Here is a 57,671-nt window from a genome sequence, read left to right on the forward strand (position 1 = left end):
TGATTTTAATACCATAATCGACTTAAAAGAAATTTCTGGAAACAAACGGAAACGTTTAAAAATTACATTGACATTGTAGGGGTCACAGGTTCAATCCCTGTTACGCCCACCATTCGATCTCCAGGACTGAAATTGTTAAAAGGAATGAAGCGCTTAGTCCGTGGCTAGTGCCAAGGCTCGTTTTATTATCGGCTTTGAGATGAGCCCTCCCTTTTGCAATTTGCGCACTGCATAAAGCAGCTTTATTTTCAGCTATCTCTTAAATTAATTGGAACCAAGAGCCGTCAACCGCGTTATTGCGCGCGGAGATATGCGCCTGAATATTGCTCATGCACATGATCTTTTCTGAAGCGGAGTGAATTTCTTTAATGTTCCAAAAAACAATGTCGGGACGGTACTGGCGATTGAAATCGGCAACCAGCCCGCACCATAATCGAGTTGATATATTGTACAGCGATCTGGCCATGCTCGGCACAGAAGCTTCATACAAAATCTATTTGCACGCTACCCTCGCAAGCTGCCTGCTTCTGGAATCGATGCTGGAAACGAGCCATATAGAAGCGCTCGTCCCAGACTGGAATGAACGCAAGCTCGAACCATCCCTTGCTCGTGACATCGACGACCTCAATGTTGATCTCGGTTCGGATATGCTGCGCTTCAAACGAGCAACTGAGCCCGTCGACTTGCCAACTATTATTGGAACGTTTTATGCTCTGGAAGCTCTCGCAATTCTCGCGCAGGAGCGGGCCGATCAAGTCAATAAGCTCGGCTTCACCGGAGAGTTCGGAGCGCGGCACGTTGCCAGACAGATCAACAATTTGCGTTCATGGAATCAGACCCTTAAACTAATCGATATCACGCCTTTTGATGACGACGATGAAGAGCGTTGCACGTTTGCAGCCATCGCTGCATTCGGTGCCTTTGAGTATAATTATCAGAAGGTTTTCAACCATGTCGCCAGACAGCCCGCTTGATCAGACTGCCTGCGACCGCGAACCCATTCACATACCCGGATCTATTCAACCTCATGGCATGCTACTGGTTGCGGAACTGACCAGTGGCCAGATCGTCGGCGGTGCCGGACATCTCGAAAACTATTTCGGCGAGGCTTGGCCCGGCCAGCACATCGATTATCTGTTGCAGTTTGATGTGCTGGCGATGGCTGCAGAAGCTCCAAGAGCCGATGAAATCATTCTTGGCAAACTTATCATTGGGGATGAAGCCTTTGATCTGCTCGGCCATATTCTCAATGAATATCTGCTCGTTGAAATCGAGCCAGCGTTACAGTCGTTCATAACGCCAGAACAGTCGCTGTCCGGCCTTGAAGCCGTCGCGCACCAGTTTGAAGCGGCACCGGATGTCCGAACGCTGTTTCAGAAGTCCGTCGTGGCTTTTCGCAAGCTGACAGGCTTTGACCGTGTCATGATCTATCAATTTCTTGAAGATGGATCTGGCGTTGTGCTGGCTGAAGATGGCAACGACAACTATCCGACCTTTCTCAATCATCATTTTCCAGCAAGCGACATTCCCAAACAGGCACGTGCGCTTTATCTGCGCAATCGTGTCCGCGTCATACCGGATTCCACCTACATTCCGGCACCGCTGCGATGGTATAAGGATGAACCGCAACAACCGCTTGATTTGAGTGATGTCGCCTTGCGCAGTGTTTCTCCCATACATCTGCAATATTTGCAGAACATGGGCGTGGGCTCGAGCGCGTCTGTCTCCATCATCAAAGATGGTGTACTATGGGGCCTCATCGCCTGTCACAATGTGGCACCGCTGGCCATGCCCTTTGCAACGCGCGCCGCGGCACGCGCATTGGCTGCGAGCCTTGCCCGACAGATGAACTCCAAAGACGAGGCTGAGAACGCGCGTGAGCGACTCCGGCTGCGCTCCCACGAGGATCGACTTGTCGAAACGCTGCTGATTAACGCGCCACTTGAAGAGCGCCTTGCAGAAACCACTGAAAATCTGCGCCAGATGATGATTGCAGATGGCTTTGCCGTCGTTTCCAAGGAAAAATTGGTCGCACAGTCCGGAACGTCACCGAACATCTCCGATCTTCGTACTATCCTCGGTTTGATCCAGAACAAGTTCAAGGATGGCCTTTTCTATTCGCACGAATTTGGCCGGCATAAAGATTTGCCCGCGCATGTCATATCGATTGCCAGCGGCATTGCAGTATTCAAGTTGCATCTGGATGAGGATGTTTTTCTGGTCTGGTCGCGCGCCGAAAAAGTGCAGATCGTTGAATGGGCCGGAAACCCGCATAAGGACGCATCCAGTTCGACGTCTGCACCGTTGACGCCCCGCGCGTCGTTTGAAGCATGGTCAGAAGAGGTGCATGGCCGATCGCGCTATTGGAACTTCAACAAAACTGATGCAATGCACCGCATTGGTCGTGTCATTCATGAAGCCTATCAACGCCGCCGGATCGACAGACTGAACCGCGAATTACAGAGAACTCTGGAGCAGCAGGACAAGCTTCTGGAACAGAAAGATTTTCTGATGAAGGAAATCAATCATCGGGTGCAGAACAGTCTTCAGCTTGTCTCGACATTTCTCGGTATGCAGATGCGCGAAACCGATGACCCGTTGATCGTGCAGTATCTCACCGACGCACGCAGCCGCATCGCTGCCGTGGCGCTCGTGCACCGCCGTCTTTATTCCGACAGCTATGTCGGATCGGTCGATCTTGCCCGTTATCTCGATGAGCTATCGAACGAACTCTTCCAGTCGATGGGCGAGGAATGGCGCAGCCACCATACCAGCAAGCTTTCACATGTCCTGATCAATGCCGATCGAGCGATCAATATCGGACTGGTCTATTCGGAGCTCGTCACCAATGCCAATAAATATGCTTATGATGGCGCTCCCGGACCAACAAGTGTGACGCTCGATCAGCATTTCAATCAAGCCCGTCTGGTGGTGGCAGATAACGGCTCGGGTAAAACACGCAACAGGACTGGCTTTGGCAGCAAAATGCTCAATGCCATCGTGCTGGGGCTTGGTGGAGAGATGGAAGAACTCGACAACAATCCGGGCCTGAAGGTCGTGGTGACGGTACCTATCGAGCTTTAGATACAAATGGCTGGAATGTTCCAGCCATTTGATTTTTTACACCACGATCAAATCAGAACTGTGTCGTGAGGCCGACCATAAAGGTACGGCCGCGACCAGTTTTTTCCGCCATTTCGCCGGACACTGCCGGACTGTAGGCTACATCCGTCAGGTTCTCGACATTCATGAAAGCAGTCGCGTGCTTGTTGAACTTGTACGAGGCGTAGAGATTGTAAAGCGTATAGGATTCCTTTTTCTCAGTGTCGCCAAAGCCAACCGCATAACGGCTGCCGCCGACATGGTTCATCGACCCGCCAACCGTCAGAGCTTCCTCAAACGCACGAACACCCACATCAACGGTGACATAATCCTCCGGCAGGAAAGTCGAGTCGCCATTGCCGATGCCAGCGCCCCAGCTAACCGGCTGATCGTTGCTTGCATGGGTATAAGAGAGGTTCACATAGGCAAATCGAGCATCGTAACCACCCTCGATCTCAAAGCCACGTGACTTCGTGGTTCCAGGTACGTTGACCCAGATCGCCCTTTCATATGGATCACCGGGTAAGGTCAAGAGGTTGTTCACGATATAATTTTCGATATCGTATCGGAAATAATTGACCTTCAACCGCAACGCGTCACCAGCGATCAGCAGATCATCTTTGATGACATTCGTTCCAAACTCCCATCCCTTGGATTTTTCTGGGTCGAGATAGAAATTGGAAAACTGGCCACCACCAATGCCAGCGCCAATCGGAACCAATGCCCAAAGCGCTTCTCGCGCAGATGGTGGTCTGAATGTGTGGGCATAGGTCACATAGGGCTGCAGCCAGTCGACCGGCTTCGCAGACAGTGTGACCTTTGGGTTGAGTGCGTTTTCATTGCGCGAAACGTCCACATTACCACCCGTTGGCGGGCAGAAACCAACATTGGCCGTGCATGGGCTTTGATGCCCACTCAGCGTCCAGTAATCGTAATTCAGTCCCGTGCTCAGTTCGAAAATACCCTGCGACAATGTAATGTCGGTAAAGGCGCGTGCTTTCTGCATTCTGCCGGGAGGGTTCGCACCTCGGTAGTTGTTGACCTTGTAGTCATCTGAGGAATAGGCCGCACCATATTCCCACCGGGCACTGAGTTCGTCCGTAATGTCGAAGCGGCTCGTATTGGTCACATCGAACCCGTAGCCATTATCCCGCGTCTCACGCTGCCGGTATGAGCCACCAGTTGTGGGGTCATAAGACATGTCCGTGCGATTGTAATAGGCATTGATCTTCAGATCGATCCACTCACTGTCCGGGTTATAGGAATAGTTGGCGGTGTAGGTGGAATTGGTCACGCCCCACTCATAGCCGGAAACCAGAAAGTTGTTCTTGTACCAGCGTGCGCCGAGCTTCAGATCATGCACATCGTCCGGCTGGAAACGGAACTTCAACAAACCCGAACCCGGCTTATTGCTCGCGTCAGGTGTGTTGTAAACACCATCGCCTCTTCGGTAATTCTCGTGGTCGCTATAGCTGAAAGCACCCACAATCGACGCCGTTCCTGATCCCGGAATATTTGTCCGCGCACCACCGGCAATCATCCCGGAAAGACCATAGCCATTGTTACCGGCTTTCATGATGGTCTTGACGCCCTGATCCTGCCCTTCAAGAACCACATCATCAAAATCAATGGTTCTGAAGTTGACGGCACCCGCAAGAGAACCCATGCCGTGCGCACCGTTGACGGCACCGCGCTCGGCACCCACGCCTGCAAGGAGATTCGTATCCATGTAAAGCAGTTCGCCACCGGTCGAAGCATGACCCGCCGTGTTTCTGAACATCTGCGGGACGCCATCGATCATGGTATTGACGCGCCCATCCGATTCAAAACCACGAATATTGACCGCAACGCCCGGCTGGCTCGACGATATGCGCGTGAATGTGCCCGGCATGGAACGCACAATCGCATTCGCATCGCCGCCATATTTTTCCTGAACGATATTGCCATCAATAACGCTGACACCGCCCGGCGTCAGATAAGGTGCGTCCATATCAACGCCAGCGCTGATGATGATTGGCTGAAGCTCGACAGAGCCCGCCGCCTTCTTTGCCTGCGTCGTGTCGCTCGTCTGTGCATTCTGCTGAGTATCACTGGCTGATTGCGCATGGGACGCGATAGTTCCCGCCATGAATGCACTATAGGCCACACCGATTAAAAGAATGCTGTAGTGTTTTGAGTGTATTTTCTTCACTGTTTCCTCGCGAAAGTGGAAATCAGTGGCTGGCTACCTGAGAACTATTGCTTGCTGCTGATATGCTTGGTCGGTCTACAAAAGGCTGTTTGCAGTTGCAGACTGACAATTTTCAAAGGTAAAGATTTGCAGCGATAACGATCACTGCAAATAAACCTGCATAGGCCACCCAGAACGCATCTCCTTCGACAAAGCGATGGAGCGCCGACTTCTGACTATCTTTGTTATACATGATCTTACCCGCCGTCAGGGATATTCCCCGGCGCAACTTCTAGTTAACATGATAATTTGAGTCAAGTTAAATTGCTAAGATTTTCCTAATTTATGGGAGGCATAAACAGGCTGCAATTTCGACAGCGGAAACCACAATTAAAATCCAGTTCTGCCAAAAGACATTGCAGCTACGCCCCTAATTATGAAATGAGTTACAAGTGACAGGATATGCTGCTTTGCAGTCATGCTCTCAAGGATGTTCTGCTGCGTGAAGCGACTGTTAAGGGTCAGTGAATGAACGAGAAATTCGTGTCTGTCGATGAAGAACAGGAACGCGCGCGCGTAGCCTGGCTTTATTTCATCGGTGGGCAGACCCAGCAGGAAATTGCACAGCGGCTCAACATTACCCGGCTCAAGGTCAACAAGATCATTGGGCAGGTTCGGGAATCCGGTCAAATCCAGATCAGTGTCAGCCTGCCATTGTCAGACTGCGTCGAGTTGGCGGAAAAAGTCGCAGCACGCTATGGTCTTGCAGATGCTGTTGTCGTTCCTGATCTCGATGATTTTCTCGAGCAGAAACGCGTTATCGGTGAAGCTGCCGGAACCATGGCTGGCGAGTTGATTGACGGGCGCGATATGGGCGTCGGGATTGCTTCAGGCAGAACACTGAGTTTTGCCGTGCGCAGTTTGCGCGCAAAACCCAAACCCGAAAGCTGGGTGGTCGGACTGACTGGCGGTGTCACCAGCGGCTCATCGACCAATACATTTGAAGTCGCGACGGATTTTGCACGAGCACTAGGTGTCGAGTGTCACTATCTAACCGCACCGATTTATTGCGCCAATCGCGAAAGCCGCAATGCGATCCTGCTAAGCGACGAGCTGACAGACGTGTTGGCAAGAACTGAAATCGCCGATATCGGTCTCGTATCCTGCGGGCCGCTGACGTCAGAAACCTCGCTCACGCATATTCGCGTCGTCAAGGACAATCTCGACGCTGTGCTGAAACTTGGCGCCGTTGGTGAGTTTCTGGGATATTTTCTTGACGCTCAGGGCCGTCCGATTGACCATTTTCTCAATGATTCAATCATTGCTCTGCCACCGGACAAGCTGAAGCTCAAACCAGCATCGGTTCTGGTTTCAGGTGGGTTGAACAAAATCCCCATTATCCGGGCAATTTTGCGCGGTGGCTATGTCAATCGCCTTGTCACCAATGAAGGTGTGGCGCGCGCATTGCTACAGGGGCCGCGTTAGACACGGCCCCTGCGATTAGATTATTTCTGTGCTTGAAGGGCTTCTGCCATGGCGCGCAGCGTCACGAACGTTGAAGCTGCGCCCGGATCGATATGACCGATGGAACGCTCGCCAAGCTTCGCTGATCGACCGCGGCGGGATTCCATCGCAGCCGTCGCCTTCATGCCAGCTTCTGCACCATCACGCGCTGCAATCAACACTTCCAGTGTCGACTTACCGTTTTGGGCAGCTGCAGTTGCAGCTTCAACCGCAGGCACCCATGCGTCGATCATCGTCTTGTCACCCGGATCGGCACGACCGCGATCGCGAATTCCCTGCGAAGCTGCCGCCAGCCAATCGGCCATGCCAGTGCTATCGAGATTAAGGCGATTGCCGACCGCTGTTCCTGCACGCAGGAAGGCTGTCGCATAAAGCGGACCAGAAGACGCACCAACTGCATCGAGAAACGCCTTGGCCATACGCTTGCAGATGGCCTCGATTGTCTCGTCGCCCTGTTCATCTTCAAGTGCATGCTGAACGGCTTTCCAGCCGATCTCCATGGTCACGCCATGGTCGCCGTCCCCAATCACGCCATCAAGTTCAGACAGCCAGTCTTTTTCGGCGATAATCTGATTGCCGACATTCATCATCATCGCTTTGAAAAGTGCAGGCGTGACATCACCATCGGTGATGAGCTTGCGCGGCGCTTCCTGCGCTGCTTCCTTGTGCTCGGTGGCCCGGACTGCCTTACGATGGGTCGCAGGCTCCCTGTCGCCAGCCTGTACCGCGCCAACTGTCAGCGCCGGAGTGCGGCAAGGGTGATCGAGCAGTGTTTGCAAGGTATCATCAAGCTTCATGAGCGTGATGGACGCGCCTGCCATTTCAAGCGAGGTGGCATATTCGCCAACCCATGACGCGTGAATGAGAACGCCCTTGGCGTCCAGCAACTGCTTCGCACGACGGAACACCAGATAGAGCTCAATCTGCGAGGTCGCACCAAGCCCGTTGACGAGAACTGCTACGCGATCTCCGGCCTTGAGTGACAATTCGCCAATAAGAGCATCCATCAGCTCGTCGGTAACTTCGTCGGCCGGCGCAAGCTTCTGGCGACGGATGCCCGGCTCGCCATGCAGCCCCATGCCGATTTCCATCTCATCGTCACCGATAGTGAAATTCGGCTTACCGGTCTGTGGCAGCGAGCAGGGGCTCAATGCCACGCCCATCGAACGGGTCGCTTCATTGGCCACCTGTGCCAACGCTTCAACGCGCGCGAGGGATTCACCCAAATCAGCAGCAGCACCTGCTACCTTGAAAACGAAGAAATCACCGGCAATACCGCGACGTTCCGACTTGCGATCCAGCGGAGCAGAGGCCACATCGTCAGCTACGGCGACATGACGCACATCCATGCCGTCCTGCGCCAGCTCTTCCGCAGCCATGGTGAAGTTGAGAACGTCGCCCGTGTAATTGCCATAAAGCATCAGCACGCCAGCACCGCCATCAGCAGCACGTGCCGCTTCCGCAATGTGAGCGGGTGACGGTGAGGCAAACACATTGCCAACCGCTGCAGCATCCGCTAGGCCGCGTCCAACATAGCCTGCAAACGCGGGTTCATGACCCGAACCACCGCCCACCACGATACCGACCTTACCCTCGCGCGGACCATCAACTGCCACAACTGCACGACCAGTTTCGCCTTCAACACGCAGCATATCGGGATGCGCGCCGACCATACCTTCGATCATTTCTGCAATGATGTTTTCCGGCGCGTTGATCAGCTTTTTGGTTTTGACTTGTTCATTCATATTACTGGCTTTCTAAAACGTGTCAGGTCGTCAGATCAGTGGGCATCCCGGCGCAGATAACGACGCGATATGGCATCGAACGAGATAGCCAGCACGACGATTGCACCTGAAACAATGCCCTGCCAATAGGGGGAGACACCGAACAGAACGATAATGTTTTCAATAATGGCGATGATACCTGCACCGAGGATCGCACCAATCGGGCTGCCGATACCACCCGTTGTGGCAACGCCACCGATGACGGATGCAGCAATCGGAGCCAGAACCCAGCTGTCACCAATGGAAGGCTGTGCAGTACCCAGACGCGCAACCATCAGCACACCGGCAAGGCCCGCAATTGCACCCGCAGCACCAAACACCAGAAGACGCACGCGATCCACGCGAATGCCCAGCATGCGTGCGCCATCGCGATTGTTGCCGATGGCATACATATAGCGACCAAAGGGTGTTTTCAGCATTACGAAAGTCGCAATTAGCAGCATGGCAAACATGATCATAAACGGCACTGGAATGCCGAAGAAATCACCGCGCCCAAGGAAATGCACTTCACGCGGAATGCCGGTGATGGCAACACCACGCGTCAGCACCAGATTGGCGCCTCCGAAAATGCCGGCCGTACCAATCGTGAGCACCAGCGAATGCAGGCGCAGGAAAGTGACGAGAAAGCCGTTGAACAGCCCGAGGCAAAGCCCGAGCAGAATGGCCAGCAGCATCGCCGAATAAGGCTCAAAGCCCATGCGCATCATCAGAATGCCGGACACAACGCCACTCAATCCGCCAATCACGCCGAGCGAAAGATCAAGCTCGCCAAGCACCATAAGCATGGACTGGGCGATGGTAATGAGGCCAACGAAGGCAAGACCGCGTGCGACCACCGACAGATTGTACGGCGTGAGAAAATATGGCGACAGGATCGCCGAAAGGGCAAATATCACCAACAAGGCTACGAAAACGCCTGCGAGAGGTGTGCGAATGAGATTGGAAAAGGCTCTAGTTTGCATCGGCTTTTACCTCTGTTCCAAAGATCGCGCCCACGAGTGTTTCATTGTTGGTATCGGTGGTGGAGAACTCACCGGTGATATGACCGTTATGCATGGTGATGATCCGGCTCGCGCATTTCTGGAGTTCGTTGAGTTCAGAGGAAACGAGGATAACGCCCACGCCCTCTTCGGCGAGATTCTTCATGATGCGATAAATCTCGGACTTGGTGCGTATATCGATGCCTTTAGTCGGCTCGTCAAAAATCAGCACACGCGGGCGGGTGGCCATAGCGCGCCCGATGATCGCTTTCTGCTGATTGCCACCAGAGAGCTGCGAAATACGCTTGCCCATGCCGGACGTCCGAATACCGTAATCATCAATGATTTTCTGCACGATGTTGCGCTCACGGCTATCGCTGATACCGAGTTTGCCACTCGTTAGAGAGAGTACAGAAATGCCGATATTTTCGCGCAGCGACAGAAGCGGGAAAATTCCGTGATGCTTCCTTTCTTCCGAAAGATAAAGCATACCGCCCGCAACTGAGCGCGACGTATCGTTAAGCGTCCAGCTTTCGCCTTCAACCTTCACTTCGCCCGCTTTGGCTTTAAGGAAACCGAAGATCGTCTGCATAACCTCAGAGCGCCCTGCCCCAACCAGACCGGCAAAGCCCAGAATCTCGCCTTTGCGCAGATCGAAACTGATATCTTCAAAGCGAGAGCCGGAAAGTCCACGCACTTCCATGATGGTTTCAGTTGTTGGTGCAGCTGGACGGAAATGCTCATCAAAAGAAAGATCGCGGCCAGACATGGCGCGGATCAGATCGGCTTCCGTCACGTCCTTGATGTGACCGCTTTCGATCTTGGTGCCATTACGAAGAACGGTATAATCATCACCAATCTGGAAGACTTCTTCCATCTTATGGCTGATGAAAACAATGGCATGATCGCGATCAAGCAGACCACGGATAACTTTGAAGACACGCTCCACCTCGACACGCGTCAAGGATGAGGTCGGCTCATCAAGAATAAGCACTTTCATCTGCTCATTGGTGCAGGCGCGCGCGATCTGCAAAAGCTGCTGATCGGACACCGAAACATTGGCGACCAGATCATCTGCCTGCGCTTCGATGCCGAAGCGGTCAAGATAGGATTTCGCTTCTTCCATCAACGCATTGCGGTTGACGAGAAAGCCGCCATGGCCGGTTCGGCTGAATGGCATGAACAGATTTTCAGCGACACTCATCTGCGGGAAAAGCGTCAGCTCCTGCGGAACATAGGCAACGTTTTTATAAAGAGCAGGATCGGTCGTCGGGTCGCGACCATCGATCAGCACCTGACCGCGCGAAGCGCTATCGGTTCCGGTCAGAATTTTAACGAGTGTGGATTTGCCGGCGCCGTTTTCGCCAGCAAGAATATGCGTGCGACCCAGCTCGATTTTCAGGTCAACACCATCCAGCGCGGTTACGCCCGGAAAGTCCCGGCCTAATCCGCTTGTTTCAAGATAAGCCATGATGGACACCTTGGGAAGCTATCGCTGCGTGTCCGGCAAGCTGCCGGTCAAAGCCGATAGGACGGGAAAGAATGGAGCACGGGAGAACCCGTGCCCCTGCAACAAGATCGGACCTGAACGGGATCAGATCAGTTGCCTACGTTTTCCTTGGTAAGGAATGCATTGCCGGTGTCGATATAGCCTGGAACCGGTGCGCCGGTTGCCTGTGCCCAAAGCGTCATCACCGACCAGTAGCCCTGAAGTTCGGGCTGCGAGGCAGACGAGCTGTCTGCCACGCCATTGCGGATCATGTCGAGCATTTCCGGCAGATTATCGAGACCGACCAGCGTGACCTTGCTCTGCTTGCCAGCTTCTACGATTGCCTGACCGATGCCAATTGGACCAGCCGCATCCGATGCAACCCAGCCCTTGAGGTTAGGATTGGCCTGCATGATTGCTGCAGCCTGCTGCTGAGCAATTTCGATGCTGTCATTGTCGATGCCTTCGGCTACGACCTTGATGCCCGGATGTTCTTTGAACACTTCGCGATGGCAGTCGGCGCGGATCGAATGGTTTGGTGCGGTTGGCACGCCCATCATGATCGCGACTTCGCCTTCACCACCCAGAACTTCGACCAGACGACGCGCAGCAATCTTTGCCTGCTCGCAGAAATCGGAGCCGATATGGGTGATTGTCATGCCTTCAGGTGGCACGGAATCGAACAGAACCAGCGGAATTTTCTGTCCCTGCGCTTCCTCAAGCGAAGCACGATTGCCCGATGGATCGAGCAAATCGAGAGCAAGGCCATCAGGACGCGTGGAAAGCGCGCTGTCGATGATCTGGTTTTGCTGAACAACGTCTGCGCTCTGTGGTGCCGAGTAGACGATTTCAACATTCGCGCCGGTCTGAGCCTTCAGTGCGGCAGCTGCCTGCTGGGCACCGTCATTCACCTTGTCAAACCAGGGATGAACGACCTTTGGAACGATCACGAAGCGATAGCTGTCCTTCTTCACCGTACCTGGCGCATCCTGTGCCATGGCGGAAATAGGCAGCGAAAAGGCAGCGAGAGCCGCCAGCGTAGCAAGCTTTTTCATAAATTCCTCCCTTGGAAACCAGACGAAACATCCTCCCGCCTGGCCGCTTGAAAGATCACCCGGGAAGGCTCCTCTGCCTCCAGCCCATAGCGAACTCGACTCTTGAATACATATGTATAATTAGAATTACAAGAGTAATTATCTACGTAGTAGGGAGGCGTGGACAGTGGACTGCGCAGCACTTTGGACAAAGCACCGGAGGGATCGCTCGGTCATGAAAGGAGGCATCAAGCACAAAGACGCGCAAAATCAGCGACTGGTTTGCACCTGCCACCGATTGAGTTTTATCGATTTTTTATCGGGTTAGCTTGTAAAAGCGCCGGTCTTTGGGGCCACAATCTTTGTAGCAACACCGGAATCGCTTGATCTAATGACGAGGTTCGCTCCGACCAGGATTTTGACCGGCGGTTGCGTATCAGCCGTATTGATCAGATCATCCAAAACGGTCACTGCAAGATTACCGATCTTGCGTTTAGAAACTTCAACCGTTGTAAGCCCCGGCTCCATGGTCGCACTTTGCGGCAAATTATCGAAACCGATGACAGAAACGTCGTCTGGAATGCGAATGCCCTTACCTTTCAGCGCCCGGATGAAGCCATAGGCTATGATATCGTTGGTGCAGAAATAGCATTCAGCGAGATCGAGCCCCGAATGCAACATCGCACAAGTATCGCGATGCGCGCCCTCATAAGTTGATTCGACCGAGAGAATGTCACGCTCTTGAACGTTTAAGTCCAGACGCTGCATATTCTTGAAAAACGCATCGCGGCGAAGACGGAAATTCGTGGTCTCAGTATGACTGGCGACAAAACCGATGCGCGAAAAGCCAAGCTGCTTAAAGCGTGACAGAACTTTGAACACCGCATCTTCATTGTTCATATCGACGAAATTGGCTTCGATGACCTCGTAAAACGTATCGATGAAAACAGTGGGCAGACCAAGCCCCTGAATCATGTGGATATCTGCCGCAGACAACTCGGTTCCAAGCGCAATCACGCCCCGGATCGGCGCACCGGCCAGCGATTCAGCAACCGCACTGATCGGCTGCCCTTCAAAGCTCACCACTTCAAGCGTGTAATTGCGGCGTGTCGCTTCCGACGACATGCCGTCGATATAATCGGAAACGAAAACGCTGTGATCGCGATTGACCGTTTCGCCATGCTTGGCAATTTTCAGAAAACGGATCGTCTCGCCGCCGCCGGACCCGGTTTTGGCTGCGCGCGGCACGTAATTGAGACGGGACACCGACTCAAGAACTCGCGCACGCGTCTCCCCTGAAATCTCGCCTTTGCCGTTCAGAACAAGCGACACCGTCGCAGGTGAAACACCCGCGTTCTCAGCAATATCTCTGATCGTAAAGGACTTTTTCTTTTTCATATTTTCCGGGCGGCACTTCGATATTAAGGGCGAATTGGACTGTCGTTTAGTAAACAGAAACGCCGCGATTTAAAACGATTAGGGTAATTCCTTGTGTTAGGCAACCATAATTCCTCGATAATACGCTTGACAAGCCCCAACCTCTTGGTCATTTATTTAGTGAATAACAGTTTTGTTTACTAAACATGGTAGGAGGAGACCATGCAGAAGACAAGCAATCAGCTTGCTATGCTTGTTGTCATCAATCTGGGATTGCTCGCGCTTGGCGCGTATATTTCGGGGGGATCTTTCCTGTCCCTGTTCAATCTGCAATCGATGGCAGGTCAGGTACCCGAAATCGGGCTTCTGGCTATCGGCGTTATGCTGGCCATGTGCGCTGGCAATGGTGGGATTGACCTTTCGGGTATTGCGCTGGCCAATCTTTCCGGTGTGCTTTCCGCAGTCGTTGTTTCGACATTCATCTCCAGTGCCGAGAACCAGCTTGGTTTCAGCCTCGCTTTCATCGGACTGGCATTGGTGATCGGTCTTGCGGGCGGCATCGTCAACGGTGTTTTGATTGCGCGTTTCAATATCACGCCGATCCTCTGCACGCTTGGCACTCAGATGGCTTTTACGGGTCTGGCAGTTGTCGTTTCGAGCGGTCGCGCTGTCATGGTTGGTAGCCCAGATCTTCTGTCGCGCATTGGCAATGACATGTTTTGGGCTGTTCCGATCAGCTTCCTGATCTTCATCGCAGTTGCGTTGCTGATTGCTGCAGTGGTGCGTTTCACGCCTTATGGCTATTGGCTGATGTTGATGGGCACCAATCCGAAAGCTGCAATTTTTGCAGGCTTTCCACGCAATGGCGTGTTGATAGCGACCTATGCAACCAGCGGTCTGCTGGCAGGCATCGCCGGCATCATCATTGCGGCACGCAACGTCAATGTGAAGTTCGACTATGGCAGCTCATATCTGCTGGTCGCCATTCTCATTGCGGTGATGGCCGGTGTTAAACCTGAAGGTGGCTATGGCCGTGTGATCTGCGTGGTGCTGAGTGCCATTGCGTTGCAGCTCATGTCGAGCCTGCTCAACTTCGGCGGTCTTTCCAATTTCGTCCGCGACTTTGCCTGGGGCTTGCTGCTGCTCGCCTTCCTCGCAGTCGGCAAATACGACATCGCGGGCTTCTTTACCCTCGGCAATCGCCAAAAGGGAAATATCGGTGCTCAACCCTCAGGCACCCGAACATAGACATTGGGGGAAAGTTAGCGTGGAGGAAATCATGAAATCAGTAACGAAAAAACTGCTCGCTGGAACTGTCATTGGCGCAGCGATTGTAGCAGGCAGTGCAAGTGCGCTCGTCGCACAGGAAAAGCCGGTCATCGCAACTGTCGTCAAGATCAGCGGTATTCCTTGGTTCGACCGTATGAACACCGGCGTTGAAGCTTATCAGAAGGCCAACCCTGATGTGGTTGCGACACAGAGCGGACCGGCAACGGCAGACGCAGCACAGCAGCTTCAGATCGTTCAGGACCTCGTTGCCAAGGGCGTGAACGCACTTGCAGTCGTTCCAATGGACCCGGCTGTTCTTGAAGGCACCTTCAAGCGCGCAATCGAACGCGGCATCGTTGTTGTGACCCATGAAGCCGACAACCAGGTCAACACAATGGCCGACGTTGAAGCCTTCGACAATGCGGATTACGGCACGGCACTCAATGAACGCCTTGCAGAATGCATGGGCAAGAGCGGTAAGTGGACAACTTTCGTCGGCTCGCTCGGCAGCCGCACCCACATGCAGTGGGTTGGTTCGGCTGAAGAAAATGCCAAGAAATACGCTGACATGCAGCTCGTCGATCCAAACAACGAATCCTTCGACGATGCCAATGGCACCTATGAAAAGGCCAAGGAAATCCTGCGCAAGCACCCTGACCTGAAGGGCTTCCAGACCTCTGCCGGTAACGACGTTCTCGGCGTTGGTCGTGCAATCGATGAAGCTGGCCTGAGCGGCAAGGTTTGCCTCGTCGGCACCGGCCTGCCGAATCCATCGGCTGATCTTCTTGAATCAGGCGCGATCACCGCAATCGGCTTCTGGGATCCGCAGAAGGCTGGCATGGCGATGAATGCGGTTGCCAAGCTTCTGCTCGAAAAGAAGGAAGTCACAGAAGGCACCGATCTCGGCGTTGACGGTTACAACAAGGTCAGCGTTAAAAAGGGTGCCGGTGAAGGCCTTCTCGTCATCGGTAACGGCATGGTTATCGCTGACAAGAGCACTTACAAGGAACACCTGTTCTAGGCGTTTCTGCACAGGCTGACTGACTATCGTGCGGGGACATCGTTCAGCCTCGCGCAATAGTGTCAAAAGCCCGGATGCGCTCTGATTGGAGCCGCATCCGGGTGGCTGAACCCGGCTGATTGTCGATTAATTTATCACGGCACATCATTTGCTTAGAGCGCGCTTCAAAGAGTTAGCGCGGCAAGCCAAAGCCGACCGATCCTACAGCTGTAGCGCCAATCGTAACCTCGCGCGACGGTGCAGCGACAAAGGAATTTAACGTGTCAACTACGATGAACAATGCGATGGGCCATACAACGGGCAATGACCGGTCTCAGGATCGCTTTCTCGAATTGCGCAACATCCATAAGCGGTTTGGCGGTGTTCACGCGCTGCGCGGCATTGACCTGACCATTGATCTCGGCCAAGCCTATCACCTTCTGGGCGAGAACGGCTGTGGCAAGAGCACCGTCATCAAGATCATGTCCGGCGCCCACGCACCAAGCGAAGGCGAGATCATTCTCGATGGAAAAACCTATCCGTCGTTGAACCCGATCCAATCGCTTGCCGCTGGTATCGAGACTGTCTATCAAGACCTGTCGCTTATTCCCAACCAGACCGTGGCCGAAAACGTAGCGCTGAATGAGCAGCTTGTTGAAGGCAATGGCCGACTGTTTCGCAGGGTCAAGCTTTCGCAGCTTCGTGAGACGGCAGAACGTGCATTGGGCACGGTTGGCCTTCCGACCGACAAGGCTTTTCTCAATACAATCGTATCAGAGCTGCCGCTTGCGATGCGCCAGCTGGTTGCCATCTCGCGCGCCATCGCGACCCGCGCCAAACTCGTCATCATGGATGAGCCAACCACATCGCTGACCCGTCGCGAAGTGGACAATCTGATTGCGGTGGTCGAGCGTCTGCGTGCTGAGCGCGTTGCCGTGCTTTTCGTGACGCATAAACTTGATGAATGCTACCGCATCGGCGGGAATGCGGTTGTCTTCCGCGATGGCCAGTGCGTGGCACAGGGACCAATCGAAAACTATACCAAGAAGCAGCTTTCCGAGCTGATGATCGGTAGAGAAATCGATGCCGAACGCTACCGCACGGGCCAACCGGGTGAAGCAGAACTGCTGAAACTCGACAGGCTGACGGCTTCTGGCTTCAAGGATATCTGGTTTAGCCTTCATAAGGGCGAAATTCTGGGTATCACCGGCCTTGCCGATTCAGGGCGCAATGAGCTTGCCATGGCGATCACAGGTGTCGCTCCGGCAAACTCCGGCACGATCCGCCTCGACGGCAAGGCAACTCAGGTTAAAAGCCCGGCAGAAGCGATTGAGCGTGGCATTGGCTACGTGCCGGAGGACCGACTTGCGGAAGGCTTGTTCCTCGACAAGTCGATCTTTGAAAATGAGATCGCGCTGATCTTTAGAAAGCTCTGCAACAGTCTCGGCATTGTTGATCAGAAAAAGGGCCGGAATATCGCCGCTTCGCTCATGCAGGAAATGCGGCTCAACACCACCAATCTCGATCTGCCTGTTGGCGCGCTGTCAGGCGGCAACCAGCAGCGTGTTCTGATTGGTCGTTGGCTCAGCATCGCACCCAAGCTTCTTGTTCTTCACGGGCCGACCGTTGGCGTCGATGTGGGATCGAAAGATACGATCTATCGGGCAATTCAGGCGCTGGCTGAAGCTGGAATGGGCCTCATCATCGTCAGCGATGATCTGCCGGAGCTCCTGCAAAATGCGGACCGCATTCTCGTCATGAATGCTGGCACCATCGTTGAAGAATTTGATGCGGCAAAGGCCACAGAAGACCAGCTCTATCAAGCCATGATGTCGTCGCAGAAGGAAGTTGCCCAATGAGCGCGTCGCAATATGATCCAGATTTAGGCCGTGCCCAATCCTTCAAGCCGGGTGAATTCATTCGCAGGCGCCCTGAATCGATCACTTTCCTTCTTTTGGTCGCGATCTGCACCATTGTATCGATCGTCAACCCAGCCTTCCTGCAACCCTCGACACTGATCGATATTGGCCGTGCCAGTGTGGTGATGGGCCTGTTTGCGCTTGGCGTTTTCATCATTCTCGCAGCGGGCGGCATCGACGTTTCCTTCACCGCGATTGCAGCCACGACAGTCTATTCGCTGACGCTTCTGGTCCAGTCCTATATGCCGGAACTGCCGATCATCTTCATCATTCTGATGGCCATTGCTGGCGGTATTTTCCTTGGTGTTCTCAACGGTCTGCTGGTGCATTACCTCAATGTGCCATCATTGATCGTCACCATCGGCACGCAATATCTGTTCCGCGGCTTCCTCTTGGCTTTTGTCGGCACGGTCTGGATTATGTCCCTGCCTCCGACAATGGGTGCTTTCGGTCGCCTTCCGCTGTTTCAGTTTGAATCGGCAACCGGTGCCACCATCACCATGCCATTCTATTTTCTGGTGCTGCCTGCGGCTGCAATCCTAACCTGGTGGATATTGAACCACACTTTGATGGGCCGGGCGATTTTTGCGATGGGTGGTAACAGCCAGATCGCAAGCCGCCTCGGCTATAATCTGCGCACCATCCATATCTTCCTGTTCGGCTATGCAGGTGGTCTGGCCGGACTTGCAGGCATCATCCATGTCTGCGCCAATCGCCAGTCAAGCCCTTTCGACTTTGTTGGCACAGAAATTGCGGTCATCGCCGCTGTGGTTCTCGGTGGTGCACGCATAACCGGTGGCACCGGCACAGTCTTCGGCACCCTGCTCGGTGTGCTGCTTATCACCGTCATCAACAGTGTTCTGGTGCTCGTGGGCATCCCCAGCACATGGCAGCGTCTCGTCGTAGGCTGCTTCATCCTGCTGGCTGCCGCCTTCTTCGTCACCCGCCAACGCAAGAAATAACCCGATACTCTCAAGAGGAAATCATGAAGAAATTCCTGAACGATCCCGTCAATTTCGTGGATGAGATGCTCGAAGGCATCTATCGGGCACATCCCGAGCTTACCTTTGTCGATAATGACAAGCGTTGCATGGTCACAGCCAATATCAAATCCGGCAAGGTCGGCATTGCAACAGGCGGCGGCTCCGGCCACCTGCCGCTGTTCCTCGGCTATATCGGCGAAGGCATGATCGATGGCGCAGCTGTCGGCGGCGTCTTCCAGTCGCCAAGCTCTGAGCAGATGTATCAGGTGACGAAGGCTATCGATCAAGGCGCTGGCGTTCTTTACATCTACGGCAATTACAGCGGCGACATCATCAATTTCGATATGGCTGCAGAACTTGCCGATCTCGATGGCATTGCAGTCAAGCAGGTTGTCGGCAATGATGACGTGGCTTCCTCAGTCGTCGGTGAAGAACACAAGCGTCGCGGCGTTGCAGGCATCTTCTTTGTTTACAAGGCAGCTGGTGCAGCCGCCGCCAATGGCCTGTCGCTTGATGAAGTGACACGCCTTGCCGACAAGGCACGCCTGCGCACACGGACCATGGGTGTTGCGCTTTCAAGCTGCGTTGTGCCGGAAATTGGCCATGCAACCTTCTCCATTGGCGAAGACGAAATGGAAATCGGCATGGGCATCCATGGCGAACCCGGCATCAGCCGCAAGAAGCTTGCCAGTGCAGATGCAGTCATCGATGAACTGATGGAACGTATTTTCGCTGAGCAGACCTATGCCAAGGGCGATGAAGTTGCCGTTCTGGTCAACGGTCTTGGCGGCACGCCGCTGGAAGAACTTTACATCATGTTCCGTCGCGTTTCACAGCTCTTCGACGAACGTGGCGTCAAGGTCAAGCATGTCTGGATCGGCGAATTTGCTACTTCGATGGAAATGGCTGGTGCATCGGTTTCCGTGCTGCATCTGGATGAAGAACTGGAGCCACTCGTTGCCGCCTCCGCTAATACCCCTTTCTTCAAGCATTTTGCGGGTTGAGGTGCGGTCATGAACGTCATTACATCATCTGATCTGATCAACCTCTTCGACAGCTGGAAGCAGCTATTTGCAGAACAGCGCGAATTCCTTATCGCGCTGGACGGCAAGGTTGGCGATAGCGATCTCGGCATCACCATGAGCAAGGCCTTTGCAGCAGCTTCAGAAGCTGTCCATGCGGAAGGTGAAGCTGCAGGCATCTCAAAACTGCTGCGTGTCGCTGGCACCATCATGGCCCGCGTTGCGCCATCAACCATGGGTACGTTGACCGCAACCGGCTTTTTGCGGGCAAGCAAGGCCTGTGACGGTATCGACGAACTGGGAGCCTCAGAGATTGCCGCCTTCTGGCGCGCCTATCGTGATGGTATTGCCGAGCGCGGCAAGGCAAAGGTTGGCGACAAGACGCTTCTCGATGTGCTTGATCCAATCGCCGTAACACTTGAAGCACAGGCCGCAGCGGGTGCATCACTTGCAGATGCGCTTGCCGCAGCAGCAAAGGCGGCCGAAGATGCGCTCGAAGCGACCAAGACCATGGTCGCCCAGCACGGCAAGGCAGCCGCTTTCCAGGAAAAGACCATTGGTCTTCAGGACGCAGGCGCAACTGTCGGAATGCTGCTGATTACCAGCATGTCGGCTTTCGTTTCGGCGCACTAATAAGCCGAGAGCATTTGAAACAGAATATGGCCCCGAGCTTACGAGATCGGGGCTTCTTTCATTGCGTTGCGGATACGCTTGACGACGGTGAGGACCAGAAGCGCACAAAGCACCGGTTGCAACCAGAACATCCATTGAGGCAGCATACCATCAATGGCGATCCAAGCACCAAGCACACCGAATACCACAGCGCGGTCGCTCTTGCCCATGGGGCCATCGTAACGGCGGCTTGATCCGAGCGAAGCCGCAGTCACTCCGACGAATTCGGTCAAAGTGGCGATAAAGATAATCGCGAAAATCCAAACCGCAGAAAACGGCGCGATGATCGCAAAGGGCGCATAGAGCGCGGCATCAGAAATCACGTCACCGATCTCATTGAGATAAGCGCCCAGCACCGACTTTTGACCATGTTCGCGCGCCAGCATTCCATCAACTGCATTCAGCGCCATGCGCAGGAAAAGCCAGATCGGCACCAGCACAAACCAGATCGCATTTCCACTCCAGCCAAGAAAAGCACCCAGAACGATGGAAACCAGTGCAGCTGCAATCGTGACCTGATTGGCCGTCACACCTTTTGCTGCAAGCTGCACGACAAGAGGTCTCAGCAAGTTCTGGAAGTGGGACTTAAGTTGATAAACTGACATAAGAAACTTTCGCGAAACTCTTGGAAATGACGATTATGTAGAAATCAGCTATTTGCGACCGGCCCTAGCTCGTTTATTCAAACATTCTATTCTACTCAATAGTAATTGGGTCGAATAACTTGGAGTGCATCCCGAAAAGCGGGAGAAGGCCTGTTGAGAGGAGAACTGATGAACCAGCGTGCAGACATGCCGGGGCATGAAACGGCTTCACATCGTGAGCCGGCTGAATCCCAATTCATCACCCATGACGGTACATCGCTGTTCTATCGCTTCTGGCCTGCACGGTTGCGAACGCCAAAAGGCGTGATTGTTCTCCTGCATCGAGGACATGAACATAGCGGACGCGTGGCGCATCTCGTTGATGAACTCGGCCTTGACGATTATGCTTTCTATGCCTGGGACGCACGCGGCCATGGTCGCTCGCCGGGCGAGCGTGGTTTTTCGCCAAGCTTTGGCGCATCGATCCGTGACCTCGATAGTTTCGTCGCGCATATCCGTGCTGAAACCGGCGTCAGAATTGAAGACGTGGCACTGATCGCACAAAGCGTTGGTGCAGTTCTCGCGGCCGCATGGGTGCATGATTATGCGCCCAATATCCGCGCGCTGGTGATGGCGTCGCCTGCCTTTGACATCAAGCTTTACGTTCCTTTTGCCAAAGAGGGTATTGCGCTCTGGCAAAAGCTGAAAGGCACGTTCTACGTCAATTCCTATGTCAAACCGCAGTTTCTCACCCATGATCGGGAGCGCATTGAATCCTATCGCACTGATCCGCTGATCACACGTCCCATCGCCTCGCATATTCTGCTGCAGCTTCACGAAGCAGCAAAACGCGTGGTGGACGATGCACGGGCCATTACCGTTCCAACACAGCTGCTCATTTCCGGCAGCGATTTTGTCGTGCGGCCAACGCCGCAGCATCGCTTCTTTGAAAACCTCGGCAGCCGCATCAAAGAGCGCCATGTTCTCAAAGGATTTTATCACGATACGCTGGGCGAGCGAGATCGCAAACCAGCACTCGCGTTGATCCATGATTTCATCGAAGCGCGTTTCGCTGAGGAGCCGCAACCCGCCGATCTGACTGACGCCCATATTGTTGGATACACGCGTGACGAGGCTGACAAATTGTCGAGCCCCCTGCCACTTCTCTCGGCGCGCGGTCTTTATTGGGCTTCAACGCGCGCATCAATCGGCTTCGGTTCGCTTTTGTCCAACGGCCTGAAAGTCGGTCGTCTTACTGGTTTCGATTCCGGCTCCACACTTGATTATGTCTACGAGAACGAAGCGCGTGGCTTAGGCCCCGGCGGCAAGCTCATCGACAAGCAGTTTCTCGAAGCCATTGGCTGGCGCGGTATTCGCCAGCGTAAGGTGCATCTGGAAGAGCTGATCGGGCAGGCCATCAGACGGCTTAAGAGTGAAGGGCGTTCGACCAATATCCTCGATATTGCCTGCGGCCATGGTCGCTATGTGATTGATGCTGTGGCCCGCGCTGGCGATATGCCGGACAGCATTCATTTGCGCGATTATTCGCCGATCAATGTTCTTGCCGGGCGCAAGCTGATCAAGGATCGCGGACTTGAGGCAATCGCTCATATGGAAGAGGGTGATGCGTTTGACGAGGAAAATCTCGCCACCGTGACACCGCAACCCGATCTCGCAATCGTCTCCGGGCTTTACGAACTGTTTCCTGACAACGCGCTGATCGCTCGTTCCTTGTCGGGTCTTGCACGCGTTCAAAAGCCGGGATCGCTGCTGATCTACACCAACCAACCATGGCATCCGCAGCTCGAAATGATCGCGCATGCGCTGACGTCACATCGCGGCGGGCAGGCCTGGGTGATGCGTCGCCGTACGCAAGGCGAAATGGATCAGCTTGTTGAAAAGGCAGGTTATCGCAAGATCGATCAGCGCATCGATCAATGGGGCATCTTCACTGTCTGCATCGCCGAACGGGTCGGAGACGATCAAGCGTGACAGCGACCGTTGACAGGATCGATGGAGCATCGCGGCGGCTAGTAATCCGCCGCGCGATCCTGTGGTTGCTGTTTCTCGGCCCATTTTTCTATCTCACATATGGTACCGCAAACTGGCTGGCCTCGCTGCGCCATGATGTTCCTAGTCTTGTCTTTAACTGGGAAAGTCACGCTCCCTTTATCGCGTGGAGCATCGTGCCTTATTGGTCGGTCAATCTGTTTTACGCTATTGCGCTGTTCGTCAATGACAGCCCTGAGCAGGTGGACCGTCTGGCAAAACGCTACCTCACCGCACAGATCATCGCTGTTCTTTGCTTTGTCGCTTTTCCGCTGACTGCAACATTTGTGAAGCCGGAAACCTCTGGCCTGCCGGGCTTCATGTTTGAAGTGCTGGGGGGCTTCGATAAGCCGTTCAATCAGGCACCGTCGCTGCATATCGCGCTGCTGCTTATCATCTGGGATCAGATGCGTCGTGTGATGGGCGATGCAATACGGATTGTCTGGCATATCTGGTGTCTGTTGATCGGATTGTCGGTGCTGACCACCTACCAGCATCATGCAGTCGATATACCTGCAGGCGCTTTGCTCGGTTTTTTTGCCCTATGGCTTTTCCCACGTAATGGGTCATCACCACTTGCCGGTTTTCAATTGACGTCAAACCCAACGGCGCGCCGACTGGGTCTATATTATCTGGCAGGCGCTGTTGTTTTACTCGCACTCGGCATCCATGGCCTCAGTATGACTGGCTACGCGATTTTTTGGTTCTGGCCTGCCACCGCATTGACGATTGTTGCGCTCGGTTATCTTGGTGCCGGCGTTGTGATATTCCAAAAACAGACAGATGGAACCGTCAGCCTCGCAAGTCGCTGGCTTCTGGCTCCCTATCGCCTCTTTGCGCGATTGAACATCAGATTCTGGACGCGAAAACTGCCTCCACATATCGAGCTGGCCGACGGTGTGTTTCTCGGACGTTTCCCGAAAGCTTCAGAGCTTAATCATTTTACGACAGTCATAGACCTCGCGGCTGAAATCGTGGCAGCGCGCAATGCTGTCGAATGGAAAAGCTTCAGCACAATGGATCTTGTTGCGCCTGTTCCTGAAACCGTGCATCTGGCATCCAGCGCAGTTGAAGCTGCACGGCATCACGGCCCGGTTCTTATTTGCTGTGCGCTCGGCTTTCAACGCAGCGCAACAGTTGCCGTGGACTGGTTGATCGGGACAGGGCGCGTTGCAAACGCACGTGAAGCCGAAGCGCTTATTCGCGCCAAAGGGTGGCCGGTACATCTACACCACGTCGAGGTGTTGACATGAATTCGCGAGTACTCGATCAGGCCCTCGACATTGCAGGCCGTTTGCGCCGAAATGCGTTTTTCGGCATTGGTATTGCAGTGGTGATACTCAGTTCCGCACCATTCTTACGCTCAATCCACGACCTTGCATTCTGGCTTATCTGGCCGCTATTGTTTGTAAGCGTTCTGATTGTTATGGGCATCGCGACGCATCTGCTTTTTGATGCCGCACTTTTTCGACTGCTCGCGTCCAGTACGGATGAAAAGCAAGGCCTCACAGAACTAGACACCATTCTTGCGCGGATGGGTCTGCGCGCCAAGACTGAGACCTTGCGCCCACTCAACGACCGCATCGCAGGGTCGAAACGCATTCTTGGTCGTCTTCGCGTCTTTCTGGCAGCCGCAATCGTCTTAACAATCCTGATGGCTGTCTTGCCGATCGGGGTGGAGCTGTAGTATGCGCGAACTGATCCGCCACCATGTGCAATCGATTTTCGGCTCGCTTCTGGCAATTCTCTCACGCGGGATAACCGGCGTGCGGCCAATCTGGACCGGCACTGGACCATCGCTCAACCAGCGTATCTATTTCGCCAATCACACCAGCCATGGCGATTTCATTTTGCTTTCTTCCTGTCTCAATCAGGAGGAGCGTGCGCGCACACGAGCAGTCGCCGGGGCCGACTACTGGCGCGGAAACCGTGTGCGCCAATTCATGGCGGAAGTGTTGCTTCGTACCGTGCTTGTTGAGCGCAACTGGGTGGAGCGGACGCAAGATCCAATGGAAGTGATGCTGAAAGCATTGGCCGACGGCCATTCTCTCATCATCTTCCCGGAAGGCACCCGCAACATGACCGACGAAGCGCTACTGCGCTTCCGTTCCGGCATCTATAATCTGGCGCTGACACGGCCCGATGTTGAACTTGTTCCATGCTGGATAGAAAACATGTCACGCGTGCTGCCCAAAGGCGCAATGCTGCCTGTGCCGCTTCTCTGCCGTGTCATTTTTGGTGCACCTGTTCAGCTCCGCGAGGGCGAGGACCGCAAGGAATTTCTTACGCGCGCGCGGCAAAGCCTTCTCGATATTCAGCCTCAAAACGGTAATCATCCATGAGCGAAACGACCCAACTCTTCCTTGGCCTCATGGGTGTGCTGGTCACAGCCAGCGCCGTTGCCGGCGTGTTGTCATGGCGTGCGCCAAAACCGCTTTCATCCACGCTGGTCAACCTCAATGCCCGCATCAAGGCATGGTGGATCATGGTCGGCGCCATGTGCATCGCCTTCTTGTTTGGTAAAGGCGGCGTGATCGTACTATTTGCACTCATATCGTTTGCATCATTGCGCGAATACGCCACGCTCACCCAAACCCGTCGCGCCGACCACCGCGTGCTGCTTGGCATGTTCCTGCTGGTCATTCCGGTGCAATATTATCTGATCTGGATCGACTGGTACGGTCTCTATTCCATCTTCATTCCGGTCTATTGCTTCCTCGCCATGCCCGTTCTGACTGCCCTTTCCGGCGATACGTCGCGCTTTCTGGAACGCATCAGTGAACAGCAATGGGGCATCATGCTCTCGGTTTACTGCATCAGCCATGTGCCTGCGCTGATGACACTGGATATTCCGGGCTTCGAAGGCAAAAAACTACTGCTGATCGCATTTCTGGTGGCAACCGTTCAGGGCAGCGACGTGCTGCAATATGTTTTCGGAAAATTGTTCGGCAAGCATCGCATCGCGCCCAATATATCTCCTTCAAAGACGTGGGAAGGTTTCGTCGGCGGAGTTGCGGCTGCATCATTGCTGGGTGCCAGTCTTGCATGGCTGACGCCGTTTTCGCCGCTTCAGGCGGGTGCGTTAGCTGCAACTGCCTGTGTCATGGGCTTTTTTGGCGGGCTTGTCGCCTCTGCCATCAAGCGGGATCGCGGCGTCAAGGACTGGGGGCATATGATCGAAGGTCATGGCGGAATGCTCGACCGCGCCGATAGTCTGGTCTTCTCGGCTCCCGTCTTCTTTCATATCGTGCGCTACTTCTGGGCGTAACTCTTCCAACCCCGAATGTGACGAAACAAAGCCTCGGAAACCCCAAGAGCAGTAAAAACTTGTTACCCCGATTAGCAGGTCTTTATTTCGCGATGCCTTTTATGAGCTTTAAGCCTTTCAAAGCGGGTTCCGTTTTTCCAAACCCGCTCTATCTGTTCGTTCGGGTGGGAAATGCGATATAATTGAAAGGTTGAAACGATGAAAAATGCAGGTATCTGCGCTTTTATTCTTGCATCGGTCACCGCAGGCAGCGCCATGGCGCAAGGCCAGGCCACACAGCAGATGACACCGGAAGCGCTCTATAAAGCAGCACAGAACCAGCTGGGTATCGTCGAATATTGCAAGGACAAAGGCTTCGCTACACAGGAAGACATCGACAGCCAGCAGTCCATTATGAAGATTATGCAGGCTCCTGCCGACAAGTCCGGTCTTGAAGAGGCGCAGGCCGCTGGCAAAAAGGGCGTTGTTCAGTCGATGGGTCAGGAGACCGACGTCGAGGATTACGCCAAGACCTCTGGCAAGAGCGTTGAGCCTTTCTGCCAACAGATCACATCGGCCATCAAGCAAGCCGCAGCTCAGTTGCCGAAATAAAACTTCGCTCTCGTTCGCAGCGGTGGAGTGCTCTCCACCGTTGCGGCGAAACAGGAGTTGTAGGCGAAATGCAACAGCGCTCACGTAAGATGAGTATAATGCTCATATATTATTGCGTTTGAATAAGCGCATGCCTATGGTGCCGCCACAAAAATGTGGTGCGAGCCGTGAACCAATCTGACAAATCCAAGCTGACATCAGCTTTTCCTCTACAGGAAATCGCTGACATCGATGCTGCCATTACAGATTATTATGACGAACTGTGTCGTGCAGTCCGTCGACGCGGACACGTATCTTCAAACGCCAACGAAATCGTCCACGATCTTTATGTGAAATTGAAGGACCGCAGAACAGATCTTCAAGGCAAGTCGTCGCTGCGCGCCTTTCTCACACGCGCCGCGATCAATCTTGGTCTCGACCGCTTTCGTCGCGAGCACTTCGAGGCAAAGCTCTTTTGTGGCACTGAAGACGAAGCCTTAAATATCGCAAGCAAGGATGCAAACCCTGATCTGGCACTGGATATGCCGCGCCGTCTCGCCTGTCTGCGCGATGCGATTATGGAGTTGCCGTTGCGCCAACGCCGCGTGTTCATCGCCAACCGAATTGGCAATCTGTCGCCGGACGAAATAGCCATACGCTTCGGAATCACCCGCAATATGGTGGACAGACATCTCCGGAAAGCGCTTATGCACTGCCTCATTCGGCTCGACGAACTGGATCAGGCATGATGCGCGCGGCGGCAAAGAAGCAAGACAAGACCCAGCCCCTCATTCAGGAGCAGGCTGTTGATTGGCTGATGCAGCTTCAGGCTTCACCTAAAGACATGGCAATTGTCGAAGCGTGTGCACTCTGGCGTGCCAGCGATGCGCGGCATGAGCTGGCGTTTGCCAAAGCCTCGCGCGTTTTCAGCGATTCCCGCTTTCTACTCCTGCAGGATACAGATTTCGCTCGAACCGCTGCAAGAAAGCCGCGTTATCCGGTGCGCGCGGCTTTAAGTTTCATGCTTTTATTTGGCGTACTCGCAGGCGGATTTATTGCTTTCGATGGCCCGATGCGTCTGCGCGCAGACGCCATGTCCGCCAGCAGCGAAATGCCGGTCATCAAACTTGAGGACGGCTCGACCGTCCAGCTCAACGCAGGCTCGGCAATCGCTTTCGTCATGACAGAGGGTGAACGTCAGGTTCAGCTGCTTCGCGGCGAAGCCTATTTCATCGTTGCGCCAGATCCACAGAGGCCATTCACCGTCCGAGCTGCCAATGGTGAGGTAACCGCACTCGGCACCGAGTTCGACGTGAAGCTGAAAGATGATGGTGCCGATGTCGTGGTCACTGAACATGCCGTTCAGGTGCAGACCAGCGCCACCTCATCAACACGAAGCCCACTAGACACGCTTCGCCTTGAACAGGGTCATAGCGTTGTCTACGATAATGAGAACGGCATCGGACAGGTCGCCGTGATCGACCCGGAACTCGCCGCATCGTGGCGCAGTGGCCGCTTGATCTTTGAAGATCAACCGCTTGGTCATGTGGTCGAGGACATTGCTAGACATCTCCCGGGTCGGGTGATGATTGCAAGCAGTGATCTCGCAGAACGTCGGATTACCGGCACCTTCGATTTGTCTGCCCCATCGACAGCACTTGATGATTTTATCAAGGCTTTCGATTTGAAAGCGGTACGGGTGGGTTCATTGCTGACAGTGCTGCATAATTAATTTTCAGCCAAATGTCCCAAACACCTCAATTCATTCGTCCAGTTGGTGAAAGGCAATTTGCGCAACCCGTGCGAAAGCCTCAACACCTAAACGCCCGATACCAACGCCTTGAACGTTGAGACTGGAAACGACATGAAAAGCCCATCCTCGCGCATTCTCAGTGCCTGCGCACGCCCTCTGTTTGCATCATTGCTTTTGAGCGGCACGGTTTTAAGCCCCATCCTGACCACACCCGCATTTGCACAGGCTGCAGTGCAATCTGTCGCTGTCAACATTCCCGCAGGTGCGCTTTCAACTGCTCTTAACCGTCTTGCTGTGCAAACGGGTCTGCAAATCGCATTTGATGCATCCGTCACCAGTGGGCTCAACACCTCGGGCGTAAGCGGCACCATGGCGCCAGCCGATGCTCTTTCCGCTTTGCTGCGTAACACCGATATCCAGTACCGCTTCACCGGCAACCGCACAGTGCGGCTGGAGCGTGGAACTGGAAACAACGCGGCTTCACCTGCAATCGAAGGTGCTGTGCAGCTCGATACAATCAGCTTTTCGCAAATTACCGGCGTGAACTTTGTTGATCTCGACCCCCGTGTGTCTCAGATTACATCAGAACAATTGCAGCAGGCTCAGGCTTCGACAATTCCGGAACTCGTCAAAAAGACGCCGGGTGTCACAATGCTGGGTGGCGTTCGCACCGAAGGGCAGTCGATTTCGATCCGTGGTTTCTCACGCCAGACTGACGTGCGCATTTTGCTGGACGGTGCGCCGAAGAATTTTGAGAAATACGATCAGGGCACAATCTTTGTTGAACCTGAATTGCTCAAGCGCGTCGAAATCGAAAAGGGCGCGACTTCCGTTCGCTACGGCAATGGCGGATTTGGCGGCACGATCAAGCTCGAAAGCAAAGACGCGGCCGATATGCTGCGCGAAGGCGAAAGCTGGGGCGCTTGGGGCAAGACAGCTTATCAGACGGCCAACAAGCAGTTTCTGGAAACCGGCGCTGTCTATGGTCGCTCCAATCTCGGCACCGGCATGACTTTCGACGGCCTCGCAAGCCTGACCTGGCGCAAGGGCGATAACATGCGCGTCGGCGGCGGCGAGGTCTATAATTACTCGAGTTCGGAACTGACATCCTTTTCCGGCAAGCTTTCCGGCGAGTATGGCGGTCACAAGGTAAAGGCTTCGGTTCTTTACGGTGAAAGTGCTAATTGGGGACCGTTGGCAGCAATTCGCGGCCAGCTTCAGCCAAGCAGCAACAGCCTCGTTCCCGGCACACCAGCCTACAAGGAAGCCATGCGCAGACTTCTCGCATGGCGCGAATTGAAAGACTTCACGTCCGTTATCGAGCACACCTATGATGGCGACAGCGACCTCGTAAACACCCGCATCATGGCAAGCTATTCGTCAACTGATATGCATGCTGAGCGCGCAGCCGGTGTGAATGGGACGGCCTCTCTTGGCGGCACCGAGAATGATGCGAAATATTCAGATTTCCATATTGAAGCCGAAAATACCTCCAACTTTGAACTAGGCGGCATCGACCACAGCCTGAACTACGGTGTGCAATATAATCATCACGTTCGCGATGTGACGATGTTCGACATCACCAAAAAGAACAACAAGAACTATAATTACGGCTATTACGCGCCGTGGATCATGCCGGGTGGCAAACAGGACGTTACATCTTTCTTCATTCGCGATCGCATGGCTCTTACCGACAAGCTGACTGTCACGCCTGGCGTTCGTTATGATTATGTTCGCTCCGAGGGCGTGCCAAATGCGGCGGCGATCTATAACGATCCGAAAGCCGGGCACGACTATTCGGCGACGTCACATCACGGTTTCACCCCTGCGCTCAGTGCGTCGTATCAGATAACGCCGACCACGCGGCTGTTTGCCGATTGGGCTTATGCCATGCGTGCGCCAAACATCGATGAAATCTATTCGGTGCAGAGCGGGCGCACCCAAACATCGGGAACCAGCCCCGATCTTAAAGTCGAGCGTAACAACACGATTAACATCGGTGCCGACACTTCATTCAGTGGCATCTTCACTGGCAGCGACGTGTTGATGGTGCGTGGCTCGTTCTTTAACAACCACGTCAGCAATCCTGTAGCGCGGCGTGTGGGCAGTGCAAACAAGGTCGGACTGAAAGACGGCGAAGTACCGTTTTACTGGAACATGCCTTCCTATTATTCGCGTGGTGTGGAACTCGAAGCTCATTATGAGAACGATTTCATGTTCGCAGATGCCAGCCTCACTTACATGATCGGCAGGCGTCAGGGCACGCTCAACAATATCTACGGGCCAGACAGCTACATCAATGACATCATGCCGACGACAGTCGTAACGACGCTGGGCTATAAACTTCCCGATCAGGATATCAATTTTGGCTGGACGGGAACCTTTGTCGACAAGCAGGACAGAACCTCATACGTCAAAGGTGACCTGAGCTATAATCGGCCAAATACCCCCGGCTATGCGGTGCATGATCTGTTCTTCAACTGGACACCAACACAGGGCTTCATGAAGGATTCTGAGCTGCGGCTCGCGCTCGAAAACGTGTTCGACAAGGAATACGAGCCTTATCTTAGTGACGGCATATCAGCCATGCCCGGCCGGAACCTGAAAGTTTCTTTCAGCCGCAAGTTCTAAAAATCAAGTTCTGAAAATGAAGATGCGCTGGAAACTCTTCCAGCGCATCTTGCTTATCGCCTGCTGAATTTGACTGGTGCCGTGATTGTCTTATTGACATCAGGTGGCGGAGCGGGAACCGGAGAGGCACGCTTTACAAGCGAAAGCACCTCTTCATCAAGCTCTGGCCAGCCCGAGGATCGCGCAAGCGAAGCGGACAGCACTTTGCCCGTGTCGTCGATGCGGAAGCGGACATAGACAACGCCTTCTTCCCGGCGAGACTTCGCGCCAGAAGGATATTTCTTGCGACGTTCCAGATGCGCCATCAGACGCGACTGCCAACGCGCCGGCGTCATTGATGAGGCAAACAGACCGGATGCCGATTGCCGTGCTGCATTGCGGTTCGTTTGCACAGCTTGCGCCTGTGCTTTGACTGCTTGTTTGGAAGATGCCTGTTCCTGCTGACGCTGCCTGACCGGCGGCTTCTTTGGTTCTTTCTTCTTGACGATTTCCTTTTTGGGCTCTGGCGGCTTTGGCTTTATCACTGGCAGCGGAACCTCGACCTTGTCGAGTTGGGTCAGTTCTTCCTGAGTTTCCTCTTCAACAGGCTCTGGCTCGTCCTGAACCACTTCCTGCTCGACCTCCGGCTCATCGACCGGTTCTTCAACCTTCTCAGCCGCAGCACTCGCATCCGACATCACCTCGTCGGGTGTTATCTCGTTTTCTTCAGTCTCAGTTGCTTCCGGTGTTTCAGCCAGTTCAATCATGATAGCGGCTGGTGGTGCATTGTCGGCCGCTATCATTTCCGGCTCACGCAAAAGCCACATCGCGCCCCCCACATGCAAGGAAAGCACGAGAAGGCTTGCGCCCGCCCAAAGTGCGAGTTCACTCACACCCCCGTGCAGAGTGCTGCTATCGAGATCGCCATTCATGATATGCTGGCCCAAGCAGGCACCTCTGCGTGATCGCTTCTGCGACGCAACTCAGACAGCATCTGCCCGTGATGGATCAGACTACGCAGATCGCAATCAAGACACGCCAACCGCCCGTCGCTGCTTTCAATCGCAAGATCGGCAATGGTGAAATCATCGAACGCCGCCACAAAGGAGCGCATCGCCGCCTGCAACAACATGCCGAATGCTGAATCTGATCCCGATTGCTTTGTCGACTGCTCGTTGAAGCCCGGCTGCATCAGCCGCAAAACCGTTCCTACATTGATTGTCTTTGCGGGCCGCGCAAGGCGAATGCCGCCCCCGCGCCCGCGTGAGCCAACCAGAAAACCATGATGGATAAGTTCGGATACGATCTGCGCAGCATGATCTTTCGTCGTACCCGTTGCTTCTGCCGCGGTGCGTGTCGTCACAGCACTGCCTGCTGATGCCCGAGCGCAAAGAACGAGAAACTCAATCGATAGCTCAGCCTGTCGGGTAAATCGCATCGCAACAATCTTTATTCTGAAACGTGTTTAAGCTGACGGCTTTGAGGCCCCACAAAGAGCAACAGGCCTGTGCAAAGTATTCCGTTGATCGCAAATTCCAGACACAGCGCTTGGGGGACAAACATGAGCATCGTCAGACAAATCACAGCAAAGATGGCAAGCAGATAGATCCGATATAATCGCGGCCATGCATTGAGCCTGCGCCACGCGCCGATAACGCGGCGCGTGATCCTGTTTGTCTCCAGCCAGCACAATGCTTTGGGCGAAAGCTGTACGAAGCAAAGCAACGCACCAAACACAAACAAGGCAGAGGGCATCAGCCGTACCTGACAACCGACCAAGGCTGCAGCGATCAGCAACAGCCCCAACGCGAGATAACCAGCCCGCTGCCGTTCATCGGGATAGGCGCGTGATCGAGAATTCGGGGCAGCCCTGCCTTCCACAGAGTTTATGTCAGAGGCGGTCATGAAAGATTGTCCGCACCAGTGCATGAACGAGGCGAAAGGCTGCTTCCGCACCTGCAACAACGCGCTCCTCTTCCGCATCCGACAACTCGATCTCATCGAGAGCTGCGGTGAAAGTGCGCCAGTGGAGACCACGGCCTTCCGGCGCACCAGCCAGATGACGTGCGCCGAGTTCTTCCGACAAGCCGAGCTTCAACGCTTCCTTGAGCAGGAAAGCCGCGCCAAGATTGGAGCCTTCAGCCACATAGAGCCAGCCAAGTGCAGTCGGCAAATCGACATCGTTGCCAACTGGGAAAGCAGGCGCTGCGTCTGCTGCAGGCAGGTCGAAACCGAGATCAATCAGGTCCTGTCCCACCAGCACAAAGCGACGACGGCCTTGCAAATCGGGCAGCAATGCATCGAGTGCTGCCGCATCGTAAAGCGCGTCAATATCGCGGTGGAACTGATACTGAACTTCGACAAACAGAGCATAGCGCTCACGGCTGGCAAAGGGGTCGCTTGCCATAATGCTTTGATCAAGGCGTTCATGCGTTCCAGTCGTGCATGCCTTCAGGCGCTTAGAGCGAGGAAGAGCAACCGATTGCTCAAGAACAGTGGCGTCAGTCATTTAGTGTATCCCTGTTGGCAGGCGAGGTCTGATCAGTATGAACAAGACGCTAGCCTTTCTCATTACTAAGACGATTGAGGGAGCTGTTTTTTGCAGTGCAAAGGCAGAAAAATCTGTCTTTGCACAAAATGACGCATCCCGAACGCATTAGAAGTGGAAATTAAGCCCCAACTTGACCGTATGGGTATCGAGTGAATTAGACGCCTTACGACCGTTTACGATATTCGAACTGCCCGTATGATCCGTATATTTGTAGACTGGTGTTTCGGTTGGATCGCAGAAAGTATCTCCCAGAAATTCACACAGGAATGGATCGGGCGGTGTAATTTCTATACCTGTCTGCTCTCTGGTCGTGTAGTTGCCACCCGTTCCCGCACGTGCATTTTCGAAATTGAAACTGCGGTTTCCAAAGCGGCTATAGGTATAGTCGGCATTCACCGACCAGCGGTCGTTGATTGCATATTCCACACCACCGCCAACAGTGATACCCGCACGTGTTCCCGATTGTTTGTCGATTGAAAAAAGACTCGATTGCGGCTTGCCCATGATATCTTCCGCATAACGATACTGGTCGCGGGTCATTTTTTCATGGGCGAAGGCGATACCTGCAGTACCATAGACGAGCCAGCGATTATCCAACGCATAACCGAGGCGACCGCGAATAGATCCGGTCCAGTCGATATCGTAGTGCGTATTGGCCTGAATGCCGGCGATGTCCTTCTGTGCTGCAATCCAGTCTTCCTGCATAAAGGCTGCCTGCGCACCCTTCATTCGGGTCTTGCTCACATCGGCTTCAATACCCACCACCACACGATTGCTGAACTGATAGTTATAGCCAGCCTGCACACCGAAGAGCGCAGAGTTACCAAAGCCACGGTCGGCAGATTCACTGTTTGAAATCGGATCAGCTGTGCCGTCTAACGCGGTCGTGGTGCCCCATGTACGACCCGACGTCATACCCGCATGAACACCACCATAGAAACCGCTCCAATCGATACCGGGCGCACCGGTTTGCGAGCGCGAGAATGGCGAAAGCTGCGGCAGACGCTGATCACCACCGAAATTGCTTGTGAGCCCGGCATAGAAAGTGCGACCTGGTCCCGGCTGGTTAACCAGACCGAGCGGATCGACATAATATTGGTCCGTCAGATTTTCGATCCGCGCTGTCGCAGTCAAACTGTCAGTAATTTTGTATTCGGCAAAAATATCGACCAGCGTATAAGGCTTCCAACGGGTCAGCGAGATAAACTCACCTGCACCAACCGCTGTAACATCGCCATGGCCGATAGCGCGCGGGCCAACATAGGAAACACGCCCGCCGAGCGTCAGTCTGTCTTCCAACATCTTCTGCGAAAGTGTCAGATCAACACTGTATTTTGGCGGCACCTGATTGGTTGCATAGTCGCCATAAAGCGATTTGGCTCCGCAAGTATCAGAAGTACGGCAGAACTCTACATCAAGATAATAGTTGGCTGAGAAATCGGCAGTGAACCCGCCAGCCTCATAGCGGCTCGAGAATTCAAGACCTGAGAAGCGTGCGCGATCAATGTTGTAGACCTGCATACCGCTGTAGACAAATTTCCCGCTGTCATCGTAGAAATCGCGGAATGCCCGTGCAACGTAATCTTTAACGTCCCAGTTGAAATAACCAAACTTGACCATGCCGCGATCATCGTCATTGAGCAGACCGTCCTTGGTGAAATTGGCCCCCACTTCCCAGTTGCTGGAACGCTCCGGTTGCAGTCCGGCATTGGGAATGACGGTGAATGCAGAAACAGATTCAAACAGGCTCGGATAACGCAGCGCGTTGGAATAATTGACATAGAGCTGGCTACCGTCGAATGGCTCAACCGTTACGCCGAATGATGGACTGAAGCCGCCCGAATCCCGATTTGGTTCGGGGTTTAGCTGTGCCGAGTCATTGGCTTGCGTGCGTCGGTCATGCGACCAGTAATGGGAATAACGCAGGCCAGCATTCAGTGTCAGCCAGTCAACCGGCTTATAGGCTGCCTTGGTGAAGATGCCCATTTCATCACGATAGGCGTCACGTAGATTAAGCCAGCCTTCAAGTTCGTTCGTGTAGGCGCTCGGACGGGTATCCTCCCTGAGATAGGAGATGCCATAGTTCAGATCGAGATCGCCATAATCGCCAAACGAAAACTTGGATTTATTGGCAACATCACCACCCCACATGATCGTATTCGACCCCGTACGGAAGTTGGGCGAAAGGCCAAGTGACTCCGATGTCGGTATCATGTTGCCGCGCCTCGGATTGCGCAGTTCCAGTTTTGTTACCCAGAGGTTGGCTTTCAGATCAATCAGCTCGTTGTCATCCGGGTTCCAGTAATAACGCATAGTGCCGGTATCGAGCTTGGAACCGGATGTCAGCTCCTGTTGCATCGGCTGACTGCGATCCCCTGTGAAGCGGGATGCCAGCAGATCGCCTGCCTCGCCCCGGAAGCCGGTATAGCCGAGCTTAAGCGTGTGACCGCCATCAAAGCGGAGCGTCGCTTTTGTCAGGAAGGATTTTGTCTCAAGCTGTGTATTGAGAATCTCTTCGCCAGCACGGTAATTCGTAAGCCCACCGTTTTCGATATATTCTGGCCAGTTCTGGCACCAGGAGCCAGAGGTATTGCACGTCCTGGCAGGTCCGATATTCACCGGATCAGCCGATGGACCATGCTTACCGGCGTGATAATTACCGCGCTTGCGATAGGCATAACCCGCGAAAATATCATAATTTTCTTCCTTAATCGCAGCAACAACGCTTGCTGAACCGTTGGTCGGCGTCAGGAAAGACGGTCGGTCCATGCCGTCCGGCGATCCAACAACTTCCGGGACATCGCTTGGCGAATAGGGCCATGAATATCCACCTTTCGCACCCGCATGAGGCGAGGAGGAGTTCGATCCATACTCACCTTTCACACGCATACCCCAATTATCGCCTTCCTTGACAATATCGTCGGCATCAAGGGTTCGAATGGCGACATTGCCTGCAATACCGCGTGAGGATGCGTCCGACCCCTTGTTGATATCGATGCCGGCAATCAGATCAGGATCAATGTAGGTGCGGTTAGAAAGGCCCTGATAACCCTGATAAACAGTCACGCTGTTTTCAGCACCATCGATGGTGGTCGCAACTCGGCCCATGCCTTGCATGCCGCGAATGTTGACGTCCACTGAACCTGCGCCATTGCGCGCCTCGCCGGACATTACACCCGGTGTGCCACGGAAGATATCGGCAGGGCTTGAGCCGCGAAAACGCTCGATGGTCTCCGAGGAAATATAAGATGTCGGAGCAGCAGTATAATATGGAGCATCTGCTGCCACCGCCCCACTTCCGCCCGTGACGGTGATTGTATCAAGCAACGTTGTTCCATCAGCTGCTAGCGGGGCTTGAACGGCTACCGATGGAGCGGAAAGTGCAACCGTATTGCTTCCGGTGAAACGATAGGAAACACCAGATCCCGAAAGAATGCGCGACAAAGCATCTTGTGGCGACATCATTCCCGATACAGCTGGAGCCTGCTTGGAAGCGGCAATTTGCGGCTGATAAGTGACCTGCATTCCGGCCTGACGACCAAAGCTTGCCAGTGCCAAGGCCAGCGAACCTGCGGGAATATTGAATGAAACCTGTCGTTGGGCCTGTGACTGAGCATTTGTTGCCACCGAAAGTGACAAGGCATAAATGCATGTCGACCCTAAAAGCGCGGCCGTCAGAACTCGCATTCCCAGCCGCCGCACAACATTATTACCGACACGAAGCCCCATCGCTCAACCACTCCATCAATTTGTGAAAAGGCGGTTGCATGGCAGCAGCTAACTTCCGACCCTGTTGCTTAAAACGAATGGAGCGGGGCGATTTTCTCCCCCGCTCCAAAAAAATCAGCAAAAAATGTAATTCTCAAATTGAAGAGATGACAGTCAGCCAAGGTGATATCTGGCGGACCTTTCCGCCATAAGGCTCGACAACAGCTTCAAGTGCAGAAACAGGATTATTGAGATCAAACACACCACTGATCCTCTGCGCCCCAAAGCCTGGTTGAGCGAGCAGCACACGACCCGACTGCCAACGTGCAATGCGGGCCACAACAGAGGAAATGGTATCGCGTTCAGCAACGATGATGCCCTGACGCCAGGCAGCGATTTGCGATATATCGCGATTACCACGCTCAAAATCATGGTTTCGCTCATTGAACGTAAGCCAGTCGCCCTCACCAAGCGGGGTCAGCGTGTCGCGCGCACCAGTTGGTCTGACCGCAACCAGCCCATGATCGACGGAAACTGTGAGATAGCCGGCATCACTACTGACATCAAAGGCAGTCCCCAAAGCCGTGGCAATCAGATTTCCAGTTTCGACACTGAAGGGGCGCGCGGGATCGGGCTTTACTTCGAAAAAAGCCATCCCTGCCAACAGCTCGACATGACGGGCATTTGCATCGAATTTCAAGCGAATGGCACTATCAGGGCCCAGAGTTGCCTGGCTGCCATCTGAGAGTGAAACATCCTGCAATTGAGCAGACGCAGTCATATAATCGGCTTGTGCCTGCAAAATGAGCTGTGGTCCGAAAAGCGCTCCGCCTGCGACAACGGTAAGTCCTGCCGCCCCGCCAGTCAAAATCGAGCGACGCGACATCTTCGAGCCACGGCTCGCACGGCGCTGATCCTGCATGACCTTGCCAGTCATGCCATAAATATCCATAGCCTCACGCCACGCTGTTTCATGCTCGGGACTGCGCGCACGCCAACGCTGGACCAGTTCAAGCGCGACCGGATTGTCCGGGTCATCCTGAATGCGGATGACAATATCCAGAGCTTCCTCGAACAGCTTTTCGCTTTCCGATAGTTTGTCATCCATTCAGCGGCGATCCTCATGATTCAGCCGCTTCACACAGCTGAACAGCTTCTCATAAAACAACTCTTATTGATTATAACGAATGAAGAGCGAGAATTTTCTCCCTCATGTGTCGGAAGAAACATCCAGCAAACGCGCTCTCAAATGCACGTAACCGCGTTTGATCAGCGTCCATGTCCGCGACACAGAAAGCCCCAATTCGCTCGCCACCTCGGCAATCGTCTTTTCCTCGAGACGATGGAGCTCAAATGCCCGACGTGTCTGTTCAGGCAGCTCAAGCAGCGCTTTTTCTATAATCATAAGGCGCTGCCTGTCATAGACGATTGTCTCCGGCGTCGGTGTCGCATCGGCAACGCGGCGCCATTCCTCGTCCGGCATATTGACATATTCGACAATACGCTCACGCCTATAAAGGTCGATGGAGAGATTGCGCGCGATCTGGTGCAGATATGCACGAGGATTGTTATCCTTGCCCGATGGCCCAGATGAAGATGCAGACATAACCCTGACGAAGGTATCCTGCGTCAGGTCAGCAGCCGTTTCAGCATTATGTCCTCGACGCCGGAAAAAGCGGTTCAACTCCCGCGCATGGTTTTGGAAAAGGCGTTGCAGATTCCACATCAATCGAAACTCATTCGAAACGCACAAATATCACCGCAGCGGACCGGCATCTGTGTCAGTCGGGATTCAAACGCCGAATTCAATCCACTGACACGCCTGTTGCAGCAGTGTTATCTCTTACTGTTATATATGATTAAAATAGTCAACTTAAAATTGCTATATCCCGCCGTCAAACGTTCGGGGCGACCTGGGGCAGACCCCAAGCAGGCACTGGCCGCCCAAAGAGCCAACCCTGCCCCACCGCCTCTGGATGTAGGGCCAGAACGTAATCTGCCTGCTCCTGTGTTTCCACGCCTTCAACGATGAGCTTAAGTTCAAGTCGTCCAGCTATATTACAGATGTTCTCAACAATCTCGGAACTGACAGCCTCGGTTCCGATGGCCTGCGTGAACATGCGATCGACTTTAATACCGCTGATCGGCAGCTTTGCCAGATAGGCAAGATTGGAATATCCGGTCCCGAAATCATCGATGAAGAACTCATAACCCCTTGCCCGAAATGATTTCATGCTCTCAATGAGGCGTTCATGATGGGCAGTCGAGCGCTCGGTGATTTCCAACACGATTTGTCGTGATGAAAGATTGTGTCGCTTGACCTCTTTATCCAAAAACTCAAGCGTTTCCGGATCGATCACATCATCGACCGAGAAATTCAGGCTGAGATAAAAATTCGTGTCATTCTGCAAGCGCACCTGCATTTCATCGAGCGCCTTGCGTACAATGATGCGCGTAAGGTCTTTGATAACACCGTATTCTTCTGCAATCATAACGAATACATCAGGCGCAATCGGAGTTCCGTGATCGTCCGACAAACGCGCCAGCACCTCGACACCATTCACATGCCCGTCATGCAATCGCACCAACGGCTGATAAACGACACTTACTCGCCCCTCTGCAATGGACCGCTTAACCTGTTGCGGAAGCGAAGAATGGCCGCGCCGCCATTGGACAGCTGCCACGCCTAACCCGCTGCCCGCGAGGCCACCAAATGCAACAAGTGCCAACAAAACACCCGGTGCCTGCTGCAATATGCTGACGCCTGTAAGCGCTGCGATCACACAAATATCGAGGTCATTGGAGCATCGTGACGCAAGCCGGTGAGAGCGCAAATCGTACCAGGCGAGCTTTTCCGGCCGCTGTGTCGTTAACTGGCTCGCATCCCCAAATGTCCGGTAGATATACTGACCGTCCTGGCTGATGACATGCGCGCTCAGATTGGGCTGCGCACGTTCGTATAAGGCAAAAGCAACCGGCGATGTGAAAACCACTGCTGACCCATGCATAACCATATCGACCGCAGTCAGATGGCTACCGATACCTGCGGCCTGCCCCCACAAACGATGGCCACCGTCCACTTCCCTGTCTGCCGTGGGCAGTTCAGCAGGTGGAGACAATCGTCCCCATAGTGCGGTGCAGACAATATGATTGTTCAGCACCCGACCTATATCGCGCAGGTAATGTGCTTTGAATGTGAGAAGGCGCAACTCTTTCAGGTTGTCATCGGAGCACAAGGTTTGGCTCGTATCATTCACAATGCTCAGAGTATCACGGCCAGATTTCGCAACATTCACAGAATGGGACAGAAGATTATCCCGATAGTCGTTAAGCCGGATATATGAAAGCCGGACAAGTTCCATCTGTCCTAAGAGAATGGTTATTGCGACGCCGATACACGCGACGAATGCAACAAACCACCGATCCCCGTTGGTACGCAGCTTTATCATCAGGATGAATGTCCCCAAGCAGCAAATCAACGCCCCCGTTGTTTTAGCAAAGCTACACAAGTCATAGCGCGAAGCCAATGCTTAAGGTGCCGAATTTATCAAGAAAATCAAACCAATCGGCAAGCCTGCCGCACGAATGATATCGTCTTAGTTTCAGGATTTCAGTTTAAATCCACGCCTGAGGTTGACGTTGAATATCCGGGCCGTAGATTGACTCACCATGACAAATATTGCGATTGATCAAAATTACCTGCTCGAAAAACTGGGCGCTCTGCTGGCAATTCCAAGTCCCACGGGCTTTACAGATGAAGCGGTGCACTATGTTGCACGCGAACTGGAAAGGCTCGGCCTTGAGGTGATGCTGACGCGGCGTGGTGCTATTCGTGCCCGCCGCAACGGCAATTCCCGCAAACCAGCGCGCGGCATCGTTTCCCATCTCGATACACTAGGCGCGCAGGTCAAATATCTCAAATCAAACGGGCGGCTCGAGCTTGTTTCCATCGGAAACTGGTCAGCACGTTTTGCAGAAGGTGCCCGTGTTTCGATCTTCTCATCCAAAGGCACTTATCGCGGTTCGATCCTGCCGCTGAAAGCCTCCGGCCACACCTTCAACGACGAAGTGGACACGCTGCCAGTTGGCTGGACCTATATCGAGTTGCGTGTCGACGCGCTCGCCCGCAACAAGGAAGATCTGATCGAGCTGGGGATTGATGTCGGCGATATTGTTGCCGTCGATCCAATGCCGGAATTCATTGATAACGGTTTCATTGTTTCCCGGCATCTCGATGACAAGGCAGGGGTTGCCATCATGCTGGCTTCTCTTGAAGCCATGCAACGCCTCAAGGTCGAAACACCGGTCGATACATACTGGCTTTTCACCATCGGAGAGGAAGTCGGTGTCGGTGCGTCAGCGGTTGTGGTGCCAGACATAGCCTCACTCGTTGCTATCGACAATGGCACCACCGCGCCTGGACAGAACTCATCGGAATTTGGCGTAACCCTGGCCATGGCCGACCAGACCGGCCCCTTCGATTATCACCTGACGAAAAAGCTTTACGAGCTCTGCGGTGAGCATGAAATACCCGTACAAAAGGACGTTTTCCGCTATTACCGCTCCGATGCAGCCTCAGCAGTGGAAGCCGGCCACGATGTTCGCACAGCTCTGCTGACATTTGGCGTCGATGCCTCACATGGCTATGAGCGTATTCACTTGAGCGCATTGACATCAATTGCAAAACTCACCGTTCACTATGCAATGAGCGACGTTGAGATCAAGCGCGACGCCGAGGAAACAGCCAAGGGAATCAAGGGTTTCACACATCAGAAGTCGACAACCGCCGAGCAGGATTTGAAGCCGGAAGATATGCCGACGGAATAGGCTCCAAACGTATGGAAAATGAAGGCGGGGTTCACCCCGCCTTTTCTATGCGCGCAAATTAATTATGATAATTTATTGATATACGTCATTTTCTCCCTATAAATTAAAGTCTGACAGATTTGGCCTCAACGAAAGGAACCGCTGATGAAGAGGTTATTTCGCGCCGTTTTAACAGCGGCCACTCTGGTTCTGGGCACAGCGACTTTTCAAGCTGCCGCGCAGACACCGCCCGATGTACTGATTGTCGGGCAGATTGCGGAGCCTCAATCGCTTGACCCGCATACAGTCACGGCGACGAACGATTTCCGCATCCTCGTCAACATTTATGATGGTCTGGTTCGCTACAAGGACGGCACGCTCGAAATAGAACCCTCGCTCGCTGAAAGTTGGACGATTTCCGACGACGGTAAGACTTATACGTTCAAGCTGAGACAGGGCGTAAAGTTCCACGACGGTTCCGATTTCAACGCTGAAGCCGTCAAGTTCAACTTCGAGCGCATGTTGAACAAGGATCATCCTTTCTACAATACAGGCCCTTTCCCGCTTTCTTTCAATTTTGAATCCATCGAAAGCGTCAACGCCATTGATGCAAGCACGGTTGAATTCAAGCTGAAAGAGCCATTTGCGCCCTTTCTTTCAAACCTTGCCTATCCGACTGGCCTTATCGTTTCGCCAGCATCTGTCGAACAATATGGCGCTGAATTTGGCCGCCATCCATCTGGCACCGGCCCATTCAAATTCGCTGAATGGCAGTCAGGACAACGTGTCGTAGTCGAGCGTAATCCAGACTATTGGGATACAGCGCCTATACTGAACGCTGTCGTTTTCCGACCGATCACCGATGCTAACACGCGGGTTGCTGAAATGATGGCAGGGGGCATCGACATCATGGTCGAAGTGCCGCCAGACAACCTCGCAACTTTCAAACAGGATGCGAATTTCGCCGTTGCAGAACAGGCCGGGCCACACGTCTGGTTCAGCATTCTCAACACCAAAAGCGGACCATTCGCGGATAAGAAGGTACGTCAGGCCGCAAATTATGCAGTCAACAAGCAGGGCTTGGTCGATAATGTCTTGCAAGGTTCGGCCACTGTCGCAGCCGGTCCTGTGCCGCCCGCATTCAATTGGGTTGAGGACAAAACCGAGCCTTACGCTTACGATCCTGAAAAAGCCAAAGCACTACTGCAAGAGGCCGGTGTCACCAATCCTGAACTCACCTTCTATGTGACAGAAGGCGGTTCGGGAATGCTTGACCCCATCAATATGGGTGCTGCCATTCAGGCTGATCTTCAGGCGGTTGGTTTCAAGGTGAAAATTGAAACCTATGAGTGGAACACCTTCCTTGGTCGTGTGAACTCGGGCCTCGATGGCAAAGCCGATATGGCCGAAATGGCCTGGATGACCAATGATCCCGACACCGTTCCGTTTCTAACACTGCGCACCGAAGCGCTGCCGGATAAAGGCGGTTTCAATTCCGGCTATTACTCCAATCCGAAGGTCGATGAGTTGCTGACCAAGGCCCGCACATCGACAGATCAGGCGGAACGAGGCAAGCTCTATGGTGAAATCCAGTCGATCGTCCACGACGATGCGCCTTGGCTCTTCGTTGCCAACTGGAAGCAGAATGCGGTCACAACAGCAGCCGTGCAAGGCTTCAAACTCCAGCCGTCATTCCTGCTGAACCTCAAGGAAGTGACTAAACAATAAAGCATTGCGCCAGCAATCAAAGCCGATGGCGCATATCCCGAAAACTGGGAACCGGTTTTCGGGATAAGATGTGCGCAAAAACAAAAAGGGTTAGAGCGCTGATTTGATTCCGTCAGATCGAAACGCGCTCTAAACGAAGCGGAGGAGGGCCAATGCCAGCCTATATCTTCAAGCGGCTCGTCGCAGTTATTCCCGTGCTTTTCGGACTATCCGTCATCGTCTTTCTGGTGATGGCATCAATTCCCGGCGATACCGCCACAGCCCTGCTCGGCTCTTACGCGACGCCGGAAAATGTCGAGCGGATCAACCGCGATCTCGGTCTCGACAAGCCACTGGTGCAGCAATATTTCATCTGGATCGGCAATCTGTTGCACGGCGATTTCGGTCGCTCCTTCGTGCTCAACCGCCCAGTTCTCGATGAGGTGCTGGAACGGTTTCAGGCTACGCTCATTCTGGCGGGTGTAGCCCTCGTGCTTTGTTCGTTCTTCGGGCTTTTCGCAGGTATTGTCTCAGCCGTTCGTCAGTTCGGTTGGGCAGATCGCACGATCACATTCATTGTATTGGCTGGCATTTCGATCCCGTCATTCTGGCTTGGACTTCTGCTGATTTATCTCTTCGCCGTTCATTGGCGTATTCTTCCGGCATCCGGCATGTATGCGGTCTATGGCGGCGGTGATCTCAAAGACCTGATCTGGCATCTGATCCTGCCTGCCTCCACCTTGGCCGTGGTTGCGGCCGGTGTAATTGCCAGACTGACGCGCGGCGCAATGCTTGAAGTGCTGCGTCAGGATTATATCCGCACCGCCCGTGCCAAAGGGCTGAACGAGCGTCGCGTGATTTACGGCCACGCCTTCCGTGCAGCCCTTGTCAGTGTCATTCCCGTCATCGGCATTCAGGCAGGCTTTGTGCTGGGCGGGGCGGTCTATATCGAGACCGTGTTTCAATGGCCCGGCATCGGTGCGATGCTGGTGAAGGCCATTTCTACCCGCGATATCCTGCTTGTTCAGGGCGGCGTGCTGATCGTGGCAGCCAGCTATGTATTGTTCAATCTACTCGCCGATGTTCTTCAAACCATGCTTGATCCGAGGATACGCACATGAGCGCCCTTTCGGAAACCTACACGCCCGCAACGCCTGCACGCCTTTCTTCATGGCGCCTGCTGATGAGCAATCGTCTTGCAGCTTTCGGCTTCTTTCTACTCGCTCTGATCTGTGTGCTGATCCTCATTGTGCCTATCCTGCCATTGCCCAATCCGGATGCAACGGCACCTGCAAGCAGGCTGCAACCGGTCTTCTCTGCTGGCCATTTGCTTGGAACCGACCAGCTTGGGCGCGATATTCTGAGCCGCCTTCTCTGGGGCGCACGTGTATCGGTCGCTGTCGGCTTTGCAGCCACCCTGATTGCCGCCGTCATCGGCTCGGCCATTGGTCTCGTCGCCGGCTATGTGGGTGGGCGAACGGATAATCTCATGATGCGCGGCATCGATATGCTGATGGCCTTCCCCTATATTCTGCTGGCGCTGGCAATCGTCGCGGCGCTTGGACCGGGGCTGATGAATGCGCTTTATGCGATTGCCGTGGTCAACATTCCGTTCTTTGCGCGTAATGTGCGTGGCACAGCGCTCGGCCTTGCCAATCGCGAATTTGTCGATGCTGCACGGCTTTCGGGCAAAGGACATATTTCAATCCTGCTCAGCGAAGTGTTGCCGAATGTTCTGCCGGTGATCGTCATCACCATGTCGACCACTGCAGGCTGGATGATCCTTGAAACAGCGGGGCTGAGTTTTCTGGGCCTTGGCGCGCAGCCGCCGCAGGCCGATCTCGGCTCGATGCTGGGCGAAGGCCGCGCGCAGATGTTCACAGCACCGCATGTTTCCATCGTGCCCGGCCTGATGATCTTTCTCATCGTCATCAGCCTCAATGTACTGGGCGATGGTATCCGCGATGTGCTTGATCCCCGCTTGCGCTCCGGCGCTCTGGCCCGCCCCGGTTCTGTAACGGCAATCGCCAGGAACAGAACCACCCCTAAAACCAAGATGCTGGATGCAGCTTTGGCCGTTGAGAAACTTGAGACCGGCTTCGTCAATAATGGCAGCTATACCCCAGCAGTAAGCAATGTCTCGCTTCATCTTAATCGTGGCGAATGCCTTGGCCTGATCGGCGAAAGCGGCTCGGGCAAAAGCGTGACTGCACTGTCCATCATGGGTCTGGTCGCCTCTCCGCCCGGGCTGATCCGCAGCGGCGCCATCTATCTTGACGGTAAAGACGTGCTCGACATGACAGAAACCGAGCTGACGGCAACGCGCGGCAGCAAAGTAGCTTATGTATTTCAAGACCCGTTGACGACGCTGCACCCGATGTACTCGATTGGCAAACAGGTTGAGGAGGCCATTGCAGCGCATAAATCGATCAGCTCATCCGAACGCCGGGCCGAAGCCGTCGCATTGTTGGAAAAGGTTGGCATTCCGGACGCAAAAGAACGTGCAGATCATTATCCGCATCAGCTATCGGGCGGCCAGCGCCAGCGAGTCGGCATTGCCATGGCACTCGCCAATGATCCCGACATCATCATCGCCGACGAACCAACCACAGCGCTTGATGTGACGGTGCAGGCGCGCATTCTGGAGTTGCTGCGCGATCTGCAGCGCGAGCGTGGCATGGCGCTGCTGTTCATCACCCATGACTTTGGCGTAGTCTCTGAAATCTGTGATCGCGTTGCCGTCATGAAGGACGGAGTGATCGTCGAGACCGGAACAGCCGAAACCGTGCTCGCGAACCCACAACACAGCTATACCAAGCGGCTGATTGCCTGTGTGCCGGAACTTGGTCAGGGCAAGAACTTCTATGAACGCGTGTCAAAGCTGTTCAGTCGCAATGAGACGGAGGCCGCAACATGAGCGAAGCAGCAATCACCGTCCGTAACTTGAGCAAAACCTTCGGCGGCGGGCGCACACTTTTCGGCAAACAGCGCCATACTGTTGAAGCGGTCAAATCCGTGTCGCTCAACCTCGCGCGCGGTGAAACGCTGGCCATTGTAGGCGAAAGCGGCTCCGGCAAAAGCACCTTGGCGCGGATGCTGGTAGGGCTGACAGAGCCAAGCGATGGCACGATGGAAATTGCCGGTCAGGATGCAAGTGCCCTTCGCCGCTCTGGCCCGCGCGCTTTTGGCAAAATCATCCAATATGTTTTTCAAGACCCCGTGGCCTCGCTCAACCCGCGCAAGACCATTCGGCAAATACTGGAAACACCACTGAAACTGCTCGGCGAACTTGATCGCAACCAGCGCCAGAAGCGCATGGGAGAACTGCTCGATGCGGTGCAGATGCCAAAAGATACCTTGTTGCGTTATCCGCACGAGTTTTCAGGCGGTCAGGCCCAGCGCATCGCCATTGCGCGCACGCTTGCTGCAGATGCCGAAATTATCGTGCTGGATGAGCCGGTGAGCGCGCTTGATGTTTCAGTTCAGGCGCAAGTGCTTTTGCTGCTCGAGGAGCTCAAACGCCAGTTCGGCCTCTCTTATCTGTTCATCAGCCATGATCTTGCAGTGGTGGAAGCGATCAGTGACCGCGTCGCCGTCATGTATTATGGGGAAATCGTCGAAGAAGCCACGGCGGAGGCTCTTTTTGCCAACCCGCAACATGCCTATACACGTCAGCTGATAGACAGCGCACCGCGTATGAAAAGAGAGTAATCAGGCATGGCCCGGAACAGCCGCAGCAAACCAGAACGTGCATCGCTGACCAAAGCGAAGCGACGGCCGGAGATTATTGCTGACCGCATCAGGCAAGTCATTCAGACGGATCATTTGCAACCCGGCGACCGGTTGCCACAAGAAAAAGATCTTATTGACCAGTTCAAGGCAGCCAAAGGCACTGTGCGCGAGGCGATGAAGGCGCTCGAAACCCAAGGGCTGCTCTTCACCCGCACCGGCCCCGGTGGCGGCGTCTTCGTAGCCGAACCATCTGCGCAACATGCGATGGAGATGCTGGGCAATTATTTCTTCTTCGACCAGCCGGGTCTTCAGGAAATTTATGCCATCCGCAAGCTGCTTGAGCCGGAAGTTGCAGCCTCGCTTGCGGGCAAACTGAGCCAGGACGATTTGGAGAAGTTAGACAACACGATGCGGTTTTATGATCGCCCACCGACCAATCTGGATGATCAGTTTCAGCAGCGTGTGGCAGAGCTGGACTTTCACACACAGCTTGCACAACTCTGCCCGAGCCGGCTTCTCGGTTTTATGAGTGGCCTCACGCACAATCTGCTGCGCAACATGCCGGTTGCTCGCTCGATCTATGCCGACCCGACGCCTGCGTCGCGTGAAGAAGGTCTGCTTTTTCAGCATCGGCTGTTGACCGCTCTGATCGAAAACAGAGCCGAAGATGCACATAAAATCGCGCTGGAACACATGATTTCTGCCGAAAAATATATGCTTTCCAAGGAAAATGAGCTGAAAAAAGCTCCACCGGCATAAAAATTAGAAATTTCGGAACCATCCCGACGCGCATGCATTAGCAAATATACAGGCCGCCGCCAAAACTCACGCGACGGCCTTGCTTGTTATGAATGACAATGGAGGTTTTGACCCTTTTTATGTGTGGAATTTGCGGAGAAGTCAGGTTCGATGGCGGTATGCCGTCGGTTACGGCAATCTCGAAAATGGCGGATATTCTTGCCCCCAGAGGTCCAGACGCGTCTGGCATCGTGGTGCGTGGTAATGTCGGCTTCGGACACCGGCGACTAAGAATCCTTGATCTATCTGAAAAATCCCAGCAGCCCATGATTGATGCCGATCTCGGCATCAGTGTTGTCTTCAACGGCTGCATTTATAATTTCCGCGAGTTGCGCGCTGAACTTGAAGCCCAAGGCTATCGGTTCTTTTCCGATGGCGACACGGAAGTCATCATCAAGGCCTGGCACGCCTGGGGTGAGGAATGTGTTTCCCGTTTTTACGGCATGTTCGCCTTTGCCATCCATGAGCGCGATACCGGCAGAGTGATCTTTGCCCGCGATCGTTTTGGCATCAAGCCGCTTTATCTGGCCGAAGTAAGCGGCGCTCTGCGCTTTGCCTCGTCATTGCCCGCGCTGGTAAAAGCAGGCGGCGTTGATACGTCAATCGACCGCGGGGCGCTGCACAACTATATGAGTTTTCACGCTGTGGTTCCGCCGCCGCGCACCATTTACAATGGCGTGCGCAAGCTGCCGGCGGCTACCATCCGAGTCTATCAGGCCAATGGCGAATTCAATGACCGTATCTACTGGCAACCGCCGCATAGTCGACTGGCTGGCGACAGCACCATGAGCCGCGAAGACTGGCAGGAACAGCTTCTCGACATGCTGCGCGTTGCCGTCAAGCGCCGCATGATCTCTGACGTGCCTGTTGGCGTGCTGTTGTCGGGCGGCGTCGATTCAAGCCTCATCGTCGGTCTTTTGGCGGAAGCTGGACAGACGGGGCTTATGAGCTTTTCAGTCGGCTTTGAAGAAGCCAACGGCGAAAAGGGCGATGAATTTGTCTATTCTGACCTGATTGCCAAGCATTTCGGCACCGACCATCACAAGATTTTCGTACCATCTTCCGATCTTATGGATGCGCTGCCCGGCACCATTGCCGCCATGTCGGAACCAATGGTTTCCTATGACAATGTCGGCTTTTATCTACTGTCGAAGGAAGTTTCCAAGCATATCAAGGTCGTGCAGTCCGGCCAGGGTGCCGACGAGGTCTTTGCCGGTTATCACTGGTATCCGCCTCTGGTCGATTCCAACGATGTGGTCGGCGATTATGCAAAAGCATTCTGTGATCGCTCGCATGACGTGCTCAGAACTCAGCTTGCACCCGAATGGATGCCGGATCGCGATTATAGCCGCGAGCTGCTCGAAGAGCATCTGCTACGCGACGGCGCCGATACGCCGGTTGACCGCGCGCTGCGTCTCGACAGCAACATCATGCTGGTCGATGACCCGGTCAAGCGCGTCGATAACATGACCATGGCATGGGGACTGGAAGCCCGCGTCCCGTTCCTTGATCATGAACTGGTCGAACTGGCTGCCCGTATGCCGCCTGAAGAAAAGCTCCGCGATGGCGGCAAAGGTATCTTGAAAGATGTTGCGCGCAAGATCGTGCCAAGTGCCGTGATCGACCGCAAGAAGGGATACTTTCCGGTTCCGCAGCTCAAATACATCGCCGGACCCTATCTCGACATGCTGCGCGATGCGCTGTCATCACAAAAGGCGCGCGAACGAGGACTATTTCAGCGCGATTACCTTGATCGTCTGTTTGCAAATCCTTCCGATCACATCACGCCTCTGCGCGGTTCAGAACTCTGGCAGGCCGGACTTCTGGAAATGTGGCTGCAGACGCAGGAAGCCCAAGTTGGGGAAGCCTGAAATGAAAAAGACAGGTGAGATTGAAATGACCCGGCAGAAAGCACGAGGCAGAAACGCTTTCTCGCACAGGCTCACGAGACTGCGCACTCCTGAAAGCGCTGGTTTTTACCAGGACCATTTGCATGGGGGTAATCAGGAAGAAGGTAGCTCCGCCAACCGCAACGTGGTTCTCGATTGCGGTTGGGGGCGGCTGCTTTTCGCGCAAACCTTTGAAAGCAACGAAGCAATCATCGAAGCGCTGCGTGCCGAGGCCCCCGCAAGCCGCGATATCCTGTTCTATGTCAGCGATCCACATGTGCTGCTCTCACAGGCGCCACAGGAAATTTTTCTCGATCCATCGCACACTTTTCGGCTTGAACTCTCCAATTATCGCGCCGGTGGTCGCCAGACACGCGGCATCAGCATTCGCCGCGCTGTATCTGAAATAGACGCAGACGGCATCAATGCTGTCTACGCCGCCTGCGGTATGGTGCAGTTGCGCGCCGATTTCTTTTCCTGCGAGCGCGATAATCGCGCCGTCACCTATTTTGTGGCGCAAGACGATGCAACCGGAGAAATCGTCGGCACCGTTACGGGCATCAATCATCAGCGACTGTTCAATGATCCCGATCAGGGCGGCTCACTCTGGTGCCTTGCAGTACACCCGCAGGCACGACAACCCGGTATCGGTGAAAAACTCGTGCGCAAGCTCGCCGAACATTTTCAGGCGCGCGGGCTCAATCACGTCGATCTGTCGGTTCTCTATGACAATGACAATGCGATCAGGCTTTATGAAAAGCTGAAATTTCGTCGCGTTCCGCTTTTTGCAATCAAGCGCAAGAATGCGATCAACGAGAAGTTCTTCGCACTCCCAACAAGCTCCGTCGAGGCACTCAACCCTTATGCGCGCATTATCGTTGATGAAGCATTGAGGCGCGGCGTGCATGTGGACATCACCGATGCCAAGGGTGGTTTCTTTCGTCTGTCTCATGGCGGGCGGTCAATCCATTGCCGCGAGAGCCTGTCTGAAATGACATCAGGTGTCGCCATGTCAATCTGCGATGACAAGGCAGTCACGCGCCGCACGGTGGCCAAGGCAGGGCTTGTCGTGCCTGAACAAATCCCTGCTGATGGCTCGGACGAAACGCTCGAGACATTCCTTAAAAAGCACGGAAAGCTGGTTGTGAAGCCTGCACGGGGGGAACAGGGACGCGGAATTTCGGTTGGTATTTCGACTATGAAAGACCTGCGGGCAGCGATCAGGCAGGCGCGAGAGGTCTGCGAAAATGTTCTGCTCGAAGCCTGTTTCGAGGGCGAAGATTTGCGGCTGGTGATTATTGATTACAAGCTGGTTGCTGCCGCCGTCCGCCGCCCACCCCGCGTGATTGGCGATGGAAAATTGACCATACGCAAGCTTATTGAAACGCAGTCCCGCCGTCGCCTTGCCGCAACGGGTGGTGAAAGCCGTATTCCGATAGATGCTGAAACCAAGCGTTGTCTTGAGCAGCAAGGTCTGCTACTAGACGACGTGCTCGCAGACCGACGCGAAATTACCGTTCGTAAAGCGGCTAACCTACACACCGGCGGCACAATCCACGATGTCACGACAATCGTGGACAAGACATTGGTTGATGCTGCGTGCAAGGCAGCGCGTGCAATTGAAATTCCGGTAGTCGGCATCGATTTCATGGTGAAATCACCCGAGACACCGGAATATGTGTTTATTGAAGCTAATGAACGGCCTGGCTTGGCCAATCATGAACCGCAGCCCACAGCTGCGCGTTTTGTTGAATGTTTGTTTCCGCAACTGGGAACCAATATTCCATAATAGAAGTTTGTATTGCACTGAAATTGCCATTCACAATCCGGTAGCACAAACGTGACATCGGATTGTTGTGGATTTGGTCTATATTGCGACCTTCGCCCAAGATTCATCATTCGTGGAGCAAAATATATGCTGGCAGAAGCCAAAGTAGAACAGCTGGGTATTACGATCGATGTATATCAGCGAGAAGCACGTCACTGGATCGCATCCGGTGTATTCGGTGGAAAACACATTGTTGTAGAAAATGTAACTCAGGGAACTGCAGTCAGCGACTGGAGAGACTGCGCTCTGGCTCTTTCAAACCAGGCGGCATAAAAATTAGATTTTTAAATTACTAAGCTAGAGCATTTCCTTTTGAAGATGAAACGTTAGAAATGCTCTATTTATTTGTTTTTAAACGCATCTTATTCCGAGAACCGTTTCATATTTTTCGGGATGCGCTCTAGGTTACTGGGCGGCTTCTGCGATGATTGGTATCGCAGGGGCCTTTCTCTCGAGCGTCATGGTTTTGAGATTGCCTGAAAAGAGAATGCCGGTGATAGGCAGAACCGGTTCCGCAGGCAGCGCTTCATGATGGATGCTGTCTTTGGGAACATGCAGCTTGTACTCGGTTCCATCTTCAGCACCAGACATGACAAGTGACACATTCCCGCGTGCTTCCAGAAGTTTCGCTCCATAAAGAAACTCGAAACTCAGCATCGAAACGAGGAATTTATAGGTTCCATCGCGTACGCCTCCCTTCATCATGGCGGCGCGATGGACATCCTCGCCCATCGTCACATCCAACGGTGGAATGCGCGGATCGCAGACATAGCCAAGCGCAAGCAATTGCCCGTTATCAACCTCAAACCGCATCCTGTCTGAACCAAGGTCAAGCGCTGAAATTGAAAACCGGCGATTGCTGTATTGGATCGGCACGCGCCCCAGCCGTTTGCAAAGCTGTTCGCCACTCAGCGCGCGCGCATTAGCAAAGTTGTCCGGATCAATGGCGAATGGCAACGCCTTGGGACGATGTGGAACAGACAAAGCCGGTTCGAGAACATCGGCAATCAGGTTCGCAACAATCGTCGTCGAAACTGGTCGGGCATAATGTCCCTGATCAAGATAGAAAGCCGGATTGCTCACGACATCGCGGCCATATTGCTGCATCAACATTCGCGAGACATCCGCTGAGATCGTGCCGTACCATTGCGAGATGTAATTGATGCCAGCGTCAATCGAAGGAACAGAATTCAGGAACGAACCGTTGCGTGCACCAAACACGAGCGTCGCAATCCGCAAGTTCGGATTACGCTCGAGAGCGTAGCGGATAATTCCTTCATAGAACCGTGCCCAATGGCGGAACGGGCGCCGCTCATCACCATAAACGAAGGCGTCATTGATGGCATATTCGATCAGCAGCAGCTCACAGTCTTCGAGCTGTTCGAACTGCTTGAGCTGATAAAGGCCGAGCGCGCTTGTTGTACCACCCACCGCGAGGTCAGCGACGATATCAAGCTCCACGCCGCGTCGCGCCATCGTCGATAAAAGTGTCGGCAGATAACCGGGCAGCATGACGGTATTGGAACCGCCGATAATTACAGTCTTGAGTTTCATTTTGTCCCCGTTGCAGCTCGGGTTGCGGCTTTCCCGGCAGGCGTTAGCGATCCGCAACGCCACACACCGTAAGCGCTTGCATCCCAATCAAAATAATAAGCCGCAGCAATCTGGCCGCTATCCATCATCTGCCGGAAACGGTCGCGCGCCTTCTCGACCAGTTGTTCGCGATTATTGTCATTGGCCGGACAAGCTTTGGACGTGTTTGCAAAGCCCCATTCCGTAATCCAGCATGGCTTGCCATCCGCTCCGCCACAGAAAGAAAGCGCGTTGCCTATATGTTTTGCGCGCGCCGCGCGCGTGCCGCTGCTGCCAGGATAGATATGAATACCATAGCCGTCGGCGGCATTGTCTAGACCATATTTCTTGAGAAGATCGGTAAAGACGGCTGGATCGACGCTGTCTATTCCGCGTCGGTCGGCATCGAGAAAGGGGATATCCGAAAGACCCGCCGATATGACCTTTGCATTGGCACTGTGTTTGGTTGTTGCCAGCTCCCCGCGCACAATACGCAAAAGTTCGACGTATTTCTCGGTACCTTTTTCAACCAGCGGAAGCTCTTCCATCTCGCTTAAAGAGCGTGCAGTCTTCATCTTTTCCTTGGGCAGAATGGCGAGATCGCCGTTATAAGCGCCCCAGTTAATCTCATTACCGGGTTCAACCCCGACCAGCGGCACGCCCAGCGCATCGACCTTCTGCAAGGCATCACCTATTGCCTGCTGAAAGCGCTCGGGCGATATGTCGGAAAGCCGATACATGTCCCATATACGCCCGCGACCAGAACGGGGTTTGGTTCCTTCGGGATAAAAATCCGCGTTGTTGAGCGAGATTTCGAGCAGGATGGCGAGACCTTTTTCATGCGCAAGACGCACAGCATCAATGCTCTGATCAATCGGTCGCGTGAGCGACAGCCGAACTGACACCACGCCATTCTCAACCATTTGATCGAATATCTGTTCGCGCTCTGCCGGTTTGAGCCAGGCCATATTGACCCGGTTGACGCCAAAGCGCGTATCGGCAAGAGCGCTCTGAGGTAGGGCCGTTAGCAACATGCCGCCTAAAAGCGCAACCGCTGCCACCATCCCACCCCCGATGCTCTTGCGAGTCCTCATCATCGGATGCCTATATCCTTGAGAGCGCCGTTGAAATTGGCTTCACATTCCGAATAGCGGTTGATGGCAGCAGGCACGTCGATCTTCGACAGGAAATCGCGCAGGAAAGCCTTTTTCTGCGGCTCTCTGTTCCAGACGCTCGCATCAATATGCGGAAAGCCGACAAAGCTCAGCATTTCGCGCATACGGTCATCGACAGCGATCATCAGCCCCGGAATACCCGACTGCATGCCGATAATCGTGCCATGGAAGCGGCGGCTCAGGCCGAAATCCTGACTGGAAATCCAGCTACGCCATTTATGCGTGTCAAAAAACACCAGCAGCTCATTCTTGCGCTGCCATTTTTCCATATGCTTGTAATCGACAGGTGCCGTGATGCGGCTCGCAGCCTGATCATAGGCTTCTGAATGGTCTTCGCCCGCCATGTTCATATTGTAGACAATGACTTCGTCCTGAATGACATAGCTTGCAACACTGTCTTTTTCGAGCAGCGCGTGCGCGTCCACAATCGTATCTGCAACGCTTCCGAGATATCCGCCAAACGAGATTTTCTGCGCGTCTGCAAGGCTTGGATCGGCAAGGCGGCTCAACGAGAGCTTCATCTGATCGGGTGCATAGTAAAGCGATGGACAGCCCGTCGGCCGAACATATTTCATGCCCGCATCCTTCAGGAACTCAGCCGTGAAATGACCACGCGTAAGGAAGAAGCTTTCCTTGCGGCGCAGAATTTCGAGGAACCGGCGCGTGCCTTCGGGCAGCTCGGCTTTCAGATTTTCCTTCTTCTGGATACCAATTCCCATGACCACAATCGGCATGTTCAGCTTTTCGAAGACGAAGGATTCAGTCGTTGCCGCATAGCCGGGACGCAGCAGATTTGCCGAAGCAAACAAGCAGAGATCGAAGCTTTCATTGAGCTTCGCATACGTATCAGGCGAATTGAGACTATTGGCCAGATGCCAGAACGGCACATAGGTCACATCATGACCGCGCACGGCATTTGCGGCACCTTCACCAATGAGATAATTGCCGGTATTGGCGATTTTCTTAACCTGATCGATCACATCTTTCTTGCTGCGAATGGGCTCGAAATATGGGCGGTGTTTGACACTCGCCCCTGAAACGCTTTCGACTGTCCGCATCAAATAGGACGGAATGCCGGTGATCATTATGCGCATGGTGATCCATCTTCGCTGGAGTTATAAAATGACTGTCGGATATGGGAGTTATCCAACGCCAATCTCTGAAAGCACGCTTCGGAAATTGCGTTCGCGTGCGGAATATTTCTCGATCACGTCAGGAATGTTGATTGCCGCGATATGATCGCTGACGAAGGCGCGGCGATCATTGGCAGCGTTGAGATCACGCGCATCAATTTTCGGAAGGCCTGAGAAATTCAGCATCTCGCGCATACGATCATCGACGGCGACCATCAGGCTTGGCACACCTGCCTGCATGGAGATGATGTTCCCATGGAAACGACGGCCAAACGAGAAGTCCATCGTTGAACACCACGCACGCCATTGATTGGTATCAAGGAAAGCATGAATGCTGAGCTTCTTCTTGAGATCACCCGATCCCTTGTAAGTGAGCGGCCCAACAAGCTCGCCGGTTGTGGAATCATAAGCGCGGCCGTTTGCATCCTCTTCGATCTGCATGTCGAAGTGCAGAAGCTCGTCCTGAATGACATAGGCTGAACGTCCGTCGTCGGAACTCAGCGCATTCATATCGCCAATGGTTTCAAGCTCCGCCCCCATATAGCCGGTGAAAACAGTGCGGCCCTCGCCAACCTTGACGTCCGGCAGACGATGAATAGCCTTGCGCATATTGTCGGGACGGAAATAGAGCGAAGGGCAACCCACAGGCCGGACATAGGAGAAGCCCTGATCACGTAAATATCCGGCTGCATCTTCCCCACGTGTGAGGAAATAATGTTCGCGGGTTTTCAGCACTTCCAGCAGCTTTTTTGTGCCTTCTGGCAAGCCGTCATCTGCTTCGATGTCGGGTCGGTTCTGGATGCCGATGCCGAGCATCACAACCGGCATGTCGAGCTTGGACAAAACAAGCGCTTCCGCATCTGCTGACAGGCCCTTACGCAAGAGATTGGCGCAGGTGAAGACGCAGATATCGTACTCCTTGTTGATCTCCTCCATGCCAGTGCCGTTGTTGACGCAATTATACAGATGCCAGAAGGGGACATGCTTGGCCGATGGCAGAAGGGCTGTCATTGCACCCTCACCGATCAGATAATTTCCGGTATTGCTGATGTTTTTCAGCTCCTGAATAAACTTTTCCTTTGGCTCTGAAATCGGCTGCTTTTCGGAATAGTAAATCTGTGCCTTGTCGGCGCGCTGGATAAAACGCGTCAGATAGCTTGGAATACCAGTGACAAGAATACGTGGGCTCTTGCTCATGAGGCGGCCTTTCTAAATTTCAATAAAATGCACTTAAGCGACTGCGCGACCTGGGAGGATGGTGACAGAGCGTGCATCATTGGGTGTTTCCGGCTGGGAGGGCCGGGATTGCGGATAGACCGGGCTGATTTCATTGGCCCAGTCCGTGAACTCGGAAAATGCGGATGACCATGTGCGGTGTGCTGCCGAAGCGAGTGCACCCTCCGCAGTCCGCTTCAGTGCCTCACGATCCTGCGCAAGGATTGTGAGGATGCGGGTCATATCAGCAACGATCTGCGCATCATTGCCATTGCGTATGAGAATACCGTCGCGACCATGATTGATAAGCTCATCAACCGCACCAACCGCAGTGGCTACCGGCACACAGCCAAGTTGCTGCGCTTCGGCGATCATCAAAGGCGCGCCTTCCCAGCGCG

The 57,671-nt window shown here is 53.9% G+C and carries 47 protein-coding genes (1 of these 47 running past the window's edge); 27 read left to right on the forward strand and 20 right to left on the reverse strand.

All coding sequences use genetic code 11. The features are described 5' to 3' along the window. Nucleotides 1-446: 446 nt before the first annotated feature. Together OIV19_RS17690 and OIV19_RS17695 are read left to right on the forward strand one after the other, a co-directional pair. On the forward strand, nucleotides 447-974 hold the full coding sequence (locus OIV19_RS17690) for a heme oxygenase-like domain-containing protein (RefSeq protein WP_264232495.1): 528 nt from the start codon (nucleotides 447-449) through the stop codon (nucleotides 972-974). Beyond that, nucleotides 952-3,084, forward strand: a complete 2,133-nt coding sequence (locus tag OIV19_RS17695) for a histidine kinase dimerization/phosphoacceptor domain -containing protein (protein ID WP_264232497.1) — start codon at nucleotides 952-954, stop codon at nucleotides 3,082-3,084. Before OIV19_RS17690 ends, OIV19_RS17695 begins: the two co-directional genes overlap by 23 nt. A 52-nt stretch (nucleotides 3,085-3,136) precedes the next feature. Here OIV19_RS17695 and OIV19_RS17700 read toward each other — a convergent pair whose 3' ends face one another. Next, nucleotides 3,137-5,293, reverse strand: a complete 2,157-nt coding sequence (locus OIV19_RS17700) for a TonB-dependent receptor domain-containing protein (RefSeq protein WP_264232499.1) — start codon at nucleotides 5,291-5,293, stop codon at nucleotides 3,137-3,139. Nucleotides 5,294-5,800: 507 nt separating this feature from the next. On the opposite strand from OIV19_RS17700, the gene OIV19_RS17705 reads away from it, so the two are divergent. Continuing rightward, nucleotides 5,801-6,757, forward strand: coding sequence for a sugar-binding transcriptional regulator (locus tag OIV19_RS17705; protein ID WP_151093097.1), 957 nt, complete (start codon nucleotides 5,801-5,803; stop codon nucleotides 6,755-6,757). 20 nt (nucleotides 6,758-6,777) lie between these two features. Here OIV19_RS17705 and dhaL read toward each other — a convergent pair whose 3' ends face one another. The 5 genes from dhaL to OIV19_RS17730 form a co-directional block, all read right to left on the reverse strand. Next, on the reverse strand, nucleotides 6,778-8,541 hold the full coding sequence (dhaL, locus tag OIV19_RS17710) for a dihydroxyacetone kinase subunit DhaL (protein WP_264232501.1): 1,764 nt from the start codon (nucleotides 8,539-8,541) through the stop codon (nucleotides 6,778-6,780). 35 nt (nucleotides 8,542-8,576) lie between these two features. Beyond that, entirely contained in the window at nucleotides 8,577-9,542 is a 966-nt protein-coding gene (locus OIV19_RS17715) for an ABC transporter permease (RefSeq protein ID WP_151093101.1), read from the reverse strand. Continuing rightward, nucleotides 9,532-11,031, reverse strand: coding sequence for a sugar ABC transporter ATP-binding protein (locus OIV19_RS17720; protein ID WP_264232503.1), 1,500 nt, complete (start codon nucleotides 11,029-11,031; stop codon nucleotides 9,532-9,534). Before OIV19_RS17720 ends, OIV19_RS17715 begins: the two co-directional genes overlap by 11 nt. A 128-nt stretch (nucleotides 11,032-11,159) precedes the next feature. After that, on the reverse strand, nucleotides 11,160-12,104 hold the full coding sequence (locus tag OIV19_RS17725; protein ID WP_264232505.1) for a substrate-binding domain-containing protein: 945 nt from the start codon (nucleotides 12,102-12,104) through the stop codon (nucleotides 11,160-11,162). A 303-nt stretch (nucleotides 12,105-12,407) separates the two neighbouring features. Next, nucleotides 12,408-13,481 (reverse strand): LacI family DNA-binding transcriptional regulator, encoded by a 1,074-nt coding sequence (locus tag OIV19_RS17730; RefSeq protein WP_191792933.1) that lies wholly within the window; start codon nucleotides 13,479-13,481, stop codon nucleotides 12,408-12,410. 201 nt (nucleotides 13,482-13,682) lie between these two features. Here OIV19_RS17730 and OIV19_RS17735 point away from each other — a divergent pair, with 201 nt between their 5' ends. From OIV19_RS17735 to OIV19_RS17760, 6 genes are all read left to right on the forward strand, one after another. Continuing rightward, the gene (locus OIV19_RS17735) at nucleotides 13,683-14,708 is read left to right on the forward strand and encodes an ABC transporter permease (protein ID WP_264232508.1); all 1,026 of its coding nucleotides are present in this window, start codon (nucleotides 13,683-13,685) and stop codon (nucleotides 14,706-14,708) included. A gap of 31 nt (nucleotides 14,709-14,739) precedes the next feature. Continuing rightward, the gene (locus OIV19_RS17740; RefSeq protein ID WP_151093110.1) at nucleotides 14,740-15,750 is read left to right on the forward strand and encodes a substrate-binding domain-containing protein; all 1,011 of its coding nucleotides are present in this window, start codon (nucleotides 14,740-14,742) and stop codon (nucleotides 15,748-15,750) included. A gap of 284 nt (nucleotides 15,751-16,034) precedes the next feature. Next, nucleotides 16,035-17,588: a sugar ABC transporter ATP-binding protein gene (locus OIV19_RS17745; protein WP_264232565.1), complete on the forward strand. Its 1,554-nt coding sequence runs from the start codon at nucleotides 16,035-16,037 to the stop codon at nucleotides 17,586-17,588. Then, a complete protein-coding gene (locus tag OIV19_RS17750; protein ID WP_264232511.1) occupies nucleotides 17,585-18,610 on the forward strand; it encodes an ABC transporter permease in 1,026 nt (341 codons plus the stop codon). The genes OIV19_RS17745 and OIV19_RS17750 overlap by 4 nt, the downstream gene beginning before the upstream one ends. A 23-nt stretch (nucleotides 18,611-18,633) precedes the next feature. Next, the gene (locus OIV19_RS17755; RefSeq protein WP_151093114.1) at nucleotides 18,634-19,635 is read left to right on the forward strand and encodes a dihydroxyacetone kinase subunit DhaK; all 1,002 of its coding nucleotides are present in this window, start codon (nucleotides 18,634-18,636) and stop codon (nucleotides 19,633-19,635) included. A 9-nt stretch (nucleotides 19,636-19,644) separates the two neighbouring features. Further along, on the forward strand, nucleotides 19,645-20,286 hold the full coding sequence (locus tag OIV19_RS17760) for a dihydroxyacetone kinase subunit L (protein WP_264232513.1): 642 nt from the start codon (nucleotides 19,645-19,647) through the stop codon (nucleotides 20,284-20,286). Between the two features lie 38 nt (nucleotides 20,287-20,324). On the opposite strand, the gene OIV19_RS17765 is transcribed toward OIV19_RS17760, so the two are convergent. Further along, nucleotides 20,325-20,930, reverse strand: a complete 606-nt coding sequence (locus tag OIV19_RS17765) for a CDP-alcohol phosphatidyltransferase family protein (protein ID WP_264232515.1) — start codon at nucleotides 20,928-20,930, stop codon at nucleotides 20,325-20,327. 168 nt (nucleotides 20,931-21,098) lie between these two features. Between OIV19_RS17765 and OIV19_RS17770 the strand changes: the two genes are divergently transcribed. The 9 genes from OIV19_RS17770 to OIV19_RS17810 all read left to right on the forward strand — a co-directional run bounded on the left by OIV19_RS17770 (nucleotide 21,099) and on the right by OIV19_RS17810 (nucleotide 31,180). Then, nucleotides 21,099-22,901, forward strand: coding sequence for a bifunctional alpha/beta hydrolase/class I SAM-dependent methyltransferase (locus OIV19_RS17770; protein WP_264232517.1), 1,803 nt, complete (start codon nucleotides 21,099-21,101; stop codon nucleotides 22,899-22,901). Then, nucleotides 22,898-24,211, forward strand: a complete 1,314-nt coding sequence (locus OIV19_RS17775) for a phosphatase PAP2/dual specificity phosphatase family protein (RefSeq protein WP_264232519.1) — start codon at nucleotides 22,898-22,900, stop codon at nucleotides 24,209-24,211. Before OIV19_RS17770 ends, OIV19_RS17775 begins: the two co-directional genes overlap by 4 nt. Continuing rightward, nucleotides 24,208-24,645 carry a hypothetical protein gene (locus OIV19_RS17780; RefSeq protein WP_151093124.1) on the forward strand — a complete coding sequence of 146 codons (438 nt, stop codon included), beginning with the start codon at nucleotides 24,208-24,210 and terminating at the stop codon, nucleotides 24,643-24,645. Before OIV19_RS17775 ends, OIV19_RS17780 begins: the two co-directional genes overlap by 4 nt. 1 nt (nucleotide 24,646) lies before the next feature. Beyond that, on the forward strand, nucleotides 24,647-25,300 hold the full coding sequence (locus tag OIV19_RS17785; RefSeq protein WP_151093126.1) for a lysophospholipid acyltransferase family protein: 654 nt from the start codon (nucleotides 24,647-24,649) through the stop codon (nucleotides 25,298-25,300). Beyond that, nucleotides 25,297-26,226, forward strand: a complete 930-nt coding sequence (locus OIV19_RS17790) for a phosphatidate cytidylyltransferase (protein ID WP_151093128.1) — start codon at nucleotides 25,297-25,299, stop codon at nucleotides 26,224-26,226. The genes OIV19_RS17785 and OIV19_RS17790 overlap by 4 nt, the downstream gene beginning before the upstream one ends. A gap of 198 nt (nucleotides 26,227-26,424) precedes the next feature. Further along, on the forward strand, nucleotides 26,425-26,817 hold the full coding sequence (locus tag OIV19_RS17795) for a hypothetical protein (RefSeq protein WP_151093129.1): 393 nt from the start codon (nucleotides 26,425-26,427) through the stop codon (nucleotides 26,815-26,817). Between the two features lie 167 nt (nucleotides 26,818-26,984). Beyond that, a complete protein-coding gene (locus tag OIV19_RS17800) occupies nucleotides 26,985-27,545 on the forward strand; it encodes a sigma-70 family RNA polymerase sigma factor (RefSeq protein ID WP_319637609.1) in 561 nt (186 codons plus the stop codon). Then, a complete protein-coding gene (locus OIV19_RS17805) occupies nucleotides 27,542-28,528 on the forward strand; it encodes a FecR family protein (protein ID WP_264232524.1) in 987 nt (328 codons plus the stop codon). Before OIV19_RS17800 ends, OIV19_RS17805 begins: the two co-directional genes overlap by 4 nt. A 132-nt stretch (nucleotides 28,529-28,660) precedes the next feature. Next, nucleotides 28,661-31,180, forward strand: coding sequence for a TonB-dependent receptor (locus OIV19_RS17810; RefSeq protein ID WP_264232527.1), 2,520 nt, complete (start codon nucleotides 28,661-28,663; stop codon nucleotides 31,178-31,180). Nucleotides 31,181-31,233: 53 nt separating this feature from the next. Here the strand turns inward: OIV19_RS17810 and tolA are convergent, their stop codons facing one another. The 8 genes from tolA to OIV19_RS17850 all read right to left on the reverse strand — a co-directional run bounded on the left by tolA (nucleotide 31,234) and on the right by OIV19_RS17850 (nucleotide 40,867). Continuing rightward, entirely contained in the window at nucleotides 31,234-32,106 is an 873-nt protein-coding gene (tolA, locus tag OIV19_RS17815) for a cell envelope integrity protein TolA (RefSeq protein ID WP_319637610.1), read from the reverse strand. Continuing rightward, nucleotides 32,088-32,597 (reverse strand): Rrf2 family transcriptional regulator, encoded by a 510-nt coding sequence (locus tag OIV19_RS17820; RefSeq protein WP_264232529.1) that lies wholly within the window; start codon nucleotides 32,595-32,597, stop codon nucleotides 32,088-32,090. The genes tolA and OIV19_RS17820 overlap by 19 nt, the downstream gene beginning before the upstream one ends. Before the next feature lie 11 nt (nucleotides 32,598-32,608). Then, nucleotides 32,609-33,064, reverse strand: a complete 456-nt coding sequence (locus OIV19_RS17825) for a DUF454 family protein (RefSeq protein WP_264232532.1) — start codon at nucleotides 33,062-33,064, stop codon at nucleotides 32,609-32,611. Further along, nucleotides 33,051-33,668 (reverse strand): biliverdin-producing heme oxygenase, encoded by a 618-nt coding sequence (locus tag OIV19_RS17830; RefSeq protein ID WP_264232534.1) that lies wholly within the window; start codon nucleotides 33,666-33,668, stop codon nucleotides 33,051-33,053. The genes OIV19_RS17825 and OIV19_RS17830 overlap by 14 nt, the downstream gene beginning before the upstream one ends. 147 nt (nucleotides 33,669-33,815) lie before the next feature. Then, the gene (locus tag OIV19_RS17835; RefSeq protein WP_264232536.1) at nucleotides 33,816-37,439 is read right to left on the reverse strand and encodes a TonB-dependent receptor domain-containing protein; all 3,624 of its coding nucleotides are present in this window, start codon (nucleotides 37,437-37,439) and stop codon (nucleotides 33,816-33,818) included. A 133-nt stretch (nucleotides 37,440-37,572) separates the two neighbouring features. Then, the gene (locus tag OIV19_RS17840) at nucleotides 37,573-38,526 is read right to left on the reverse strand and encodes a FecR family protein (RefSeq protein WP_264232538.1); all 954 of its coding nucleotides are present in this window, start codon (nucleotides 38,524-38,526) and stop codon (nucleotides 37,573-37,575) included. Nucleotides 38,527-38,628: 102 nt separating this feature from the next. After that, entirely contained in the window at nucleotides 38,629-39,144 is a 516-nt protein-coding gene (locus OIV19_RS17845; RefSeq protein WP_191792917.1) for an RNA polymerase sigma factor, read from the reverse strand. A 169-nt stretch (nucleotides 39,145-39,313) separates the two neighbouring features. Next, nucleotides 39,314-40,867, reverse strand: coding sequence for an EAL domain-containing protein (locus OIV19_RS17850; RefSeq protein WP_264232540.1), 1,554 nt, complete (start codon nucleotides 40,865-40,867; stop codon nucleotides 39,314-39,316). A 220-nt stretch (nucleotides 40,868-41,087) separates the two neighbouring features. On the opposite strand from OIV19_RS17850, the gene OIV19_RS17855 reads away from it, so the two are divergent. From OIV19_RS17855 to OIV19_RS17895, 9 genes are all read left to right on the forward strand, one after another. Further along, on the forward strand, nucleotides 41,088-42,245 hold the full coding sequence (locus tag OIV19_RS17855; protein ID WP_264232542.1) for an osmoprotectant NAGGN system M42 family peptidase: 1,158 nt from the start codon (nucleotides 41,088-41,090) through the stop codon (nucleotides 42,243-42,245). A 144-nt stretch (nucleotides 42,246-42,389) separates the two neighbouring features. Beyond that, the gene (locus tag OIV19_RS17860; protein ID WP_264232544.1) at nucleotides 42,390-43,952 is read left to right on the forward strand and encodes an ABC transporter substrate-binding protein; all 1,563 of its coding nucleotides are present in this window, start codon (nucleotides 42,390-42,392) and stop codon (nucleotides 43,950-43,952) included. A gap of 152 nt (nucleotides 43,953-44,104) precedes the next feature. Then, nucleotides 44,105-45,052 (forward strand): ABC transporter permease, encoded by a 948-nt coding sequence (locus OIV19_RS17865; protein WP_191792913.1) that lies wholly within the window; start codon nucleotides 44,105-44,107, stop codon nucleotides 45,050-45,052. After that, a complete protein-coding gene (locus tag OIV19_RS17870; RefSeq protein WP_191792912.1) occupies nucleotides 45,049-46,848 on the forward strand; it encodes a dipeptide/oligopeptide/nickel ABC transporter permease/ATP-binding protein in 1,800 nt (599 codons plus the stop codon). The genes OIV19_RS17865 and OIV19_RS17870 overlap by 4 nt, the downstream gene beginning before the upstream one ends. Continuing rightward, the gene (locus OIV19_RS17875; RefSeq protein ID WP_191792911.1) at nucleotides 46,845-47,642 is read left to right on the forward strand and encodes an ATP-binding cassette domain-containing protein; all 798 of its coding nucleotides are present in this window, start codon (nucleotides 46,845-46,847) and stop codon (nucleotides 47,640-47,642) included. Before OIV19_RS17870 ends, OIV19_RS17875 begins: the two co-directional genes overlap by 4 nt. 6 nt (nucleotides 47,643-47,648) lie before the next feature. Continuing rightward, nucleotides 47,649-48,422, forward strand: coding sequence for a GntR family transcriptional regulator (locus tag OIV19_RS17880; RefSeq protein ID WP_264232547.1), 774 nt, complete (start codon nucleotides 47,649-47,651; stop codon nucleotides 48,420-48,422). 119 nt (nucleotides 48,423-48,541) lie between these two features. Then, nucleotides 48,542-50,332, forward strand: a complete 1,791-nt coding sequence (locus OIV19_RS17885; RefSeq protein ID WP_264232568.1) for an N-acetylglutaminylglutamine amidotransferase — start codon at nucleotides 48,542-48,544, stop codon at nucleotides 50,330-50,332. Between the two features lies 1 nt (nucleotide 50,333). Then, nucleotides 50,334-52,139 (forward strand): N-acetylglutaminylglutamine synthetase, encoded by a 1,806-nt coding sequence (gene ngg / locus OIV19_RS17890; RefSeq protein WP_264232548.1) that lies wholly within the window; start codon nucleotides 50,334-50,336, stop codon nucleotides 52,137-52,139. Nucleotides 52,140-52,265: 126 nt separating this feature from the next. Then, entirely contained in the window at nucleotides 52,266-52,451 is a 186-nt protein-coding gene (locus OIV19_RS17895) for a hypothetical protein (protein WP_095445287.1), read from the forward strand. Nucleotides 52,452-52,583: 132 nt separating this feature from the next. On the opposite strand, the gene OIV19_RS17900 is transcribed toward OIV19_RS17895, so the two are convergent. The 5 genes in view from OIV19_RS17900 to OIV19_RS17920 are tightly spaced (at most 48 nt apart) and all read right to left on the reverse strand, a layout consistent with a single transcriptional unit that may run on beyond the window. Continuing rightward, entirely contained in the window at nucleotides 52,584-53,732 is a 1,149-nt protein-coding gene (locus OIV19_RS17900; RefSeq protein WP_191792908.1) for an SGNH/GDSL hydrolase family protein, read from the reverse strand. Beyond that, the gene (locus OIV19_RS17905) at nucleotides 53,729-54,847 is read right to left on the reverse strand and encodes a glycoside hydrolase (RefSeq protein WP_264232552.1); all 1,119 of its coding nucleotides are present in this window, start codon (nucleotides 54,845-54,847) and stop codon (nucleotides 53,729-53,731) included. The genes OIV19_RS17900 and OIV19_RS17905 overlap by 4 nt, the downstream gene beginning before the upstream one ends. Further along, the gene (locus tag OIV19_RS17910; protein ID WP_191792906.1) at nucleotides 54,844-56,019 is read right to left on the reverse strand and encodes a polysaccharide pyruvyl transferase family protein; all 1,176 of its coding nucleotides are present in this window, start codon (nucleotides 56,017-56,019) and stop codon (nucleotides 54,844-54,846) included. The genes OIV19_RS17905 and OIV19_RS17910 overlap by 4 nt, the downstream gene beginning before the upstream one ends. Nucleotides 56,020-56,067: 48 nt before the next feature. Beyond that, nucleotides 56,068-57,255 carry a polysaccharide pyruvyl transferase family protein gene (locus OIV19_RS17915; RefSeq protein WP_191792905.1) on the reverse strand — a complete coding sequence of 396 codons (1,188 nt, stop codon included), beginning with the start codon at nucleotides 57,253-57,255 and terminating at the stop codon, nucleotides 56,068-56,070. Between the two features lie 33 nt (nucleotides 57,256-57,288). Then, nucleotides 57,289-57,671 carry the 3' end of a glycosyltransferase gene (locus OIV19_RS17920; RefSeq protein ID WP_264232555.1) on the reverse strand. It continues 2,302 nt past the right edge of the window, so 383 of the gene's 2,685 nt are visible here — the last part of the coding sequence; its start codon lies off the right edge, out of view; it ends in the stop codon at nucleotides 57,289-57,291.

Source organism: Brucella sp. HL-2, from assembly GCF_025846885.2.
Classification (GTDB): Bacteria; Pseudomonadota; Alphaproteobacteria; order Rhizobiales; family Rhizobiaceae; genus Brucella; species Brucella quorumnocens.

Bases quoted from the DNA above. Each gene is read 5' to 3' on its own strand.
- OIV19_RS17830 (WP_264232534.1), bottom strand. From the start codon at position 33,668: ATGACTGACGCCACTGTTCTTGAGCAATCGGTTGCTCTTCCTCGCTCT.
- OIV19_RS17875 (WP_191792911.1), top strand. From the start codon at position 46,845: ATGAGCGAAGCAGCAATCACCGTCCGTAACTTGAGCAAAACCTTCGGC.
- OIV19_RS17715 (WP_151093101.1), bottom strand. From the start codon at position 9,542: ATGCAAACTAGAGCCTTTTCCAATCTCATTCGCACACCTCTCGCAGGC.
- OIV19_RS17905 (WP_264232552.1), bottom strand. From the start codon at position 54,847: ATGATGAGGACTCGCAAGAGCATCGGGGGTGGGATGGTGGCAGCGGTT.
- OIV19_RS17910 (WP_191792906.1), bottom strand. From the start codon at position 56,019: ATGCGCATAATGATCACCGGCATTCCGTCCTATTTGATGCGGACAGTC.
- OIV19_RS17850 (WP_264232540.1), bottom strand. From the start codon at position 40,867: ATGATAAAGCTGCGTACCAACGGGGATCGGTGGTTTGTTGCATTCGTC.
- OIV19_RS17810 (WP_264232527.1), top strand. From the start codon at position 28,661: ATGAAAAGCCCATCCTCGCGCATTCTCAGTGCCTGCGCACGCCCTCTG.
- OIV19_RS17860 (WP_264232544.1), top strand. From the start codon at position 42,390: ATGAAGAGGTTATTTCGCGCCGTTTTAACAGCGGCCACTCTGGTTCTG.
- OIV19_RS17855 (WP_264232542.1), top strand. From the start codon at position 41,088: ATGACAAATATTGCGATTGATCAAAATTACCTGCTCGAAAAACTGGGC.
- OIV19_RS17900 (WP_191792908.1), bottom strand. From the start codon at position 53,732: ATGAAACTCAAGACTGTAATTATCGGCGGTTCCAATACCGTCATGCTG.
- OIV19_RS17870 (WP_191792912.1), top strand. From the start codon at position 45,049: ATGAGCGCCCTTTCGGAAACCTACACGCCCGCAACGCCTGCACGCCTT.
- OIV19_RS17740 (WP_151093110.1), top strand. From the start codon at position 14,740: ATGAAATCAGTAACGAAAAAACTGCTCGCTGGAACTGTCATTGGCGCA.
- ngg (WP_264232548.1), top strand. From the start codon at position 50,334: ATGAAAAAGACAGGTGAGATTGAAATGACCCGGCAGAAAGCACGAGGC.
- OIV19_RS17745 (WP_264232565.1), top strand. From the start codon at position 16,035: ATGGGCCATACAACGGGCAATGACCGGTCTCAGGATCGCTTTCTCGAA.
- OIV19_RS17720 (WP_264232503.1), bottom strand. From the start codon at position 11,031: ATGGCTTATCTTGAAACAAGCGGATTAGGCCGGGACTTTCCGGGCGTA.
- OIV19_RS17845 (WP_191792917.1), bottom strand. From the start codon at position 39,144: ATGTGGAATCTGCAACGCCTTTTCCAAAACCATGCGCGGGAGTTGAAC.
- OIV19_RS17765 (WP_264232515.1), bottom strand. From the start codon at position 20,930: ATGTCAGTTTATCAACTTAAGTCCCACTTCCAGAACTTGCTGAGACCT.
- OIV19_RS17795 (WP_151093129.1), top strand. From the start codon at position 26,425: ATGAAAAATGCAGGTATCTGCGCTTTTATTCTTGCATCGGTCACCGCA.
- OIV19_RS17840 (WP_264232538.1), bottom strand. From the start codon at position 38,526: ATGGATGACAAACTATCGGAAAGCGAAAAGCTGTTCGAGGAAGCTCTG.
- OIV19_RS17915 (WP_191792905.1), bottom strand. From the start codon at position 57,255: ATGAGCAAGAGCCCACGTATTCTTGTCACTGGTATTCCAAGCTATCTG.
- OIV19_RS17695 (WP_264232497.1), top strand. From the start codon at position 952: ATGTCGCCAGACAGCCCGCTTGATCAGACTGCCTGCGACCGCGAACCC.
- OIV19_RS17750 (WP_264232511.1), top strand. From the start codon at position 17,585: ATGAGCGCGTCGCAATATGATCCAGATTTAGGCCGTGCCCAATCCTTC.
- OIV19_RS17760 (WP_264232513.1), top strand. From the start codon at position 19,645: ATGAACGTCATTACATCATCTGATCTGATCAACCTCTTCGACAGCTGG.
- OIV19_RS17805 (WP_264232524.1), top strand. From the start codon at position 27,542: ATGATGCGCGCGGCGGCAAAGAAGCAAGACAAGACCCAGCCCCTCATT.
- OIV19_RS17725 (WP_264232505.1), bottom strand. From the start codon at position 12,104: ATGAAAAAGCTTGCTACGCTGGCGGCTCTCGCTGCCTTTTCGCTGCCT.
- dhaL (WP_264232501.1), bottom strand. From the start codon at position 8,541: ATGAATGAACAAGTCAAAACCAAAAAGCTGATCAACGCGCCGGAAAAC.
- OIV19_RS17825 (WP_264232532.1), bottom strand. From the start codon at position 33,064: ATGACCGCCTCTGACATAAACTCTGTGGAAGGCAGGGCTGCCCCGAAT.
- OIV19_RS17865 (WP_191792913.1), top strand. From the start codon at position 44,105: ATGCCAGCCTATATCTTCAAGCGGCTCGTCGCAGTTATTCCCGTGCTT.
- OIV19_RS17885 (WP_264232568.1), top strand. From the start codon at position 48,542: ATGTGTGGAATTTGCGGAGAAGTCAGGTTCGATGGCGGTATGCCGTCG.
- OIV19_RS17790 (WP_151093128.1), top strand. From the start codon at position 25,297: ATGAGCGAAACGACCCAACTCTTCCTTGGCCTCATGGGTGTGCTGGTC.
- OIV19_RS17735 (WP_264232508.1), top strand. From the start codon at position 13,683: ATGCAGAAGACAAGCAATCAGCTTGCTATGCTTGTTGTCATCAATCTG.
- OIV19_RS17880 (WP_264232547.1), top strand. From the start codon at position 47,649: ATGGCCCGGAACAGCCGCAGCAAACCAGAACGTGCATCGCTGACCAAA.
- OIV19_RS17730 (WP_191792933.1), bottom strand. From the start codon at position 13,481: ATGAAAAAGAAAAAGTCCTTTACGATCAGAGATATTGCTGAGAACGCG.
- OIV19_RS17755 (WP_151093114.1), top strand. From the start codon at position 18,634: ATGAAGAAATTCCTGAACGATCCCGTCAATTTCGTGGATGAGATGCTC.
- OIV19_RS17705 (WP_151093097.1), top strand. From the start codon at position 5,801: ATGAACGAGAAATTCGTGTCTGTCGATGAAGAACAGGAACGCGCGCGC.
- OIV19_RS17895 (WP_095445287.1), top strand. From the start codon at position 52,266: ATGCTGGCAGAAGCCAAAGTAGAACAGCTGGGTATTACGATCGATGTA.
- OIV19_RS17780 (WP_151093124.1), top strand. From the start codon at position 24,208: ATGAATTCGCGAGTACTCGATCAGGCCCTCGACATTGCAGGCCGTTTG.
- OIV19_RS17820 (WP_264232529.1), bottom strand. From the start codon at position 32,597: ATGCGATTTACCCGACAGGCTGAGCTATCGATTGAGTTTCTCGTTCTT.
- OIV19_RS17770 (WP_264232517.1), top strand. From the start codon at position 21,099: ATGAACCAGCGTGCAGACATGCCGGGGCATGAAACGGCTTCACATCGT.
- OIV19_RS17785 (WP_151093126.1), top strand. From the start codon at position 24,647: ATGCGCGAACTGATCCGCCACCATGTGCAATCGATTTTCGGCTCGCTT.
- OIV19_RS17835 (WP_264232536.1), bottom strand. From the start codon at position 37,439: ATGGGGCTTCGTGTCGGTAATAATGTTGTGCGGCGGCTGGGAATGCGA.